This window comes from Actinoplanes aureus, from assembly GCF_015704865.1.
Taxonomy (GTDB): domain Bacteria; phylum Actinomycetota; class Actinomycetes; order Mycobacteriales; family Micromonosporaceae; genus Actinoplanes; species Actinoplanes aureus.
Genome location: NZ_JADQTO010000038.1, coordinates 1 through 57671, shown reverse-complemented (window position 1 = coordinate 57671; position 57671 = coordinate 1). Strand labels below are relative to the sequence as shown.

General features: G+C 67.2%; 43 protein-coding genes and 2 pseudogenes (1 of these 45 running past the window's edge). 24 read left to right on the top strand and 21 right to left on the bottom strand.

The window, feature by feature from the left end; translation table 11 throughout:
• Together I4J89_RS50540 and I4J89_RS44205 are read left to right on the top strand one after the other, a co-directional pair.
• A protein-coding gene (locus tag I4J89_RS50540; protein ID WP_196420222.1) for an AAA family ATPase crosses the window boundary here: on the top strand, nucleotides 1–1489 show its 3' portion. It extends 338 nt beyond the left edge of the window; the window shows 1489 of its 1827 coding nt (coding positions 339–1827); the start codon falls outside the window, past its left edge; it ends in the stop codon at nucleotides 1487–1489.
• Between the two features lie 55 nt (nucleotides 1490–1544).
• Nucleotides 1545–2738, top strand: a complete 1194-nt coding sequence (locus tag I4J89_RS44205) for a hypothetical protein (RefSeq protein WP_196420221.1) — start codon at nucleotides 1545–1547, stop codon at nucleotides 2736–2738.
• Here the strand turns inward: I4J89_RS44205 and I4J89_RS44200 are convergent.
• Nucleotides 2723–3337, bottom strand: coding sequence for a helix-turn-helix domain-containing protein (locus I4J89_RS44200; RefSeq protein ID WP_196420220.1), 615 nt, complete (start codon nucleotides 3335–3337; stop codon nucleotides 2723–2725). The two genes, I4J89_RS44205 and I4J89_RS44200, sit on opposite strands and share 16 nt — an antisense overlap.
• A gap of 109 nt (nucleotides 3338–3446) precedes the next feature.
• On the opposite strand from I4J89_RS44200, the gene I4J89_RS44195 reads away from it, so the two are divergent.
• Nucleotides 3447–3800, top strand: coding sequence for a hypothetical protein (locus I4J89_RS44195; protein WP_196420219.1), 354 nt, complete (start codon nucleotides 3447–3449; stop codon nucleotides 3798–3800).
• A gap of 493 nt (nucleotides 3801–4293) precedes the next feature.
• Here I4J89_RS44195 and I4J89_RS44190 read toward each other — a convergent pair whose 3' ends face one another.
• Both I4J89_RS44190 and I4J89_RS44185 read right to left on the bottom strand, forming a co-directional pair.
• Nucleotides 4294–4515, bottom strand: a complete 222-nt coding sequence (locus I4J89_RS44190) for a hypothetical protein (protein WP_196420218.1) — start codon at nucleotides 4513–4515, stop codon at nucleotides 4294–4296.
• The gene (locus I4J89_RS44185) at nucleotides 4512–4700 is read right to left on the bottom strand and encodes a fumarylacetoacetate hydrolase family protein (RefSeq protein ID WP_309238754.1); all 189 of its coding nucleotides are present in this window, start codon (nucleotides 4698–4700) and stop codon (nucleotides 4512–4514) included. The genes I4J89_RS44190 and I4J89_RS44185 overlap by 4 nt, the downstream gene beginning before the upstream one ends.
• A gap of 282 nt (nucleotides 4701–4982) precedes the next feature.
• Here I4J89_RS44185 and I4J89_RS44180 point away from each other — a divergent pair, with 282 nt between their 5' ends.
• Nucleotides 4983–5792: a hypothetical protein gene (locus I4J89_RS44180; protein WP_196420217.1), complete on the top strand. Its 810-nt coding sequence runs from the start codon at nucleotides 4983–4985 to the stop codon at nucleotides 5790–5792.
• A 120-nt stretch (nucleotides 5793–5912) separates the two neighbouring features.
• On the opposite strand, the gene I4J89_RS44175 is transcribed toward I4J89_RS44180, so the two are convergent.
• On the bottom strand, nucleotides 5913–6182 hold the full coding sequence (locus I4J89_RS44175; RefSeq protein ID WP_196420216.1) for a hypothetical protein: 270 nt from the start codon (nucleotides 6180–6182) through the stop codon (nucleotides 5913–5915).
• A 287-nt stretch (nucleotides 6183–6469) separates the two neighbouring features.
• Here I4J89_RS44175 and I4J89_RS52115 point away from each other — a divergent pair.
• Nucleotides 6470–6571 (top strand): annotated as a pseudogene (locus tag I4J89_RS52115) (NADP-dependent oxidoreductase); the annotation flags it as partial.
• Between the two features lie 250 nt (nucleotides 6572–6821).
• Here the strand turns inward: I4J89_RS52115 and I4J89_RS50535 are convergent.
• Nucleotides 6822–10109: a hypothetical protein gene (locus tag I4J89_RS50535; protein WP_230860636.1), complete on the bottom strand. Its 3288-nt coding sequence runs from the start codon at nucleotides 10107–10109 to the stop codon at nucleotides 6822–6824.
• Between the two features lie 496 nt (nucleotides 10110–10605).
• On the opposite strand from I4J89_RS50535, the gene I4J89_RS44165 reads away from it, so the two are divergent.
• Both I4J89_RS44165 and I4J89_RS44160 read left to right on the top strand, forming a co-directional pair.
• A complete protein-coding gene (locus I4J89_RS44165; RefSeq protein ID WP_196420215.1) occupies nucleotides 10606–11439 on the top strand; it encodes an esterase/lipase family protein in 834 nt (277 codons plus the stop codon).
• Complete coding sequence (locus I4J89_RS44160) at nucleotides 11436–14582, top strand: hypothetical protein (protein ID WP_196420214.1); 3147 nt, start codon at nucleotides 11436–11438, stop codon at nucleotides 14580–14582. Before I4J89_RS44165 ends, I4J89_RS44160 begins: the two co-directional genes overlap by 4 nt.
• A 122-nt stretch (nucleotides 14583–14704) precedes the next feature.
• On the opposite strand, the gene I4J89_RS44155 is transcribed toward I4J89_RS44160, so the two are convergent.
• From I4J89_RS44155 to I4J89_RS51855, 6 genes are all read right to left on the bottom strand, one after another.
• Nucleotides 14705–15760, bottom strand: a complete 1056-nt coding sequence (locus I4J89_RS44155) for a hypothetical protein (protein WP_196420213.1) — start codon at nucleotides 15758–15760, stop codon at nucleotides 14705–14707.
• 523 nt (nucleotides 15761–16283) lie between these two features.
• The gene (locus I4J89_RS44150) at nucleotides 16284–16649 is read right to left on the bottom strand and encodes a tyrosine-type recombinase/integrase (protein WP_255521972.1); all 366 of its coding nucleotides are present in this window, start codon (nucleotides 16647–16649) and stop codon (nucleotides 16284–16286) included.
• Nucleotides 16650–17199: 550 nt separating this feature from the next.
• Entirely contained in the window at nucleotides 17200–19746 is a 2547-nt protein-coding gene (locus I4J89_RS50530) for an SAV_2336 N-terminal domain-related protein (protein ID WP_309238753.1), read from the bottom strand.
• 41 nt (nucleotides 19747–19787) lie between these two features.
• Nucleotides 19788–20747, bottom strand: a complete 960-nt coding sequence (locus I4J89_RS44140; RefSeq protein ID WP_196420212.1) for an AAA family ATPase — start codon at nucleotides 20745–20747, stop codon at nucleotides 19788–19790.
• Nucleotides 20740–22938: a VMAP-C domain-containing protein gene (locus I4J89_RS44135; protein ID WP_196420211.1), complete on the bottom strand. Its 2199-nt coding sequence runs from the start codon at nucleotides 22936–22938 to the stop codon at nucleotides 20740–20742. Before I4J89_RS44135 ends, I4J89_RS44140 begins: the two co-directional genes overlap by 8 nt.
• A 14-nt stretch (nucleotides 22939–22952) precedes the next feature.
• Nucleotides 22953–24134 (bottom strand): alpha/beta fold hydrolase, encoded by a 1182-nt coding sequence (locus I4J89_RS51855; protein WP_196420210.1) that lies wholly within the window; start codon nucleotides 24132–24134, stop codon nucleotides 22953–22955.
• 189 nt (nucleotides 24135–24323) lie between these two features.
• Here I4J89_RS51855 and I4J89_RS44125 point away from each other — a divergent pair, with 189 nt between their 5' ends.
• The 6 genes and pseudogenes from I4J89_RS44125 to I4J89_RS51850 all read left to right on the top strand — a co-directional run bounded on the left by I4J89_RS44125 (nucleotide 24324) and on the right by I4J89_RS51850 (nucleotide 28349).
• Nucleotides 24324–24527 (top strand): hypothetical protein, encoded by a 204-nt coding sequence (locus I4J89_RS44125; RefSeq protein ID WP_196420209.1) that lies wholly within the window; start codon nucleotides 24324–24326, stop codon nucleotides 24525–24527.
• 377 nt (nucleotides 24528–24904) lie between these two features.
• The gene (locus I4J89_RS44120; RefSeq protein WP_309238752.1) at nucleotides 24905–25387 is read left to right on the top strand and encodes a hypothetical protein; all 483 of its coding nucleotides are present in this window, start codon (nucleotides 24905–24907) and stop codon (nucleotides 25385–25387) included.
• Nucleotides 25388–25730: 343 nt separating this feature from the next.
• The gene (locus I4J89_RS44115; RefSeq protein WP_196420207.1) at nucleotides 25731–26177 is read left to right on the top strand and encodes a hypothetical protein; all 447 of its coding nucleotides are present in this window, start codon (nucleotides 25731–25733) and stop codon (nucleotides 26175–26177) included.
• 42 nt (nucleotides 26178–26219) lie between these two features.
• Nucleotides 26220–26378, top strand: coding sequence for a hypothetical protein (locus I4J89_RS44110; protein WP_196420206.1), 159 nt, complete (start codon nucleotides 26220–26222; stop codon nucleotides 26376–26378).
• A 220-nt stretch (nucleotides 26379–26598) separates the two neighbouring features.
• Nucleotides 26599–27021 (top strand): hypothetical protein, encoded by a 423-nt coding sequence (locus I4J89_RS44105; RefSeq protein ID WP_196420205.1) that lies wholly within the window; start codon nucleotides 26599–26601, stop codon nucleotides 27019–27021.
• A 270-nt stretch (nucleotides 27022–27291) separates the two neighbouring features.
• Nucleotides 27292–28349: pseudogene (locus I4J89_RS51850) on the top strand (hypothetical protein).
• Nucleotides 28350–29465: 1116 nt separating this feature from the next.
• Here I4J89_RS51850 and I4J89_RS44095 read toward each other — a convergent pair.
• The 5 genes from I4J89_RS44095 to I4J89_RS44075 form a co-directional block, all read right to left on the bottom strand.
• On the bottom strand, nucleotides 29466–29708 hold the full coding sequence (locus tag I4J89_RS44095; RefSeq protein WP_196420204.1) for a hypothetical protein: 243 nt from the start codon (nucleotides 29706–29708) through the stop codon (nucleotides 29466–29468).
• 621 nt (nucleotides 29709–30329) lie between these two features.
• Nucleotides 30330–32300, bottom strand: a complete 1971-nt coding sequence (locus tag I4J89_RS44090) for a trypsin-like peptidase domain-containing protein (protein WP_196420203.1) — start codon at nucleotides 32298–32300, stop codon at nucleotides 30330–30332.
• A 19-nt stretch (nucleotides 32301–32319) separates the two neighbouring features.
• Nucleotides 32320–32631, bottom strand: coding sequence for a hypothetical protein (locus tag I4J89_RS44085; RefSeq protein ID WP_196420202.1), 312 nt, complete (start codon nucleotides 32629–32631; stop codon nucleotides 32320–32322).
• Between the two features lie 73 nt (nucleotides 32632–32704).
• On the bottom strand, nucleotides 32705–34075 hold the full coding sequence (locus tag I4J89_RS44080; RefSeq protein WP_196420201.1) for a caspase family protein: 1371 nt from the start codon (nucleotides 34073–34075) through the stop codon (nucleotides 32705–32707).
• Nucleotides 34076–34088: 13 nt separating this feature from the next.
• A complete protein-coding gene (locus I4J89_RS44075) occupies nucleotides 34089–34754 on the bottom strand; it encodes a hypothetical protein (protein ID WP_196420200.1) in 666 nt (221 codons plus the stop codon).
• Between the two features lie 216 nt (nucleotides 34755–34970).
• Between I4J89_RS44075 and I4J89_RS44070 the strand changes: the two genes are divergently transcribed.
• Genes I4J89_RS44070 through I4J89_RS44055 form a run of 4 tightly spaced genes read left to right on the top strand, consistent with a single transcriptional unit; the run spans nucleotide 34971 to nucleotide 41138 of the window.
• Complete coding sequence (locus I4J89_RS44070) at nucleotides 34971–37898, top strand: M4 family metallopeptidase (RefSeq protein WP_196420199.1); 2928 nt, start codon at nucleotides 34971–34973, stop codon at nucleotides 37896–37898.
• Between the two features lie 5 nt (nucleotides 37899–37903).
• Nucleotides 37904–38440 (top strand): hypothetical protein, encoded by a 537-nt coding sequence (locus tag I4J89_RS44065; RefSeq protein ID WP_196420198.1) that lies wholly within the window; start codon nucleotides 37904–37906, stop codon nucleotides 38438–38440.
• Nucleotides 38441–38469: 29 nt separating this feature from the next.
• Nucleotides 38470–40470 carry a sensor histidine kinase gene (locus I4J89_RS44060; RefSeq protein WP_196420197.1) on the top strand — a complete coding sequence of 667 codons (2001 nt, stop codon included), beginning with the start codon at nucleotides 38470–38472 and terminating at the stop codon, nucleotides 40468–40470.
• 14 nt (nucleotides 40471–40484) lie between these two features.
• Nucleotides 40485–41138, top strand: a complete 654-nt coding sequence (locus I4J89_RS44055; protein WP_309238751.1) for a response regulator — start codon at nucleotides 40485–40487, stop codon at nucleotides 41136–41138.
• A gap of 35 nt (nucleotides 41139–41173) precedes the next feature.
• Here the strand turns inward: I4J89_RS44055 and I4J89_RS44050 are convergent, their stop codons facing one another.
• Both I4J89_RS44050 and I4J89_RS44045 read right to left on the bottom strand, forming a co-directional pair.
• Nucleotides 41174–42184: a hypothetical protein gene (locus tag I4J89_RS44050; RefSeq protein WP_196420195.1), complete on the bottom strand. Its 1011-nt coding sequence runs from the start codon at nucleotides 42182–42184 to the stop codon at nucleotides 41174–41176.
• A 559-nt stretch (nucleotides 42185–42743) separates the two neighbouring features.
• Nucleotides 42744–42962, bottom strand: coding sequence for a transposase (locus tag I4J89_RS44045; RefSeq protein ID WP_255521971.1), 219 nt, complete (start codon nucleotides 42960–42962; stop codon nucleotides 42744–42746).
• A 664-nt stretch (nucleotides 42963–43626) separates the two neighbouring features.
• Here I4J89_RS44045 and I4J89_RS44040 point away from each other — a divergent pair.
• Nucleotides 43627–44865: a hypothetical protein gene (locus I4J89_RS44040; protein WP_196420193.1), complete on the top strand. Its 1239-nt coding sequence runs from the start codon at nucleotides 43627–43629 to the stop codon at nucleotides 44863–44865.
• Nucleotides 44866–44957: 92 nt separating this feature from the next.
• Here the strand turns inward: I4J89_RS44040 and I4J89_RS44035 are convergent, their stop codons facing one another.
• Nucleotides 44958–45569, bottom strand: coding sequence for a VTT domain-containing protein (locus I4J89_RS44035; protein WP_196420192.1), 612 nt, complete (start codon nucleotides 45567–45569; stop codon nucleotides 44958–44960).
• A gap of 106 nt (nucleotides 45570–45675) precedes the next feature.
• Here I4J89_RS44035 and I4J89_RS51845 point away from each other — a divergent pair, with 106 nt between their 5' ends.
• A complete protein-coding gene (locus tag I4J89_RS51845; RefSeq protein ID WP_196420191.1) occupies nucleotides 45676–48222 on the top strand; it encodes an Ig-like domain repeat protein in 2547 nt (848 codons plus the stop codon).
• Nucleotides 48219–51473, top strand: a complete 3255-nt coding sequence (locus I4J89_RS44025; protein WP_196420190.1) for a multicopper oxidase domain-containing protein — start codon at nucleotides 48219–48221, stop codon at nucleotides 51471–51473. Before I4J89_RS51845 ends, I4J89_RS44025 begins: the two co-directional genes overlap by 4 nt.
• A gap of 124 nt (nucleotides 51474–51597) precedes the next feature.
• On the opposite strand, the gene I4J89_RS44020 is transcribed toward I4J89_RS44025, so the two are convergent.
• Entirely contained in the window at nucleotides 51598–51948 is a 351-nt protein-coding gene (locus tag I4J89_RS44020; protein WP_196420189.1) for a hypothetical protein, read from the bottom strand.
• Nucleotides 51949–52041: 93 nt separating this feature from the next.
• On the opposite strand from I4J89_RS44020, the gene I4J89_RS44015 reads away from it, so the two are divergent.
• Nucleotides 52042–53139, top strand: coding sequence for an integrase core domain-containing protein (locus I4J89_RS44015; protein WP_196420188.1), 1098 nt, complete (start codon nucleotides 52042–52044; stop codon nucleotides 53137–53139).
• Nucleotides 53140–53506: 367 nt separating this feature from the next.
• Here the strand turns inward: I4J89_RS44015 and I4J89_RS44010 are convergent, their stop codons facing one another.
• Nucleotides 53507–53728 (bottom strand): hypothetical protein, encoded by a 222-nt coding sequence (locus tag I4J89_RS44010; protein WP_196420187.1) that lies wholly within the window; start codon nucleotides 53726–53728, stop codon nucleotides 53507–53509.
• 502 nt (nucleotides 53729–54230) lie between these two features.
• Between I4J89_RS44010 and I4J89_RS44005 the strand changes: the two genes are divergently transcribed.
• From I4J89_RS44005 to I4J89_RS43995, 3 genes are all read left to right on the top strand, one after another.
• Entirely contained in the window at nucleotides 54231–54737 is a 507-nt protein-coding gene (locus I4J89_RS44005) for a hypothetical protein (protein ID WP_196420186.1), read from the top strand.
• Nucleotides 54709–56700, top strand: a complete 1992-nt coding sequence (locus I4J89_RS44000; RefSeq protein ID WP_196420185.1) for a hypothetical protein — start codon at nucleotides 54709–54711, stop codon at nucleotides 56698–56700. The genes I4J89_RS44005 and I4J89_RS44000 overlap by 29 nt, the downstream gene beginning before the upstream one ends.
• 215 nt (nucleotides 56701–56915) lie before the next feature.
• On the top strand, nucleotides 56916–57368 hold the full coding sequence (locus I4J89_RS43995) for a hypothetical protein (protein ID WP_196420184.1): 453 nt from the start codon (nucleotides 56916–56918) through the stop codon (nucleotides 57366–57368).
• Nucleotides 57369–57671 lie beyond the last annotated feature (303 nt).

Genomic DNA, 57671 nt, shown 5'->3' with positions numbered 1-57671 from the left:
CTCAAGCCAGGGCCGCACCGAGTTCCGGACCTTCGCCCGCCAGACCCGCGGCGTGGTCTTCCTCGCCACCCCACACACCGGATCGGCCCTAGCCACCATGCTCGACACGTTACCTCGGGCGGTCCGGCAGACTCCCGCGGTGCGTGACCTCAGACGCGAGGACCCACACCTGCGGCAACTGGGCGACGACTACCGGGACTGGGTCGCCGAGTCGGGATTGAAGCACAAGGTGTACAGCGAGATGCACGGGAAGAAGGGCGTCCTCGTCGTCCAGCCGTCGTCGGCGAACCCCGGCCTGGCCGGCGTCCCGTCCATCCCGGTCGACGCCGACCATGCCGCGATCTGCAAGCCGCTCAACCGGGACGTCGCGGTCTACGCGGGGGTCAGGGTGTTCGTCGAGTCACTGGTCGCCGAGGTCACCCGGCCACCGCCTGCGGACCTGCCCACCTTCGTTCCGCGACCGATACATGGACGCGGGGAGACTCTCGACAAGGTACGGGCGTCGCTGGCGCGCTCCGTGCTGGTCGAGCTGAGCGGCACCTACGGGATCGGCAAGACGGCCATCGCGACGCAGCTCGCGCGCGAGACAGCGACCGAGGCGCACGCCGTCTACCTCTCCGCGCGCGGGTCTCCCGGGGTCACCGTGAGCTCGGTGCTGGAGGCACTGGCGGCGTCGGTCGACTCTCCCCACGAACGGGAACGGCTCGCCGACCGACTGCTCGCCCCCGACATGGACGTACTGGCCAGACTGGATGCCATCCTCGACCGGCTCCGCGCCAGCCGCGTGCTACTGATCGTAGATGACGCCCAGGAACTGCGCGCCAGTCCCGGCGAGCTACGGGATAACATCGTCGGTGAGCTGCGGGACGAGGCGTTGGCGAACCTGATCCGGGCGATCGTCAGGCGCCCGGGGCACAACGTGCAGTTCCTGTTCGTGACCGCCGAGCCGCTGCTGAAACGCGCCCATCCGCGCGAGCCCGTCCGGCAGGGCCTGACCGAGGAGCCGTTCGGCGAGTTCATCGGCGACCTCGAGGCGGATGGCGAGGTGGGGCTGCGGATGATGCCAGCCGGCGAGATGCGCGAGTTGCTGGGCGGCGGTCATCCCCGGACGACCGAGCTGGTCTACGGCATCCGCTCCGGCTCGGCGACGCCGGTCCGCGACCTGGTGTCGATTGCCGGCGACCCCGAACGACTCGACCGAGCCCTCATGGCCAGCCTCGGCGACCTCGACCGGGAGGCCTTGCGGTCGCTGGCTATCTTTTCCCGTCCCGCCGGCCGCCGTGGGCGAGCTGATCGGCACGCCCGCCGACGTCGTGCGGGCCGCCCTCGACCGCCTCTGCCACCGACGTATAGCGCGGCGCCGGCACGACCGCTTCGATCTGCCGTCGGACGACGCCCGCCGGCTGACCGGGCGGATATCGCGCGACGAGCTGGCCGGCCTGCGCCGACGGGCGGCCCGGTACTTCGAGGACGCAGCCCGCCGCCGTAGGCCGCAGCACGCCACCGACCTCGGGGACAGCTTCGACGCCATCGACCTGCGCATCTTGGCCGGGGACGCCGGGCGCGCGCTCACCCTGGCGGAGGACCTGGACGAGGCCCACCTCAAGGGCTGGGGGCAGACCGGCACGCTGACGTCCTGGCTGGTACGGCTCGCGGGCGAGCTGACCGACCCGTACGACCGGGTGCGGAACGCCGCGTTGCTGGCACGGGCGCTGGCCCAGCAGGACGATCTCGGACCGGCCATCGCGATGACCCGTACCGCTCTGGACCTGAACGACGCCCTCGAGATCAGGGAGGTTCAGCTGCGGCTGCTCGTGCAGATGGCCGGCTACTACTTCGACGGCGGCCACGTAGGCGCGGCCGCCGAGTGGTACGAGGAGGTTCTCGACCTGGCCCAGGACGGGGATCCCATGGTCGCCGAGGCCCACCTGGGCGTGGCCATCTGCCGGGCGGAGACCGGTGACCTCAGCGGCGCCCTCGACGCGCTCGACGAGGCCGCTGCGGCCGGCAGTCCCGAGCCGCTGACCGGCGCCCGTATCGGGTTCGCCCGAGCCACTGTGGCCTGCGAACGGGACGAGTACCGCCGATGCCGGGATCTCCTCCAGGACGCACGCGCGGCCGCCGACGACCAGAACGCGTACGTGCTCGCCGGGCGCTGCGACGACTTAAGCGCCCGGATCGAGTGGCTACGCAACGACTTCGACGAAGCCCAAGCTTCGGCCCAGAGGGCGCGCGACGCGGGCGAGCGCACCGGGCATCCCGGCCTAAGCCGCGCCGCGCGCGTCACGTTAGCCACCCTGTTCCTGGCGCACGATCCGGTGCGGGCCCTCGAGGAGGCTACCGCCGCGACGCGATTCGACCGTAGCCCGCTCGTCGCCGAGGCCTTCGCGGTACGCGGGGTCGCGCTCGTGCGTACCGATGCCGGCGATGACCTGGCGGTCGAGGCGTTCGCCGAGGCGGATCGACTGGCGAGTGGCCTGCTGGCGAGGGAGTCCGGGCGCTACCTGATCCGGGAGGTGCAGGGGCTGGCCCGGGCCGGCCTCGCGCTCCTACGGCGCGGGTCAAGCGAGGTGCCAGCCGAGAGGGCGTACCGGAAGGCGATCCCCCATCCGGACGTGCCCGGCGCGTGGCACCGCCGTCGTGCGCTGTTCCGCGCGTTGGTCGCCGGCCGGCCCGGCGCGCTGCCCCGGCTGCATGACCTTCTCGACGGGTGGCCGCCGGCTCAGAGCCAGCCTTGAGCCTGCGCCTTGATAAGCGCGTCCGTGCGGTTGTCGGCGCCGAGCCGGGTGTAGAGGTCGCGTAGCAGCCGGAACATCATCCGCTCGGAGTAGCCCACATCGGACGCGAGCCGCCCGACCGTCGTGCCCCGCGCCAGTTCGCGGAGCCACTTCCGCTCGTCTGGCGAGGGCTGATTGCTCGCCGGCGCCGGCGCCGGCGCCGTCCCGGACGGGACGGTCAGCGCCCGGAGCACCTCGATCGACACGAGGCTCTGACCACGGACCGCGGCGCCGAACGCCTCCTGGAGCGCCGACGGGCTGGTGTCGCGCGGGACCACGCAGCTGGCGCCGGCGCGCAGGGCCCGCACCGAGTCCGCCACCGTGACCTGCTCGAGCAGGGCCACAAGGACGACGTCGGCCGACGCGCGGTGCAGCGTCTCGAGCAGTTGCCAATCGGACTCCGAGCACACCGTGACGAGCGCGGCGGTGGCTTGGTGCCCTCGCACCCAGGCGACGAGGTCGTCCGGCGCCTCGGTTTCGAACCCAGCATCCCGCAGAATGGCCATCACCCCCCTACGGAACACGGGCAGCGGGTCGGCGACGGCGATCCGCACGAACATGAAATCGCCACCTCCAATGTCCGTCCCGAACGCGCGGCGCGAATGGCAGGGTCCTGCCACCCGAATGACGTCATGGACCCGCCGAATCGCCGGTACATAACGTGAGTACATGGCAACACGTGGTGATCCACCCGATCCGTCCCTACCTCGGATCCGCCTGCCGCGAGATCTTAACTACCAGCGATCCAGGAAGAGGGCGAACATCGACCAGCTCAAGACGGAGCTGTGGGCCTGCTTCGGCTGGTCGCACCAGGCCCACATCGTGCTGGCCCAGTACGTGGACGACCTGAACGCGCTGGCCGCCTGGCTGGCCGCCGAGGCCGAGGCCTCTGGGAACCCGGAGCTGCGGACTGCCGCCGACGGCCTGCTAGCTGCGACGCAGAATCTGGAAGATCTGGTCGGCAACCTCGCGGTGACCGCACACCACGGAGCGAATTACCTCCCGATGCTCGGCGGCCGCTGACCCGCGGCTTTAAGAGGATCAGATGCCCTGGGTCCGTTGCGTTGCGGGATCGCCAGACACGCTCTGCTGGCGGGACACGTTGGTCAGATCGCGTGGGCGAGTTCGGTGAACGCTGCGGCGATCCGCAGTGTGGGACGGGCGTCGGCTCCAAACGCGCCAACGTCGCATCTCGGCCGCATGGAACTCATCGATGATCAACATCGGGCCGGCCGTGACCGGGCAGGACCCACGACGCGACAGCGCGTCCTTGTTCAGGTTACGGGGATGGACTCGGTGATGTGACAGCGGGCCGGGTCCGGTGATTGTCGCAGGCTGATGATCATGACGGTCAGGGGCTCGTCGCCCCAGGACGCCGGAGTCGTGTCCTGTGCGGCCGTGGGCGTCGGGGCGGGAGTCGAGGTGGATATCGCCGGGGCTCATCTCGATGCGGGCGCCGTCCTGGGTCTGAACGATCCAGCGGCCGGACAGGGGGATGACCCATTGGACCCGGGGGTTACGTGCCAGCCGCCGCGCCATCCCGGCGGCAGAACCCAGATGGCGCGGCCGATGGCGTCGTCGGTCGCGGGTTGCTGCCACAGCGGGGGATGCCGTCGACGACGGTGTCCATGTTGAAGTCGTCGGTGGTGCAGCGATGAATGTGGCTGATGCCGTCCGGGTCGGTGTGGACGTGCAGGAATCCTTGGCGGACGGCCGCGGGTAGGTCGGTCGGGTTCATGCGGTCGCCTGTGCGGGGGTGGTGAACTGCTGGTGGAGCATGCCGAGTCCTTCGATGATGGTGGTGAGCGTGTCGCCGGGTTGCAGGTAGCGCGGTGGGGTGCGGCCCATGCCGACGCCGGCGGGGTTGCCGGTGAGGATGACGCCGCCGGGGCTCAGGGTGAGGATCTGTGACAGCCGGGCGATCAGTCGCCGGCGCCTGCCTCGCGCTGGGAGCCCTCATCGCAGCTCTGTTCCTGCCCCGGCGGGCCGCGGAAAGCTGACCGCTCGTCGCTGCCGGTATCCGGGACGCGCCCCGGATACCAGCAGCGACCCCGCACATCACGCGAACACCATTCGGCATCACGGTCGAGCCGGTATGTGGGCGGCGGCTGCGTTGCCGCGGCGTTGGCGCGGGCCCAGCGGGGAGAGACCGTGTCGGAGCTGGAGCAGTCAGAGCGGTGTCCTGTGTGGTCCTATCCTGCTCGCGTGGGTAAATGGAGATGGATAGGCACTGCCGGCGGCTTCGTTCTACTGCTCCTGTTCGGTCTTCAGCTCGTCAACGGCTCGGTCGCGGACACGGTCGCGACGGCAACCTTCTTGTTCTCCGATCCGTTCGAGACGTGGTTGGCCGACCAGGCGATTCTGCTGTTCTGGGTCGGCTCGATGGTGATCTTGTTGCTCAGCGTCGTCATCGAGATGCAGATCCGCGCGAAAGCGAACCTCAAGGAGGAGATGACGAGTGCTCTCGAAGCGGCTGACATCGACAAAAAAGCGGTGATGGAGGAGGCGAGGGCGGCGAGCGAGACCGCAGCCGCCAGCAAAGCCGCTGTCGAGGAGGCGTTACGCACGGCCCGGGCCGAGCTCGAGGAACTCGGGAAGGCGCCAGCCACGCATGATCAGCGGCTTTTCGCCCGTTTCGAGACGGAGTTTCCCCTCGACGGTGCCGCCATCAAATACTTGACCAACTGGTTCAACGGCGAACGCTGGGAGTGGCGCAGCCTGGAGGAGATCGCCGCATTCAACGCCAACTGGCAGGCCAATCTTGTATTCCTGGACCCCGAGATGCAGGAGTGCCTGGCGAACCTTAGGACGAGAACCGCACGTTTCATGGGCGAGATCGGTGTCAACACCTTCAAGACCAACGCCTATGAGGAGTCCAGTGTCCTCGACGAGAATCGTTTTCCTACCCATGGCGAGTATCAGAAGCGTGCCGACGAGCTGGTACAACTCGGCGATGACGTGGTCGTAGCCCATCGCGAGCTGCTGCATCTCGGTCACCAGAAGCGCCTCGCGTGATGCTCTGCGGTAGACCATCGGCCTCGTCGCGGACCAACTCCGGCGCCCGGATCCTGCCAAGAAGGACGATTTCTCGCTCACCGATAGCACCGTGGCGGTGAAGCGGGCGAGCGGCGCCGATCAGCGGCCGGTGAGGGCTTCTGTGACCTGGCGCGGGATACCGTCGGCGCCTACGACCCGGTGCACGACGTCGACGGGACCGGTGCCGACCTCGTCGACGCTTACCAGATCAGCCAGGAAACCCAGGCAGACGACGCCACGTTCGCCCCGCAGGTCGATGCCCGCGTAACGGCAGACGGTGAGAAGGCCGCCACGCCGGGCCGCGTCCTGCCGCGGGACATGAACCGCGTCTGGGCTGGCCCCACCTGGGACGGCTTGCAGTGGCCCCACCTGGCAGAGGGAGAGACGCCTTGAAGTGGCCCCATTTGCCGATCTTCGGGGTAGGTATCGCCTGGTGAACGGCGGGGCCAGCTGAAACCGTCTTGGTGGGGATCTTGGAGAAAGGTGGGGCCACTTCAAGCCGCCTTTGGTGGGGCCAGTGGTTCCGTCATAGCCAGACCGGCGCCGCCGAGCACGTCATCACCGTCGCCGACGGTGCGGGTGCCCAGACGTACGGCGTCCGATTCGACACCGGCGCCGAGCGCAGGTACTGAGAAGCCCTACCCCTAGCCGCGGACCTGCACGCGAAGGGCAACTCCAGCCTACCCGTACGGCAGATCTTCGCCTTCGAGCAGGCCGCCTCGGCGCACCGGCACAGCGAGACCAGACACGGCCTCGGCAAGCTCGTCGTCGCCATCGACTGGCTCCCCGAGAACCATCGCCCGGAAAGGGCGACAACCCGTCGTGTTCAACCCAGCCCGCGGCTCGTCGGACATCCCGACCCGGTCTCTACAACGGGCGAGGCCCTGATCGAGATCAAGCCGCGGGCCTGCCCCACACGGACATTTTCAGTCACCGACGGTCACTTGCCAGGATGCCGCCCCATCTGCCCATTCGTGCACGAGGTGACCGGTGATCAGGGCGATCGCGCTAACCGCCACGCCGCCCGTGATGCAGTCGCAGCCGTGATCGCCAGGCCGGCGAATGACCACAACAGAGAGGTTCCGCGGTGTCGGCTGCGAGCGATCGGCGCTGAGGTCGCCGCGGTGGGCGACGGCCCCGCGATCGGACCCGGGCCCGGGACGTGGTGAACGCGGTACAGCTGATAGGCGCTGCGGTGTCAGGGAGTGGGGGTCGTGCCCGACGCGGATGGCGCCGTGGTGTCCGCGTCCTGGGTAGCCGTCGGGCGGTGATCGGGGGCCAGGAACGGGTCATCGTGGGCGACATCGTCGGTCGTCCAGCCGTACCGGGCGGAAAGGAGGCGCCGGACGGCGCCGACGTCGATGGGCTGGCGCAGTTCGAGTTGCCACATCGAGGTTGCGCTGGCGGGCACGCAGACGTCGAAAGTCCACGCGAGCGCGTCACGGGTGAAGAATCCAGGCGGCACCGGATCCCCTTCGGGCTCCGGAGCGAGCATGAAGTCGCGGGCAGCGGCAAGATCGTCGGCCAGGTGCGGGCACGATGGTTCATCCGGACGTTCTTGGCGCGGTTGTGCACCGCGAGCAGGATGTGCCAGTCGGGCCAGCCCTGTTCACGCAGTGCGGCGACGGTGGCGGCGAACGCCCGGTCCCGGCGCAGGACGGCCAGGGTGGGGCGCATCCTCGCCGGCAGGTCCTGATATTTGAAGCGGATCTCGTCGTGGCTTCTGTCCACGCTGTATCCGGGCCCCGGTGTCTGCGGCAGACCGAGACCGGGACCAGCCTCGGGCGCGACGGTGTCCGCGGCCGGCACCAGCTGCCGGCCGGTCAGGCCGGCATCCAGGTCGTGTTCGACGGCTAGGTTGGCGTAGGCGGTGTCGTAGGGCAGAGCGAAGAACGTGACGGCGGCCAGGTCGTCGGCGAAAGCCTGATCGAGCACCGTACGCCAGGGGGCGTCGGGCAACGCCGACAGTGTGACGATCACCGTGGTCACAGCGATCAGGGTGTGCTCGGCAATGGTCTCGGCGTGGTGACGGCCGCGGCCGCCGCTTTCGGGTAGCACGCAGCGGAACCGGGCCCGGTCCCGGGTGGAGCCCTCTTCGTCGATCGCGGGCTGTCCACCGGGAGCGGCAGCGGTGACGTGAATCGTGGCCCGGGTGGGCAGCAGGACCGGGTCGGCGGCGGCGAGGTGGGCCAGCATGATCTGCAGTGCTGCGGCGAACCGTTCGCCCACCACGACGTCGGCGCCGGCGAACTCGACGGTCCAGTCCACGCCGAGGCCCGCGAACCGGATCCGGCGCAGTACGGCAGTATCCGCGAACGGCACGGCGCGCAGGCTCGCGGCGATGTGATCGGCGTGCTCCGCGACGTCCAAGCCGTGCCACCAGGCCGGCTTGCCGGAGGTCACCACCTCGGTGAACGCCTCGAACAGACCAGCGACACTGGGATCGGTGACCACGGCGGCGATCAAGTTCTGGACGGCGGGTTCGAGCTTGTCGGCGAAGGCCTTGATGTTGATCAGTTCGAACAAGGCTGCACCGAGCCACGGATGCAGCTCGAAGTCGAACGGCCGTTCGGCCAGCTCCGTATGCGCGGCGATGGCCTCCCGGTTGAGCAGCGCCGCGCTCGCCCAGTTGCCCTGGTGGTAGTCGGCGGCCGCAGCCTTCTGCAGACCCTGAGGGAACAAGCCCAGCTCGTCGCGCTGGGTCAGGTTCGCGGCGAGCAGGCCGTAGTACTTGGCGGCGGCGAACAGATGCAGTTGCTGGTAGGCCTCGGCGGTGGCCAGAGTCGCGTGGAGCAGACGGGGCCCGGCCTCGCCGTGCAGCAGGCGCAGCCGGGCACGGTGCATCTGACGCAGCCCGTCGAGGATCCGCCGCGCGGCGAAGAACGTCTTGGCCCGGTCGACGGCCTGATCAGCGGCGACGTCGGCGCCTGCCGTGTCGGCCAGGCGCCGATCGAAGTCGTCGGCGATCCGCTCGTAACGCGGGTCGTCCATCAGCAGCACCATGTTCACGGTCAGGAACCGGGCGGCGTGCTCCACCGGGTACAGCACCGCTGCCGGCAGCGTCGCGGCCAGCCGTTCGAACGCGTCGAGGACCGCGGTGGGGCTCACCGCGGGAACGGGCAACGGGCTGAGCTCGCCGGCGGCGATCGCTCGCATCCGCTCGTTGACGGTGAAATCGGTCGTGGCGTCGTCGGCGCGGTAGTCACTACCGTCGAGGCCGGCTCGGTGCAGGTCGGGGTGCAGGTTCAATGCGGCGAGCGATTCCAGCAGTGAACAAGTCTCACCCGGGTAGGGCTCACCGGAGAGCAGCTCGCTGACCCGGCTGATCAGAGCAGCGTTCCAGGTCATGATCCGTGCAGCTGTATGGCCGGTCTCGTCGCGAGCGAACGCGGCGCAGGTGAGCAGCATCAGCACCGTGGCATCGGCGACGAGCTGCACATCGGTGCTAGAGACGGCGGTCTCAATCTCTTCGGCGATCAGGTGATCGATCGGGCGCATCGAGCCCAGGCCGAGGTGGTGGGCGAGGATCGTCTGGTGCCGGGCGGCGTGCCGCAACGGTGGCGGCATGTCGTCGGTCAGTAGCGGCGCGAGCCGGTCTAACCAGAACGGGAGGTCTTCGCGGCCATCGCGGTGCTGGTACGCGTACCGCAGGTCGGCGGCGACATCGACGTAGTCTCCCCAGGTTCGAGCCGGTTCGGCCTGGGCTCGCCAGCGGGCTAGGTCCGCCTCGTACCAGTCTGGCCGATCCGGCGGCGGCGGCAACGTCCGTGACGGCAGGTGCAGGTACTGCTCGGCGATCCAGAACGTCGCATGCTGCGTTAGCAGTTCGGCGATGCCGGCGCCGTCGAAGATCTCCAAATGGATACCGTGGCTCGCGCGGATCTCGTCCTGCAGCTGGTGGCGGCGGGCGACTGGGACGTCTACCTCGCAGTACACCAGAACGTAGGTCACGGCGGTGCCCGACGACATGATGGCGGCGACGTCCCCGCGGATCTTCGATCCGATCTTGTCCTGCTGTAGCGTGCAGGCAAACCCCACGCTGTCGTGGTCGGACAGGCCGAGTGCCCGGCCTAGCGGCTGCGTCTGCCCGGCCAGGTCCGTGCGGTAGGTCTCGAAGTCCCGACCCTGGTCACCGCCGGCGGCGACCGGCCCGGTCGCGACCAGCACGTTGCGGGTCACCGTCGCCCGGGCCAGCATCCGCGTCAGCGTCTCGAACTCGTGCTGGCCGTTGCGCACGGCCAACTGACTCAACGCAAACCGGATCTCGTGCCTGGTCTGCTCCACCATGCTGGACACCGTGACTTCCCCCGTCCGCGTGCAACACCATGCGGTTGTGGACCTTTGCCGGGGCCGCCGTCAGCATAGTCACTCGTAGAACCGGTTACCACGCACGGCGACCGGTCGATCGGCCCACCCGGCCACGGAGACTCACACCCGCGCGCCGCGCGGCGGCATGAGCAAAACCGGGCAGCGGGCAGCATCAACGCTCGTCCTGGGCCGTGCCGGTCAGCCGTGCGCTGTCGGTGAGCTCGCCAGCTTCCACCACGGCGGGCACCGGCAGCGGCCGTACTACCTGCTCTCGGGTTGCTCAGGGGTATAACGGGTAGGGCGGCAGCAGGTCAGGTACGGGTCTGTCATCGCGGTGCCGTCTGCCCGACGAGCCCTTTCGGGGGCGACACTGGCCAGGCATGACGGGCAGCGCGACACGCCTGGTGGTAGTCCCCGGCCTTCTCACGGTCTCCGAGGTACTCCCACCGTAGGCTGACGCACGGCTGTTCACGGGAGGATGTTGATGATCGACGGGGACGTCGTACTGATCCACGGGCTCGCGTCGGCGCCGCCTACCTGGAACCGTCTCGAACAGGTTCTCAGCGAGGACCCCGCACTGGCCGGGCTGCAATGGCACCGGTTCGGGTATCGGTCACCCATCGTCGGGATTCCGTTCCTGCCGCGCCGGATCCCGGACCACGACGACATCGCGCAAACGCTGGCATCCTTCGTTCAGGTACGCACCTCGGCGGACCGGAAGCTGGCGTTCGTGACACACAGTCAGGGTGGTCTGATCCTGCAGCGGTTCCTTGCCCGGCAGCTCAACAACGGGCACGGCCGCGACCTCACCCGGATCCGATCGATCATCATGCTCGCCTGCCCGCACGAAGGCAGTGATTACCAGAGCATCTTCCGCAAGATGCTGGGACTCAACTTCCACGCGCAGCGCAAGTCGTTGACGCAGTTTCAGTCTGACGTCGCCGAGACTCGGCGGACCGTGCTCAATCAGATCGTTAACGCCACTACGGTCAGTGATCGCACATGTCCGATCCCCGTGCACGTCTATGCCGGCGACAGCGACCGGGTTGTCGTACGGGTGTCGGCGCAGTCGGCCTTTCCCGATAGCGGTGTCCTGCCCGGCGACCACTTCTCGATCATCGACCCGGACTGGCCGGAAAGCCTGACCGCAGAAACCGTCCGACATCGCCTGGTCACCGACTTCGCCGCGCCGTCTCCTGTGGCTACCCCACCTCCTGCGGCTACCCCACCTGCGGAGCGAGGAGACATCAACATCTCGGGCGGCACCGGATTCCAGTTCGGCGACGGCAACACCCAGATCAACAACGGTGACCGGTGACTATCAACATCTCGGGCGGCAGCGGATTCCAGTTCGGCGACGGCAACACCCAGATCAACGTTGTCGGTGACGACGCCACCGTCCAGCCCGTCGAAGCATGGTGGTCCGACGTCTGGCTGCCAGGTACCGAACCCGCATTGACCCAGGCCATGGTGCTCGCCGGGCGCCAGGCAGCAGCCGAGGAGTTCCGCACGGCACTACAGAGCGACCAGGTCGTCGTCGCCATCGGCGGCGACCTAGGCGTCACGGAGTTTAAGGCGTTCATCGCGGCAGCCTTGGTCGGCGGCCCGTTCGCGAACCGGTCGTTCTTCATCTCTGGCGCGACGGCCCTGACGATCGCCGGCAGTGCCACCGAGCCACCTATCGTGATGTTCGCCGTCGGTACCGAACCAGCGGGGCTTCCGCTGACCGGCTTTCACCGGATCGTTCTCTTCGGGCGGCGGGCCGCCCACCCGCTGCTGACGGTTCCTGCGGTCGACGGCCAGGCCGTCGCGCGACAGCTTGCCGCCTCGCCGGCTGGCCACGACCGGGAACTGCGTCTCGGCCCGCTCGCCCGGCGAGGCCTGGAACATCTGCGCCGAACGTTGTCGCGCTACCCCCAGCTTCCGGAGGCCGGATGGTCGGTGAACCCCGACCGGACGTGTCGCCGGCTGAGCCTGTTGGGCGAGTTCACCGATCAGGATTCAGCGTTGTTCGCGGACTTCGCGGACCTGGATCCAGCAGGCCTGCAGGACAAAGCCAGGCATCTGCTCACCGACCCCGAACGCCCCCTGTTCGGCCGCCTCGGCAGCCTCTGGTACCTGCAGGATCCGCAGGACGCGTTCCTGCTGCTGCGGGACAGCTTCACCGCTGCGGACCTGGACGGCCTCGCCGAGTTGGCCGTGCGGCTGTTCCGCGACCGTGAACCTTCGGCACACCCGTCACGGTTGCGGCGTGGTGTGGCCCGCACTCTGCTGCTGTTGTCGGTACACGGCGAGGACCTGCAGTACGGCCCCGCCCACCGGCGGGCTTCTGACCTGGCCGAATACGTCGTTCGGGAGATACTCGCCGATATCTCGTCCAGCGGATGGGCAGCGCTGTCCGACGTGATCGTGACGCTTGCCGAAGCGGCTCCGGACGCTTTCCTGGAGGCGATGTCACCGGCGGTGGACTGGCACACGGCGATGTTCACCTCGGATCAGGACTATCCGGCCTTCCTGTGGACCCTGGAGCTGCTGGCCCGCCCGACCAGGTACTTCAACAAGGCGGTGGCGGTGCTGGCCCAGCTGGCCGCCGCGGACCCGGGCGGCCAGCTGTCGAATCGGCCGGCCGCATCGCTGGTCGGCGTGTTCGACTGCCGGATCCCTCAAACCATGGCATCACGCGTCGTCCGTGGCCGGGCGTTGCGGCGCATCGTGCAGGCCCATCCTGAAGTCGGCCGGGTCCTGATGCGTGATCTGCTGCCCCACGGCAGCGTCCTACGGACCCGGCACCCCGAGCCGCAGTTCCGGCAGTGGCCCCTACCCGGTGCTGCCACGGCAGACGAGGCCTACCGGGCGTTCCAGGATGTCGCCGTGCTGGCCATCGAGCACGCCGGCACCGATCCGGGCCGATGCGAGCAGCTCATTCCCAGTATCGACGCGATGCCGAGCGAGCAGAGGGTGGCCTTCCTGCAGGTCCTCGCGGATCTTCCGGTTCCCGTCGATCGAGTGCCCCGTCGGGGGTTGTTCGAGGCCCTGACCGCGCTGGCGGTTCGGCACCGGCAGTACGCCGATATGCCCTGGGCGCTGCCGGAGGATCAGATCGCAGAGCTGGACCGCGTCGCGACAAGGTTCCGGCCCGATCACGCCGCCGACCGGCACCACTGGCTGTTCGCCGAACAGTGGCCGGACCGTAGTCCCGGCGACGACATCACTGGCTGCCAGCTGGAGCAAGCCCGTACCGACGCGGTGGTGGAGATCCTTGCGGCAGAGGACGGATTCCAGGCGCTGCTCGCCCTTGCGGACGAGACCGGCAACGGTGACCTGATCGGCGGCGTGCTGCCACGCCAGACCGATGAGGGGCCGATGATGGCCTGGCTGACCGGCGACCGGGACGCTCTCGCCTTCGAGTACTTCGCCACCCAAATCCGCAACGGCAGCCCGGCCCGGCGAGCCGAACTGCTCGCCTTGGCCGGTGACCCCGGCCGTAAGGCCGCGATTCTGCTCGCGTCACACGATCCAGGATGGGCGCTCGAGCAACTTCCGGTGCTGGGTGAGCCCACCGGCGATGTCTACTGGCGCAAGTACCGCGTCCGGGCACTCGGCCCGGACCGCGTCGTGGAAATCGCGGACGGGCTCTGCGGCGTCCACCGGTTCCCCGCAGCCCTCGATTTGATCTGCCTGTACGCGAAAGCAGTCGACACACCCGCTCTCGCATGGCAGGCCCTTGTCGCCGCAGAAGGGTTCGTAGCCACGGCCAGCAGCGACCCCGAGGCTCACCGCGTGTCCCGGTACAGCCTGCAGATCCTGATCGACCTGTTGGCACAGCATCTGGACCACCTCGACCGGCGCCGGGTGGTGGGCGTCGAGCTCGGTCTCAGTGGCCGGCTCAGCGTCCTGGACCCGAAGTTACCGGTTACGACCATGCTCATGGAGCAGGAACCGGCGGTCTTCGCCGACCTTGCGATTACCAGTCTGCGCGGTACGACCTATGAAGCCAGGGCCGCCGCCCTGCGTGCGGTCCGCGCGTTCAACAGGTGTCCCGGCTGTGCCCCGAACACCCCGGCGGAGCTGAACACCCTGCTCCTCTGGGTACGCGCGGTGCGGGAACGGTTCGCAGAAGCAGACCTTCAGGTCATCGGCGACCAGACCATCGCCGGAGTCATCGTCCATGCGATCCCCGCGGCGTTCGACGTCGTCGGTGATCTGGTCGAGGAGATCAGCAGTGACGACCTCGACCATGGGATCAGTATTGCGCTGTACAACCGGCGCGGGCTTGTCGTCCGCGGGCTTGACGAGGGCGGCGGGCAGGAACGAAAGCTCGCCGGCCACTACCGCGATCTCGCCGGGCGCAGCGGAGACTACCCCCGGCTGCAGAGCGTTCTCCTGCAACTCGCTGAGCAGTACACCGCCGAGGCCCGGGTAACCGACGCCGAGGCCGAGGCATTCCTTCGTCATCTCTGACGGCAACGTCGTAGGCGAGGTCCTCGCGACGGGGACGGACCGGCGCCAGCTCGGGCCGGCTCGCCCCGTCCTCAACGGCGCCGGGCAGGCCAGGATCGGGCGATTTCCTGGGTACGGCCGGTTCAGGTTGCGGCAGCAGCCTCGATGGCGGGCAGCGCGTCCTCCAGCCGGCGGAACAGCTTGGCCCCGTCCGGCACCTTGCCCTGAGCCCTCGTCAGGTAGCTGGTCATCTTCTTCTCACCGACGACAATGTCGGCGTAGGCGCTGGCCGTGCACAGGAAAAGGGTGTCGTTGAGATCGTTTCGGTGCCACTTGTCGTCGGCGTTGGACACCCGCAAGTGCACGAGTTCCCGGAACCGTCCGAGCATGGGAACGGTAATGAGGTCGCTCTCGGCGCGGAGTGTCCACCACTGCCGGAACTGCTCGGTGCTCCATCCGGCAGCGAGCGCTGCCTGGGCGATGTCCTGGCTGAAGTCGTTCAGCGTTCGCACCCGCGTTACCTCGCGCAGGTGCTGTCGGGCTTGAGGAGTGTTTCGCACATGAGTTGCGAGTTCCTCGAAGGATTTCGCCCACTTCTCCGCGATCTCCGCGCCGATGTCCGAAACCGTGGGCTCCGGGTCGACGAACGTCTCCACCAGCGCCTCGGCCCAGGTGATCCGGTTGAACAGTCCCTGAACCTCCGCAGAGAACGCGCCCTGCGGACGCTTCCCGCGCTGCTGGCGGGTTCTGTCGTCGGCCCACAGGGCGTGAGGGGCGAGGGTGAAGACCTGGGACTTGTCGAGAGCGGACCGCTCGGCGCCGAAAAGATGAAGGAGCTCGTGGGCTCGTACCCGAAGAGGGCTGATCATCTGCCACCCCTGGGAGTACTTCACCATCACCTGGGCTACGTCCCGGCGCTGCCGGCCCGCCTTCTTGGCGATCTCGACCAGGTGGGCACCCGACACCGGCAGGATGATCTGCCCGGCCTCGACGAGTTCGACGATCCGGCGGCACACCTGTGCGCGCTCGCCGGAAATCTGCGAGGACCCGATGCAGTACCGGGCGAGGTCGATCCAGTGGTTCGGATCGAGGTAGACCACCGGCCGGTCCACCGAGGTCAGCAGCGTCCCGATCTGCATCGTGAGGACCGTCCCGCTGATCAGCTCGATCGTCAAGGTCGACGTGCGAGGAACGAACACGGATTCACGGATGGAATCGTGGCCCGTCGTCGGCCCGATGTCCTCCTCTACGGATTGCCCGTCGGCGCGTGTGATCTCCACCTGACCGTTGGCAGGGATGTGCTTGATCGCGGCAACTCCGAATATAGGATGCTGCGGGCCGAGCTCAAGCGGTGGTTTCACGGACATCTGAGCATGAGATCATGGAGCCCCGCTGCTGGGCCACGCGGTTTACACCGTGGCGGCACCCGATGAAGGCCGCCCCCTCCCGCCGTCAGCAGCAAGGGCGACGTGGCGGGTCTCGACCGGTGGGCTACGGGCATTACCGGCGTCTGTCTTCCTGTCCACAGGCCAGCTGTCAAAGCGGAGCCCACAACGGACAGATTCGCGAAATCTCAGGAGAAACGTTCTGACAGAACCGTCAGTCGTCGTCCCGGGTGTTGGCGAAGCGGCCGGCGAACAGGTAGGCGCCGTGGTTGTCGAGCTGGTCGCGGCGCCGGTCGTAGCGGCGGGTGATGCGCGGGTCGGCGTACCCGGCGAAGTCCTAGGCGGGGCGCAGGTCGCCGCCGGTGGCGTCGAGAATCTCTGTGGTCGCGGTGTGCCGCAGCGAGTGCGGGCTCAGCGCGCTCGCCGACGCCAGCCCGGCGCGGCGGGCCAGCCGGCGGATCAGCCGGTGTACGTACAGCTCGTAGATCGGCAGGCCGGTCGGGGTCAGGAACAGCGGGCCCTCGGCCGGGCCGCCGCGCTCGGCGATCATCTCGTCGAGCACGTGGGCCAGCACCGGCGGTAGTGGCACCCGGCGGCGGCGCCCGCCCTTGACCGTCAGGTTCAGCACCCGATGGCCGCGGTCGGCGCCGAGGTCCTCGATCCGGGCGCCGATCGCCGAGCCGACGCGCAGGCCGGCGACCAGCAGCAGGATCAGGGTGTGACTGGTCTGCGAGTCCTCGCGGGGCCTGCGCGAGCAGCCGGTCGGCTTCCGGGCGGTCGAGGCCGACGGCTGTTAGATGACGTCGAAGCGTGGATCAGGCAACGGCGACCAAACCAGAGCGTCCGTTGAAACCTCGTTGCCAGTCTCCGGCTACCCGTTCCGCCGCCAAACATGAACGGTAGACCCACGCCAGCCGACCGGGTCTGGACCAAGTAAATGCTCGAAGCGACCGGCGACGCAGGACCGGAGAAATTGCAGCTTCAAACCGCCGGCCGTCACGCATAGTTCAATGGTTTGTGGTCGAGGCGCTCGGCCAGCATGCCGCCGAGCAAGACCGGCCTGCTGGCGAAGGTTGCGGACGCTCCTCGCCGACGGCGAACCATCGACGCCGGCTCGCAAGCGGACTGGGTCTCCGCGAACCCGGGTTGAGATCCTCGCCGACGGCGAACCGTCGGCGCTGGATCATCAGCCCGCCCGGCCACGCCCCCGGGTGGGGTCGCGATGCCGATTCGCGGCACCGGTACCACCGGGCTCAGCCCAGCCAGTTCTGTTGCCGGAGATGGGCCAGGACCGCCTCTGCGGTGGTGCGGACACCGAGCAGCGCTCGGGCTTCGGCGATCCGGCGGTTCGCCGTTCGCAGCGAGATGTGCTCACTGGCCGCCGCGGCGGCGATGGTGTCGCCGTCGGCCAAGCGGTCCAGCAGGGCGCGCTGGTCACTGTTCAGGGCCGATGGCACGCTCACCTCCGGAACCTGCTGGACCGGCCCGATTCGGCTCAGCTCGGCGAGGAGCCTCTCCGCGATCTCCGGTGTGGCCGGGAGAGCGACGACACCGGCGCCTCGTGCTGCGGCGAGGACGACCAAATTCGCGGTCTCCATGTCAGCAATAGAACCGTGAAGTACCAACCGAGCGGATCCTACGTCCCAGCTCGAATCGGGCAGTGCAAAGCCTTGCCGAACGGTCCAGCCGTTTCGAGCCAGGCCGCGCAGGGTCACGTCGACTTCGGAGGCCGCTCGAAGCACGAACATGGGGAGAGCGGGATCGTGCATCGTCGGAGCCGATTCGGCCACCACCGGAAGGACATTCGCGGGATTGTTGAGGAAGGGAACAACGGCCCCCCTGAATCCCCATCCGATGCCGGAACCTGACATCTCGCTGCGATCGAGTCCGTCCATGAACTCGGAGCCGGTGATGGGGTCCTCCACAGGCCAGTACCCTCTCCGACCCATCAGCCTCAACAGGAGGCTCGCGATCCACGGCTCTACCGCGACGCGACTGCGTTCGATGACACCGACCCATCGCGCCTCAGGCCACTCGCCAGGCTGACCGCCATCGACAATGAGCAATACCGACGTGGCGGACCCATCGAGTGCACTCCGGATCGAAAGCGGGACATCGGAATTCCTGAGATAGATGACAACGGCGCCGCCAGTTGCAGTCAGGAGGGCATCTGCAATTTCTTCGGCGGCCGGCTGGCTCCACACGACCAACCGGCAGTCCCCGATCAGAGAGGTCGCGAGTTGCCGCAGCATCCCCGAGTTCTCACGCACCTCGCGAGCCGGCCCCACCGCAACGAAGAAGTTCTGTGCGCGCGACGTCACCGGGGTCCGCGGGCGAGGCGATCGCATCGGCACCTCGCCCACCCGCAGACCCAGGCGCTGGATCAGACCTGCGGCAATCCGGCTGATCTGATCATCTAGATCGTCCGAGTCCGCGTCGTCGACCAGGCCTAGCAACCGGGAGAACGGCGCAGGTCGCCCGGACGTCCGCTCCAGGTGCGGTGCCACCACCCGCCACACCGCAAGCACGTCGGTAGTGGTCAGCTCCCGTTGCAGCACCTCGCGTACCCCGGGCAGGAACTCGTACCGGTCGTCCGGATAACGGCTCAGCACTCCTCCGACGAGCAGCTCGGCCACCGTCGTCAAGCTGCCCGCCGGCACCAGCTCGGCGCGGACCAGCTTCGCCGACGACAGGGTCACCTCGATGGCCGACATCAGCACCGCCAGGCGCGCCGCCTCCTTGGACACCGTGGCCACGAACGACGCCACCTGCTCGGCGGGATTGGTGATCGGCGGGCTGACCTCGGTAACCGCGTTCTCCTCGACCAGTACCGCAGGTAGCCACACGCCGTCCCCGGCCATCAGCATCCGCGCCCACCGAGCGATGCCCGCCGCCTCAAACGGCACCACCGGAACCGCGTGCCGCGGCGCCGTCTCCGAAGTCCACCACCACGGTGCCGACACCCAGAACCGGCTGTTGGCCGCTCCTCTGCTTCCCGACGTCACCCCCGCATCCACGTCGCCGAGGGCGGTGGCTCCCCACAACCGAGGCGGCAGCACGTGCACGATCGCCATCGGCGCGGCCGCGCCCCAGACTCGGAGCGCCGACCGGATCGCCGGCCCGCGCCACAGCGCGTGCACCCCGTCGGTAACCACGAGCACCAGCCGCCGAGCCGGGGCCGCCAGCTCCTCTGGCCGGTACCGCGTTCCAGCCTGGGATTGCAGCCACACGGTGCCGGATTCAACGTTCAGCGTCCACCGCATCACTCGCTGGAACGCGTGATGCCGCTCCAGCTCCGTCGCGAGTCCCGCGATCCTGTCCCGCCACACCGCCATCGTCGGGGTGCCATCGACGACGAGCGCCACCTCGTGGAACCAGCCCTCCTGGACCGGCACGAAGACCGGCGCGAGCACGCCTGAGTCGCAGTACCGGTCCACGGTCGCGATCACGTCGAGCCGCTTCCCGGCGGCCGCCTCCCGGCGCTTGTCGAATCCGCGTAGGGCCCGTCCCAGTTCGCGCCCGGCGGGGTGCGGTTCCGGCGGCAGTGGTGGCAGTGCCAGCGGGACGCCGGTCCGGCCGTCCGCATCGGCGCCGCGCCGTAGCATCTGCGGCTCCGGCACCTCCTCGTGATCGTCCGCCGCGCGAACCTCCCGCTCGGTGGACCGGCGGCGGGAGGCACCGAAGGTGGGGGCCGGTTGCGCCGCGACCGGCGGCGGAGGCGACGGACCGGGCTCCTCCGCCGATGCCGGCGGCAGCTTCTGGGCGAGCCACAACACGTCGGCCAGCTCGCGCCAGTCCACGTCGATGCCCTCCGTGCGCAGGGCTGCCACCAGTTTCTCGATCACGGCACGTCGCTGATCAGCTGTTTGAGGATGAGATCGACGACGCGCCGGCGTTCCGGACTATCCTCCGGTAACTGCCGAGTGATCAGGTAGACCGCGTTGAGCAGCTGGTCCGTGGCGAGCGCCGACTGTCCGTACCGTTCGCCGAAGTCCTTGACCAGGCTCGCGGCTTGATCGGCGTCGGTCTTGCCCAGGTGCGCTGCGACGATCGCGGCGAGCTGTCCAGGCGTCGGGTCAGGCATCCTGTGCCGGATGCAGCGACGTAGGAAGGCGGGCGGGAAGTCGCGTTCCCCATTGCTGGTGAGCACCACGAACGGGAACTCCGCGCAGTACACCGTGCTCCCGTCCAGCTCGACGAGGTCGTCGCTGCCGGAAACCCCGACCTTGTGCCGTCCCTTCCCCGCCAGCCGGGTCAGTTCGGGAATCTCGTACATCCCGCGCTCGAAGACGTTGAGCAGGTCGTTCGGCAGGTCGATGTCACCCTTGTCGATCTCGTCAATGAGCAGCGCCCGAGGCCGTTTGCTGGGCAGCAGCGCGGTGCCGAGTGGACCGAGACTCAGGTACTCCCTCGGTTCCGGCTTCCCAGCGCCCCCGGTGTGGGCGTGCAACCGGGCGATCGCGTCGTACCGGTACAGCGCGTCCGGCAACGTGCTGCGTGACGTGACGTGCCAACGCAGCACCGGCCCGAGCCGCAGTTCCCGGGCCACCGACTCGATGAGCGAGGACTTGCCGGAGCCGGGCCGGCCGGTAATCAGCAGCGGGCGGCGCAGGTGCAGTGCCGCATTGACCGCCTCGACGGTCTCCGGGGAGGGCTGGAACTCCTTGCCATCGACCGGGTCCGTGGTGATCGGCGCCAGCTTGTCGGAAGCTTTGCCCTCGAACCTGCGCCACGGCGGCGCGACCGGCGGCGCGATGTCGTGCGGCTCAGCTTCGCCGGTGTAAAGCTTCCAATCAGACACCTTGTCGCCCTCCGGTTTGAGGTTCTTTCAGTTGTCCCAGCGGTGGCAGAGCTTCCGGCTCGTCCCAGATCACCCGGAGACCGTGCTGGGGTCCGCTGCGTTCTTGATGCAGCCGCTCCGGCAGGCCGGCGAACTCACCCTGCCCGGAAAGCACCTTCACGATCTGTCTCAGGTGCTCCCAGTCGGGTGGTTCGCTGACGACCCAGACTACGTAGGGCGCGCCCGCCGCGACGGCCACGATGATCGGATCGCGGCGCAGCTCCGCTGGGCAGGCTTCGGCGACGAACCCGAGCGCCACACAGCCCCGGCCCGCCGCCTGGACTCCCTGACGGATCCGGCTCGGCGCGGCCCGGTCTTGGTCCGGGATCCAGAACACCTCGGGCGGATGGTCAGCCACGTGTTCGCGGATCGCGGTCGCCTGCTCGCGCCACACGTTGATGGCGCGCTGGTGGCCGAGCCGTTCAGCGCTGTGCACGATGGTCGGCTGCTCGGTCCAGAGCGGTTCGGGCGCGTACAGCTCGTCGCCGAACTCCCAGGACTCCGGAACCTCGTCGAGCTGGCGGCGGGTGAGGATCAAGCCGACGGTGAAACGGACAAGACCCCTTTGGTACGCCCAATCCCGCAGCTCCTGGATCGCCTCGCGTGCGCCGTCGGTCGTACCGGAGGCCGCCACCGTCGTCTTCTGCCAGCCCGCGCCGGGTACGAACAGATGGCCATCCACCGCGGAGGGCCACTCCTGCCCGAGGAGCAGGCGTCCGGGATTCCGCAGGTCGACCACCAGCCGGGCCGACTCGGTGGGCGTCCACGCGGCTTCGGCGCGCAGACCGCGCAGAGTGTCGGCGGGGAGCTCGAACCACGAGTCCTCGACCCGCGCCCCGCTCAGGTGCTCCACGTCGGCGACGAACTGATGCAGGACAGCGATCCGGCCGGGTTCACCGCCGTAAGCGGCCGCACGGTCGAGAGCCTCATCGACGTCCTGGGGCGCGTCACCGACGTCGCCGGGCGGCACGCTGCGGTAGTAGGCCGCCCGCACCTGCTCACCCCGGATCGCGGGGAACGTCCTTAGCGGGGTGGCGATCCAGTGCTGCCGGCGCAGGATGCGCAGCACCTCGTACGCACTCAGCCGCTCGGCGTCGTCCGTCGCCGACCTGATCAGGGCTTGCAGCGTGGCCTCGCCGTGCCCGTCCGCGACGTGCCGCACCGCTGCGGTGAGCACGGAGGCCCGGTCGGCATCGGCATCCACGCCGAACAGGCCCAGCAGGCGCCGCCGGCCTTCCTCGGAGGCACCGAACACCCCATCAGCCAGCGCGTACGCGACCCGCCACGCCTGCGCGACGGTGAGCCCGGTGTCACGCAGCCCTCTCTGCACAGCGGGTGACACCGGAGTCCCCCCGTACGAAATATGGTCTTCATTCCCGCCCCCGGACCGATACCAGAGCGAAACCGGCCGCTGCCGGAGCTTGCCTCTGTCCCGATAGCCGTCGAGCTGGGTGGTGACGTGCGTGTGCAGCGCCTCGAAGTTCAGCGGTAGGTCGTGCTTGCCGAGCCAGTCCAGGACGATCCTGCCAAAACGGGTCGTCGCCGAAACCGCCTCGTACTTGGCGGCCTGCCCCTGAGCAGCGGAGAAGAGCACCTGTTGGCGCACTCCGAGCCGGCTCGGCCCTTTCGGGAACAGACCGGGTTGCACGAGCTCACGGAGTTCTTCCGGCGAATCGAGCTGCTCGACCTGGTTGGCGCACGCGTCGATCAGGATCATCTGTTGGGTGAAGCTGCCACGCAAATGCTTCGATCGCAGATAGGACAGCAGGTCACCGGCATCCAGGCCCCGCAGGTGCTGACGGCCGGCGTCCGCGCTGAACAGCACCCGCCGATCGTCGCTGACGAGGCCGTGCCCGCACCAGAAGAGCAGGAGCAGCTCGCCGTCCAGGGTCGCGAGGTCCTCCACCGCCTTCTGCAGCTTGTCGTGAGTGGCCTCGATGAGCTGAACTCCGCGCGGCTTACGCGGGCGCCGGCCGGACACCCATGAGGCGGCGACCTGGATCCGCTCGGCCGGGACTCCCTGGGCAAGTGCCCACCTGGCGAACCGCATGGCCTGCGCTGCGGTGCCGGGAAGGGCGGGCAGCACGTCGTCGGCGTATCGCTCGACGCCGACCGCCAGGACCGACACCTTCGCCGGATCCAACCCGGTCACCTCAGGAACGCAACTCATCTCAGGAACGCGGCGACGGCCGCCCACACCTCGGAGTTCGACCAGTAGGCGCTGTGCGACTGCGGGAACGGCTGCCCATTGTCGACCCGGACATCGGTCACCGTCGTACCGAAAACCTCACGGCCGACGTACGACAACGGGTCCTTCGGATCATAGATGTTCAGCCAGGCCGGAAAGTCCTCGGTCAGCGGCTCGGGCTGGGCCAACGCGGGCAAGGCGCCGATCTCGTACAGGAACGGGGCCTGCGAGCCGATCGTGATCAACCCGCGGACGTTCGGCGGCACTTCGCGCACCAGCAGGTCCACGCTCATCACGCCGCCGAGCGAGTGGGCGAGCAGGTAGACGTCGCCGCCGATGTCGTCGATCGCCGCGCGCAGGAACGTGCGCGCCTCGTCACCGCGAGCCAGGAACCGCAGCACGTCCCCCGCGAACGGTCCGGCGCCATCGGTGATCGCGCCACGATCACTGGTGATCTTGCGGGTGGCGAGATGCAGTACCGGAGCGAGCAACGTGCTCTTGACCGACATCACATACGCGTCCAATTCATCCCCCAGCCGGGTGACAAGTGCGTCCCGGACGCCGCCGTCGATCTGCGGGCGGCCCGCCTCGGTGGCCGCCACCGAGGCGTACGCGATCAGAGCCCGGGCGATGGCGGCGCGGTGGTCCACCGGATCGGCCGGGGCGGTGCGGATCGCCTGCTCGAACTCGGGCGCCGCACGCAGGGCAGCCAGCGCTTGGTCGAATTCGCCGGACAAACCGGCGGCAACGAGCTGGTCGCGCATCTCGGCGGAAGGATGGAACTCGCTGACTTGCTCGCGCAGGAGATCGGCAGGCGACTCCTCGCCGAGGTTCCCGATGCCGCCGGTGGTGTGCCGCCGCAACAGCCGCAGCTGGTACCACGGATCGGTGTAGAGCACCGACCACAGTGCCAGCATCCCGTCCGGAACACTGCCGCCGGTCTCGGCGTAGCGCGGGATCGACGTGCCGCCGAGATTGAGCCGGGCGCCGACCGCATCACCCCAATAGCAGCCTCGCAGATCGGCGTCGATCTTCCGCTCGGCGATCTTGGCTTGAATCGCCGTAAGGGTCTCCGCGTAGCGTTCGGCACGCGTCCCGGTGCCGTGCACGAACAACAGCGTCCTGGACAGCGTCGACTCCCTCGTCGATCCATCGGGCACGGTCAGCTTCGCGCACCGCCCGTCCGCTGTCCACAGAAGGCCCTACACGCGAGTGATGTGGCCGGCCCGGACTCGGACTTCGACGACCTCACCGGCTCTCCGAGCCGTCGAGGCGTGAACGGGCAGAGGCACATCTTATAGTAGCCCCGGTCTCGAATCGGGCCGGCGCCACCGAAACGCTGGTGAGCCATGCGCGCCCAGCCGGAGATCGGGAAACAGGACGTCAGCGGGGATCTTGGAGGTGCGCTCTGGGTGCGCGGCGTCGAGGTACCGCATCGCGGTCTGTTCCGTGATGCCGAACAGGCGCATCAGGCGAAGTGGGTCGGCGGTTTCCGAGGCCTCGTTGAGGATGCGGTCCTGCCGCAATCAGTCGAGCATCACGCCTTTCGTTAGGCCAGCGAGCAGGGTTCCGATGCTGATGGCCGGGTAGCCCCTGCACCGAGCGTGCCGCCAACGGCATCCCCTGGAGCGACCTCGCGGGCGGGACCGCAGCCGTAGCCATCACGCACCAGGCCGGGGCCGGCGGCCTACCCGCTGACGCGGTCGCCTTCGGCACGACTGTGCGCTAACCCGTCCGCATCCACCCTCCACGTCCAACCCCACGCAGGTCAGCAACATCAAGTGACTGGCCTGCGTAGGGAACGCCGTGATCGCGCGCCGTCCATAATCAATGGTTGCGAGGAGCGACACCACTCGGATGGGCTCATGTGATCTTGTTGAGGTTCGTGCGTCGTGCATAAACCGCGGAAGCTGGCGTGCATTATGGCAGCGTGACCGAGTTGACCTTGTTCGCGGACTACCACCAGATCCACGTTCTCGACGATGGATCGCAGACCGATCTCGGCGACGAGTGGACCACCGAAGCCTTGGATGATCACCTAGCTGTCGGTCCGGACGCGGTCGCCGTTGGCACCACGGTGAATGTCAACGTTGCGGTCAGCGTCGAACTTCTGGCCGGTCCGCCGCCTGACGACAGCATCGACTTTGATCCCGTCGCGGAAGCCAGCATTCGCTGCTCGTCGGGACAACTGGTGGTCATGGGATGCACCGACTTCGAGCCCGACGCTCGACGCTTTCCAGTGGCGTCCGGTTGGCTGCGTATGCGCGTCTCCCAGTCCAACCTTGATCGCGCCTATCGAGCTGGCGTCGACTCGGATGAGGATCCGCAGACAATGGAGCGGCTGCGGATCCAGGCGTGGCCGGCTGCGGCAGCACCGGCAGTGGTGTCCAAGCGCTGGCGGCCACCGACGTAGGGATCTTGCTGCACGGTTGTCCTGCCACCGAACAGGCGGTACGTGCTCGGTCGAAGTCGACGACGGCATTAAACTCACCGCTGTCCCGGATCCATCGGTTGACCGCGTCACGTACCTGCTCACCGGGCCTGGCGTAGTAGTCGGCGCCCTTGGCCGGCAAGAGCGTTCCGTCGACGATGCGGATGTGTCCGGCGTGGGCGGTGCGATCATCCCCCGGGTGCTGCCGTCTACGGACAGTCACCACTCGGGAAGCAGTCGAGGTGCGGGGTCGATACGATCAAACGCTGTGAACGAAGATCCTTCCTAGACCGACAAACTCGACGCCATCGGTGGCACCGCCAGCGTGCTGGTCGCTCTGGTCCTCGGCCTCGTGACCTTGTACCTGAGCGTCCGGTCCATGCTCGCATCGGAGCGGGCGGCGAAGACCGCCGCCGAAGCCCTGGAGGAATCGAAAAAGGCCGTAATCGTGGCCGAGCGGTCGGCTGAGGCAGCGGCCGTCTCAGCGCGTGAGGCGGAGAAGCTCGCCACCATCGAGGCGACACGACACCACGACGAACTCGGCCCGAATGCGTCCGTGGCGTTCGTGTGGCGGCCGAGTCGCACCGGCGGGGCCGTCTTCGCGGAGATCACGAACAACAGCCGCTACGACTACCGGGTGACCGGCACGCACCTCATCGACGGCGGCGCGACCATACCGCTAAGCAACGACGCGCTCGCGGCTGGCGCGACGCGAGATCTCTTCATCGGACATCTCAAGTTCGACGCCCTCGACGAGTCACCCGACGAGTGACCCCTGGTTCGGGACGCCTTCAGGAAAGGCATCGAACTGCAGATGCTCCTGGACGCAACCTTCCACGAGGTGCGAAGGAACTTCGGTCGCCTCGAGCTGCAGTACCGGGCAACGAGCGAGCCCTGCCAGTGCGGCCGCACCTCGCCGGAGAGTGAGAGCCACTGGGTCACTTACCACGAGATCAGCGGCGTCACCCTCTGACCAGCATCCGGCGTGGCTTTCCCGGTCATGTGCGTGTTGTCCGGAGTGAGTCGATCATTGGCCGCATGTGGGTCGCGGCCTACACAAGGTAGTCGCTTCGCGCCGGCACTCCAGTTGGTCGCCGGGGCGGACGTCCTGTCGCTGGGTGGCAACGCCTGATCAGGATGATCACGACCTGAGCTACGACGGAGCCGCGTGAATCCGCACCGCACCCGACATCGTGCGGCTCGCCCACCGCCTCGTCACCGCAATGATCTTGGTCGGTTATCGTCCGGTGGTGCAGCGAGAGACGACGGCCGCGGTCCGTGCCCAAGGCGCCACGTGGGTGCTGATTCTGATTCAGGCGACCGTGGCCGCTGCGTACGGGTATGGCGTCGTCGCCTACCTCACCACGGATGCGGAGTTCTTCCCGGAGCATGCGCCACCGGCCTGGGCCCTTCCCGCGGTGTATGCGACCTTCCTGGGCCCGCCGGCAACGCTGACGTGCATTCTGGTGTCCGCGACCCTCCTGCGGCGGTCGGACTATCGGTCGAGCAACGTTTTCTGGCGGCTGCTGGCCGCGGCCTGCACCGTCAGCGTCGCCGCACTGATCACCATGGTCTCGCCGCTGGGCTTGGAGATCTTCGACTGGTACGTTTCCTGAGCATTGGATTCAACCACCGCAAGATCGGGCGACGGGTTCCGGTCGCGCAAGGGAATCCCTCGATCTGAGCCGCGCTCCGTTGGGCTGCGAGTCGAACTGCGGATCGCGGCCACATGAGGATGCCTCACCGGAATCCGTTTCCGCAAACTGCTGTGCGGCGGCTTGCCGATACAGACGAGCCGCGGGAGGTCGGCGCGGCACAGGGCTGGAGCGGGGCCGGCAGGCTGGGGGCGATGATCTAGATTGACCCAGTCGACTCGCGGGAGATACATGACGGTTTTCGGCTGCCGCTGCAGCGACGCCACTCTGACGGTTCCGGTTTCGAGGGTGGCGCTGCCCGTCCATGCGGACCAGAAATACGGGAACGGCCCGGGATCGCTCGCCCCAGCGCTGGAGCCCGGCACGTTCGCGGTGGATCCGCTGCCCTCCGGTCCACCGTGGCGCCGGTGGGCCGAACTCGAACCCGGTGAGGCCGAGGCGCGCGGCTGGTACGCGCCGAGGTTCGCCATCTCCACCGGGCCGGTCGGCCGGGTGTTACTCGCCCCGGGCGACATCCGCGGCGCCGTCATCGACCCGGCGCTGGTCAGCGACTCCGCATGCTGCGGTCTCGACGGCGACGAGCCCAACATGGTCTGCGCCACCTGCGGCGCACCAGTGGCCCTCCGGATTGACGACTGTGGCCTGCGGCAGGCGATCTGGCTGAACCCGCGGACCACCCGCGTCATCGAGGACGATCCCGGTCCACACCCGGTACTCGACTGGCCGGACCTGATCGACCAGCGGCCCGGTATCCCGCCGTCCGAACCGGACGGCGGCTGGCACCCGATATGGGTGGCCGCCGCAGCCTCGGCCCTGGCGCACCTCCTGGCCGCCTCGGACGGCGACCCCGATGGTGATCCAGGATCACCAGGTCGCCGAGGTCTTCCGGCCCACCCTGAACCGTCTCGTCAGCCCAATCGGCACGGAGCCGGAGCGCACCCTGGTCCTGGCCGGGCCCGGCCTACCGGAACCCGACGGCGACTTCGCTCTCATCCCCGCAACATCCGCAGACCGGCGAACTTTGGCCGGTGGCCTCACCGGTCAAGCCAGTCCCTCTGGCCTGGGACGCCTGGCGGCACCTCGCGTTCCACCGACCCGCGAAGCCGGCCGCGCGCTCGGTCCCGATCCCACCGGAAGCCCTGCCGGAAATGCTCCCGAGTCACCGATTCGAGCCGGACGGCCGAATCTTTCTCAGCGTGCTGGCCCGACTGCCCGAGGTCAAGCAGCCACGGCTGCGTGCCATCTACGACCGAGGCCGCCCCTACAACTACACCGTTTACAACTTCTGACCGCCCGGTTCCCGTAATGCGCTTCTCCTCCGGCGGGTTTCCTCTCATCGGCCAGAAGTGCGCACCTGACCATGCCCACCCATCGGGCCGCAGCACCACCGAGATCGCTACGGCGCTTACCGCGCTCAGCGGCGATCAGAACGCAGCAGCGACACAGTAGGGCCACCAAGGTGCGCGCTCAGCCGGACGCAGACGCCGGCGCGACGAGTCGACCACTTCCCCACCCCCCGTCCCGACGAACCAGGTCTGCGGCATCTCACCAACGGAGAGCCGCCAGCGCCGGCGATGCACAGCGGGTACAGCTACATGCCCATAGAACGAGGAACCCGTCCGGGTGAAGTCTTCCCGGACGGGTTCCTCGTGCACTATTTCAATGGAATAGTAGTAGATACCCATATGGTAGGTTGGGGAATGGTTTGTGTCGCCCCCCGATACAAACCCATTCCCAACAACCGAGGCCAAGCCTCGAATCGGCGTTTCTGCCCGATGGTCGAGTTGAACCCCAACACCGGCTCGTCGAGTCTCCGTACAAGGCTCATGGTGGAGGCGTGCTGACGACTGCGTTGATCTGACGCCCGTACGCGGGTCCGCGGTTATCAGGGCTGAACGCTGCTACCGGCTCAACGGCAGCGCCCGTTCCTGCATGGACACGTCCCGCGCCGGCCGGCCCAGCGAGCGGTCGGGGTCGCCGAGTTGCGCCCATGCTCGGACACCGCATGTCGCGAATCCACCGACCATGCCGGCGCCGCCTCGACTGTGGTCCAGGCCAACCACGACGGATGGTTCGCTCCGGCTCGCTCAAGGCTAGGTGGGGCTGAAACTGGCAACATGGAATCGACCCGATCGAGGGTGAGACCCGAACTTATGGATAAACCCAAGGCCAGGGCACTCGAAGGCGCAAGCGACCTACCCCACCGGCACCTCCCTGCACCCCGAGGTAGCGTCGGCACCGGAACTCGTAGGCGTACGTAGGCCGGACGGAATCGTCGTCATGCGCTGGCCAGTCCGGCGGGCGGCCTGGTCCTCGGCGGCACGGTCCGCGCCCACCGCCTCAGGTCTCCTGATTGTCGGATGCTCGGTCATCCAGGTCCAGGCACACGAGCTGTCCTCCCTCCCTCAGGGGAACAGGATCTCAACGACGCCGCGAGCCCACATCATGCGGGATGCGGCCGCTTCCGGGTATTCCCCGTACGCGGCGGCCATTTCGCTGGCGCAGCCATGCACACCTCCGTGTCCTCGCACGGCGTCTCTGATAGCTTTTGTGGCCTCGCACAGGTCAGGCCGCGATTCGTTGGACAGTATGCTGACGAACAGTGCCTCGGCCCGACCGGTGGCAAGAATGCTGTTGGAGTTCTTCATACCGGTACTGTGCGGACCATGCGGTCCCGGCCATCAGAGGCTGGTGTCCCACTCATGCGGGCGATCCGGCATGCATGGCGGACCTTCGTCCCATGCCGACACCGCCCGGCACGCACGTCGGCGGTCAGCACGAATGTTGGGATCCCGGGCGAGCATCGCCGCCTGAATGCGTTCCGCAACGCTAAGCCTGGTGAACACGGCGAACTTTGTTCTATACCGCCTTCTCGCCAATACCAATACGACTGCGATCTCGGCGTTCCTATCGCTACCGCGAGGGGTTCAACCGATGCCGTTCCCGAAGTCAGCTGGATGAAGGGCGGCGGCAGTCCGGCGCGTGATATGTATGGTTACTCGCAGAGTCGAACCGACATCCACGTCTACACGAAACCGCCGCTGGCGACCGCGCACAGCTCATCGATCAGCGCAGCTGAGTTGCTATCCTTCGAGCAGGTAGCCTGCGGCCCACGCCGAAAGGTTCGACCCTGCTGTCGCGATGAGCGTCCGCGCGGGTTTCTGCCGCGAAGGTGTGGCGCAGCGGGTGCAGTCTGTCGGGCCCCTGGATCCGCGTTGCCTGACGACATATCGGCCACCGAAGCGGGGCCTCGGTGGCCGACGGTGACGTCACTTCAGCGCGATCCCGATCGCCTGCGCGACGCGTACGTCGCCGAGGTATTCGGCGATGTCGTGAGCGCGACCGTCGGCATTGTTCGTGATCACGTCGGTGACGTGCGGCCAATCATCGCCGAGCGGGCAGCCGATCGCGACGGCGTCGGCTGGACACCAGGCGTTAATCCAAGTTGTGACCGGCCGCGCCAGCCTCGGTCCCGCGGTGAGCAGCCGGTCGGTCACCGAGTCGAGGCCCAGCGGGCTCCCGGCGGTTACTAACACCTCGACGTCGAGGGCGGCCGGCAGCCGGGCGATCAGGTCCATCGCTACCACCGTACCCATGCTGTGACTGACCAGTACGATGCGACCGGCGTCGGGCAGGCAGTCGAGCACCGCTGCGAGGACCCGGTCGCGGACCGCCGGCTGGTCGAGGTAGGCCGCCACGTCACGGAAGACCGTAGCAATGACGATCTCGTCGAGTCGGCTGCGGTCGGCTACCCAGCCTAGTGATCGGCGGATACGGCGTACCAGGCCGTCGGCGAGGCCCTCCTCCTCACGGACCGTAGACACCCGAATCGGCATCCCTGCCCGGGTGGCGGCCTGCTCCAGCAGGCGCGCGTAAAGCTCGCGGGTGGACTCATTGACCGGTATCTGAACGGCAAACGCCGTGGTGCGGTAGTCGATCACCAGGTCGTTCATCGTGCGGTCGCGCAGCGACTCCGGCAGCGCGGAGGCGAACACGTCGCCGTAGAACGGGAACCGGATGTCGGCCGCGGCGACCGGGGCGAACGAGCCCCGGCTCAGACCCTCAGCGAGCCCAGACAACCAGTTCAAGCGCAGCCGGGCCGGCTCGCGGCCCTGTTGGCCGCGGCCGTGCACGAATACCAGATGTGCGCCAGACCCACCGGCCGGGCGGTCGGCACGCAAACCCGCAGCGGGCACGCCGGCCCTCTCCAGCGCTGGTGTCGCCGGCGTCGGAAGCGCTTGCGGACCCATCGTCGTCAGCAACCGCCGCTGGCTGTCCGTCAAGTCCCGGGCCAGTAGGTCGTCGAGCAGCACACTGACCCGTAGCCCTTCGTTGGCGACCCACCGCACCTGGTCGGGACGGTCTGGACCAACCGGCCCATCGTCGAGCGACAGCCAGTTGCCGTGCTCGTCCGTGGCCGGGATGGCGGCGTGGTGCAACGCCACTACCTCCCATTGGTCGTTGAACGCCGGTGATCCCGAGCTACCCCGCTGCGTGTCGGAGGTGTAGTGGAGAAAATCGTCGAGCTGGTACACCAGCGTGTTTTCCCGGATGGTGATCTCCTTGCGCCGGCCGCCGGGATGGCCGATCAAGTTCACTGCCTCCCCGATGACGATCTTGCCTTGCTCCCGGATGAGGCGGTTCCAGCCGAACGTGTCGCCTGGGGCGTCGTTACCGGCGCCAGCGGCGACGGCGACGACCGTGTAGTCGAGGCGCTCGTCGGTAAGGAACAGCATGCACGGGTCGAGCCGGTAGGCCGCGACCGAGGTGGGCTGGTTTTCCAGGTCGCGCTCGTAGTTGAGCTCGAGCAGCGCCGACGATGCCATGTTGGCGTCGGGAAGTACGTGATGGTTGGTCACGATGAGCGACGGCGCGATCAGGAAGCCTGTTCCCCAAGGGGTGCGCGGCTCGGCTTCATCGCCGACGATGCGCCCTACGGTACCGGCCGTCTGAGCACCGCGAGACAAGAAGTTGGCCGCTTGCAGCTCGTTGGTCAGATCGATGATGTTCTCGAGCAGTATCGTCCGGTCCATGCTGTGCGGCTTCGGTGCCGCGCGCAGCAGCGAGTCGGCGTGTACCAGGCCCGCCCGGGCGAGCCGGTCGACACGTGCCTGCAGTTGAACGGTGCTGTCGGCGACGCTGGCCAGGTGGCGGGCCTTCTGCTGGTTGATCGCCACGCGTTCCGGGCTGGTATCGCGATATCGCCGTGTGGCGGCGTCGACCTGCTCTTGGTAATTCATGGAATGCCTGACTTTCACGTCATTGGTCGTACGCCAGTGGGGCGTCGGCGGGAACGAGCGCCACGAGCCGGGATCCGCTGAGGCGCATCGGCTCGGCGAGCGCCTCGCGCGGGCGGAAGGTGAACTCGGAGAAGTCCGCGCGAGACAGGGAGACACGGCCATCGCTGATGCGCGCGACCTCCTGCCGCAGGTCCTGCAGCAGCCGAGTGCGGGTGCCCGGGTCCTCCAGTGCGGCGCGCAGCAGGTTGGCGGCGTCGGCGTCGGGTGGTGCGTCGAAGGGGCCGAATCCGGCCAGCGCGGTGGCCAGCCAGGTGACGATCGGGTCGGGCATCGGGATGTACTCCTCAGGTGTAGCGGGCCGGGCGGCTCCGGAGACACTGGCGCCGCCCGGTAAGGCATCGGACCTAGCCAGCGGTGGCCGCCAGCGCCCGTCCAGCAGGTGTGCGACGGCGGGTGCTCTGTGAACCGCCGCGGCCGGGGTCGATCACCAGTGGACGCTGGGACTCGAAGGCGACATCACGATCGGTCGCCCAGTAGAGGTTCGGGGTTTGCTGCGGCGGCATCAGCTCGCAGATCCGCCGGTGCAGGTCCGGGTAGTCGGTCGCGGCGCCGGTCGCCCACACCTCGAGGAACCGCTGGGTGAACAGACCGTTCCTTCTGCCGTCCATGGCCACCTGGTTGTCCTGGCAGGCAGACTCGGCGAGCACAGCGGGCATGGTGCGGCTGTCGGCGGACCGGTCGTGCCGACCCGCCGCCAGCGCGAGTTCCCGGTAAAGGCCCGCCCGCTTCGTGCTGTCAGCCTCCTGCACCTCCGGCGGCAGGAACCGCGCGCGCGGCACAGCCGACAGGTCCACCTGGTCCAACTCGACCAGGCGTGCGGCGAGCAGCTCCCAGATGCCGTCAACGAGCCGGATGACCCGGTCCTGCCCCTCTGCGCCAACCGCCCGGGTTGGATACAAGGCGTCGGCGACAGCAGGCATGATCTCGGACAGGATTCCCCGCAGGCCGGTACCCATCGACCGCTCGGCGTGCGGGGTGACGAGCAGGACGCCACGCTCGGTGAATCCGTCGGGGCTGTCCTGGATTGTCGCGGCCAGCGCGCGGTACGCCAGGTCCGCTGAGCGGGTCACCGTGCCGCTGTGGCAGGTGTCCGGCACGACGAAGATCCGCACGCCGGGGTGGAACTTGTCCCACAGTGCGGACAGCTCCCGGTCCAACAGTTGCCGGTCGTACATCACCAGCGTCTCGTCCAGGCCGTCCGGTTCCTCGCCGGTGGGGTCTTTTATTTGCGAGCCGTGGGTGGAGATGGTGAACCAGAAGTAGTCGCCGTCGTTGAGCTGCGCCGCGGCGTCGGTGATGGCGTCGATGACGGCCTGGGCAGTGGCCGCCGGGCCGAGCACCATCGTGCTGGTGAACCCCTGCGCCTGGGCAAGTGCCCGCATGTCCCGTGCATCGTTCTCGCAGCCGCGCAGCGGGGGCACCGGCACGGGGTACTTGGTCGGGTCCACCACATTGATGCCGACGTGCAGTGACAGTGCCCTGCACACCGTTGCCGGCTTGCCATCGCCGGCCTTGCGCAGGGCGGCCAATGTGATGGGGCCGACTGCGCCGTCGACCACCAGGTTCTGCGCCCGCTGGAATGCGCGCACTGCTGCCTCGGTGGGCTCGCCGAAGAAGCCGTCGCTTGCGCCCGGGTCGTGGTCGGCAGCGCGCAGCAGGTCCTGCACGGTCCGCACGTCGTCGCCGCGGTGGCCGCGGAAAAGAGTTCGAGCCATCCTGAACATCCCCTTACTGCTGCGGCTTGGTGAAGATCGAGATGATCGACGGCAGCGCGGTGGTGAGCGAGGAAACCAGTCCTCCGAGAACCGGGCCGATCCAGCGGGGCGCCGTGTTGGGATCGGTCAGCGAGACCGCCGACTCGCCACGGCCCTGGGTGAGTGACGTGACCACCTGGGTCACCGCCGGCAGCAGGGCGGGCAGTACTGCCCCGAGCAGCGGGAACAGCCACCGCTCGCGCAGGTCGTCGTCGTTGTCAGGGGCGGCCGCGTCACGGCGTCCAGCGAACGCGGAAATGATCTGCGTGACCGTCGGCAGTAGGTGCGGGACGAACGCCCCGACAACGTCGAAGAACCCGCGGGTGAGCTGCTCTGGATCCCGGGTTTCCGGACCTAGGACGTCGCGGTTCTGGTTGAGGATGTCGTGCAGAATGCCAGGCGCAGCCGAGGCAACAATCTTAATCACCTGGGTCAGGACGGGCACCATCCACCGCTCGATTTCGGGCTCGGCACCGCTGCCGCCGTCGACCGGCTCAGGCACCGCCGGGGGCGGGGTCCAGTCGGGACCGATGTCACGCTGTCCCACCGTGGATGCGGCCTGGGTGAGGCTGTCAGCGAGTGCGCGGACGATCTGCTCGGCGGCCGACTTGGCCGGGTCCATGGTGTTACTGGGGTTCATCATTACTTCCTTCCGAATGCCGCGGACAGTCGCGGAGTGGAACCTCCACTGCTGGAACCGTCCGTCTGGGCACGTCCTGGCGTCAGGAGGCAGTTGTCCCCGTGAGGCGGGATTCACGCCCGCAGGGTTCGGATGATCGGCCGAATCGATGGATATTCAGTCGCCGTATCGTCGGCTGGAGGGCTACTTCGGCGATGGTCGTGTTGTGGGGGCGTCATGGAAAACATCACGCCGGCCCAGCGTGCAGCGCTGGACAATCTGGGGCGGCGTCCCGGATTTCGGGTCGACTGGGACGAGCCGCGCGGCGTTGCCGCAGTGATTCGAGGCGCCGAATTGGGGTGGTTGGACGAGGACGGCGATCCGGTCGGTGCGCTCGGTCCCGCTCGGATTTTGTTCAGTCCGCTGCCGAGCGACGACGCGCCCGTTCTCGTGCCGTCGGATCGAGACGTCCGCGACGACCTGGGTTGGCGGCATGCCGGATACCAGCAGGTGGTGCCGACCCAGTCCGGGACTCTTGAGCTGCACCGGTCGGTCCTGACGGTGCACGTGCGCCCAGGGGGCGACATCTCCTCCGTGGAGTCGAGCTGCTACCGCGACGTCATGGTGGCGAAGTTTGACGAGTTCAGCCCGCTGGCGCTGCAGCAGCGGCTGGCAGCGGCAATTGCGGTCGCGATCAACGCCAAGGAACTCGCCGCAGCGAACAAGGACGAGCCGGGGTTCCCCATGATGACGACGCCGGAGCTGATCATCTATCCGCGCGGCGCCGGGTTTCGTCCGGCCTACCGATTGGAGGCGTTCGGGATGCGCGGCGATGACTCCGGTAAACCGCAGCTCGCAGAGCTGGGCAAGACGATCATCGACGCAGAAACCGGCGAGCGTCTTCTATTCGCGCCCACCGACCGCAGCCAGCAGCGGACACCGGCGATCGGGAGTGGGTTGTCGGTGACGCCGCTCGCCGGCGGATTCCAGCGGCGAGATCTGCACATCTCGGCGGATCCGCAGACCGGTACCTACTACCTCGAGGACCGTACCCTGGCGCGCCCGATCATCACATACAACGCCGGGAACGATGCCCAGTTCAACACCTACCTGCTGCGCCGCGACGCGCTGTTCCGCGGCGAGATGCCGATCTCCGGCAACGAGAGCGAACGGTGGGACAGGGTGCTGTCCGGCGGCACACTCGATGCCCGGACCAGGTCCCAGCAACCCGAGGTGGACCTGCACTTTCACATGCGCGCGGCATTCGAGTGGTACAGCCGCTTGGTCGGCCGCGCCGGGTGGGACGACGGAGCGTATTCCGAGCCGCTGCCCATCATCGGGATCGCACATGTGTTCGACCGCTGGGACAAGACGGCGTCACATATGCGTCGGCAGCGGAAGCAGGGTCGGTTGATCATGTGGATCGAGTTCCCTGATCAGGACGGCAAGATCTACACGTACTCGTCGGGATCCCGCTTCATCGTCGCGCACGAGTACCAGCACGCGGTCAACGACTTCGCCTTCCGCAGCGGTCCCGGCTCTCTTGGCCTGGACAGTTCCGACGACAACTGGCACGGCGCCTTCGACGAGGGCATCGCGGACCTGTTTGGTGGCTACCTCGCCGGCGACTGGCGGCCCTGCCGGGACATCTCGCCGGTGCGCCGGATTCTGCGCAACCTCGCCTTTCCGCGCGACACCGCGGCCGAGGACCCGTCAAACCTCGACCATTTCGGCGATCGGGCTGTCACTGGCTACCGGCATGCGCGGGGAACCATTTTGGCGCACGCGGCCTACCTCATGGATGCGGGCGGTGTCCACCAGCGGCCCGGCCGCAACCCGAACCGCATCGCCGTGCGAGGTCTCGGCACCGAGACGTACAAGGGTGCGGAAGTGCGCAAGGCGGCCCGCATCTGGTACCGGACGCTCATCCACCACTTCGCCCACCTCGGTGCGGCGACCGGCGAGGCAGCGCAGGATGAGCAATTGTTTCCCAGCTTCGCCCAAGCTTGCATCGACACCGCAGCGGACCTCTACGGCGAGGAATCGACCGAACACCGCACTGCCAAACGCGCCTTCTACGCCGTCGGTCTGTTCGCGTCGGCCGGCGAGTATGGCGCCGACGTGGGATTTCTGCCGCCATCCGTGGACTGGGCCGACTCCGTCCCGTACGTCGGGTTGGCCGGTTCCCCGTGGGCGTCGCGCGATCTTGTCGTCGTCGGCAGCGCCGACGAGAAGACGATCTTCTGCCGGGTGCGCAACTTCGGTGATGCACCAGCCACTGACCTGGAGGTGACCTTCGACTATGCCGAGCTGTCCACTGCGGGTGAGAACTGGCGGCCGGCCGTCGTCGCGGGCAGGCCTCTGGTGCTGCATATCGGCAGGCTCGACGCTGGAGCGTCGAGCTTTCCCGACGAGGCGCAGGAGAATCCGCCGGCGGCCGCCTCGATCCGGTGGCGACTGCCCACCGACCCTGACGGGCGGGTCGGCCACCACTTCTGCCTGCGGGCCACGGTGACGAGCCGGGGCGCGGTACTGGACCAGGTTCGTAGCGCCGCGGTGCACCTCGCGGACACGCCCGACGGTCACACCGTCACCGTGCTCGCCGGTAACCCCACGGACACAATGATCGAAGCCCGCATCGCCGCCGCGAGCGACATGGCGGGCGGCTGGAAAGCGACCGTGTCTGGGAACGCCGGAATGAAGCTCGTCCCTGGTGAACGCCGGCCGTTCGACATCAGGCTTGTCCCGCCCGCCGTCGACCCGGCCGCGCCCGCCGACCCGCCGCTTGGCGGCGAGGTCATCGGCCGGTTCGGTGAGCCGATGGCCGGCGACTTTCGCGGCGTACTGGCCGATGCCACAGCGACGCGGCAGTCACCGCCGGGGGTCTGGCGCGTCCAGGGTCGACTGGCGGCAACCATGACCGGCTCGATCAACGTGCACGGCGAGTTTCACGGCACCGTCGACAGCACGACCGGCAAGCTCGCCGGAACGCTGACCGGCAGCGGCGACCGGCCCGGAGACGCCCGCGGCGTTGCGGTCCGAATGGAGGTGGACGCGCAGCTGCGGCCCTGCCGTGAGGTGCGGGTCACGCAGACGGTCGGTGGCCGGGTCGTCGGCGGTGTCATGCTGCGCCTCGACGGCGCAGCCATAGATGATCGGAGGTAACCGGAATGCCCAGCATTGCACCCGCCCTGTCGAACAACGACAACAACATCGCGATCATTCAGGTGGACGACTGGTTCGTACACATCGCCGCCGACGTCGCAGAAATCAAGGAGCAGCACAACATCGGTCACCCCGGTTGCGGACTGCAATTCTTCGACGTCGAGGGCTACCAGTTGGCGCCCGCGTACGACGCGGCGTGGCAACTACAGGCGCTGTACCGGGCGCCCGGACCGGCTAACGCCGGAACGGTGCGACGCCGCTTGCAGGCTTGGCTGCGCAACTACCGGACCTTCGCACAGGAGACGACGGCGGACCGACTGCAGAAGAGATTCGCCCCGCACCAGCCGCCCGTGTTCAGCGACTACACACCGGCTGAGGTGCTCGCGGCTATGCGTGAGCACAGCGCCGATCCGCCCGACATCCGCGGCAAACCACTGGCCGACTGCTTCGACCTCATCCGCGCGTTCCTCCGCGCCGACGGCGGCGATCGCGGAAGCATGCTGCACAACGCCGCGCACGCCTTGGGCTGGACCCACTCCTGAGGCACCGCGAAACCTGGAGAGGGAGCACCATGGCGATTGTTCAGCACCTCCTGGTGTCCGGCCGTCGCTCCACTGCGGCCGCGATCGTCGCAGCGATTGTGACGCTGGTTGCTATCGGCCAGCTGCGTGATCCCGGTCAGGCGACGATGCAATGGGTCGGGCTCAACGCCGGGATCGCGCTGTCCTGCACGGCGATGGGAATGCTGATCCTGGCCGGCATCCCCACTCATCGCGTCGGGCGGCTACTCGTCGCGGCCGGCATCTGTGCGACGACCGCCGTGCTGGCGGTTAGTTGGACTGGCTGGCCGCCGCTGGCCTGGCTGGCGCAGTGGTGCTGGTGCCTGTCATTCAGCCTGGTGATCTTCGCGCTGCTGTTCTTTCCGGACGGCCGGCTCGGCTCACCATGGCGGCGTGCGCTCGCGGTGGTCATCACCGTGACGACCGCCGTCATCGCGGTCAGCTGGGCGATCGCCGCCCTCGATCCGCGGCGGACGTATCTGCTCGACGCGGTACCGCCCGCCACCGCGCGCGCCCAGACCTTCCTGGTCATCGCGGCGGCGGCCACGGCCGCCCTGCTGCTTGAAACCGTCGTGGTGGCCGGCTCGCTCTGGCTGCGATGGCGACGCTCGTCCGGCCAGACCCGTCACCAGGTTGCCTGCGTGCTGCTGGCCGGGGCGCTGCTGCCCATGACGATCATCCTGGACGTGCTCAACCTCCCCGGAGCGTGGATCCTCGTCTCGATGCTTATCCCGGCCGCGATGACCCTGGCGATCCTGCAGTTCGGACTTTACGGCCTGGACCGCGTCATCAATCGCACCATCGTCTGGCTGATCATGGCCTTCCTAGTCATCGTCGCCTTCGTCGCGCTCGTTGCAGTGTCCCGAGTTCTGCTGTTCGGCTCGGCGACCTCCGCGTCGCTGGCTGCAACCGGCGTGATCGCGGTGACGTTCCAACCAGTCCTCGATCGGGTCCAACGCGGCGTCAACCAACTGCTGTATGGCGACCGCGACGACCCGTACCGGGTGGTGACCCGGCTGGGCGGGCTGCTCGGCCGCACCGTGGAGCCGCAGTCGGTCCCGCCGCTGCTTGCCGAGACCATCGCCCGGTCCCTGCGCGTGCCGTACGTCGCCGTGGAGACCTTCGGTCGCCACGGCCCTCAGATCCTCGCTCAGTACGGAACTCCGGCGCCGGAGACGGAGTCGTTCGACATGATTTCGCACAGCGAGCTGATCGGCCGTCTGCTCGTGGCGACGCGCAGCCCTGCGTCGCGCTTCGCCCTGCGGGAGCGCCGCGTGCTCAGCGATGTGGCTCAGCACGCCGCGATCGCCGTCGAGGCGACCCTGCTAATCCACGACTTGCGCGAATCCCGGGAGCGGCTGGTCGTCGCCCGCGAGGAGGAACGCCGTCGGCTGCGCCGCGACCTGCACGACGGACTGGGACCGACCATCGCCGGTATGTCGATGCAGGTGCGCGCCGCTCAACAAGCGATCGTCGGGCAGCCCCGTGCGGCGGGCATTCTGGACCGCGTCGCCCGCGACCTGCAGATCTGCATGGCCGAGGTGCGGCGGCTGGTCGACCAGTTACGGCCACCCGCGCTCGACGGAGGTCTGGCCGCGGCGTTGCGAGCCGAATGCCGCCGATTCACCGGAGCGGACCTCACCGTCAACCTCGACGTGCGAACCGACCTAGACGGCCTGCCCGCTGCCTTCGAGGTGGCGGCCTACCGGATCATCGCCGAAGCTCTCACTAACGTCAGCCGGCATGCCCGCGCGACGACCTGCGACGTTACCGTCAGCAAGGGACAGGCGTTCGACTTGACGGTCGTTGACGACGGCGTCGGGTTCACCCCGGCCGGCCAGCGTGGCGTCGGCCTGACCTCGATGCGCGAGCGAACTGAGGAGCTCGGCGGTTCCTGCCTTATCGCCGCTCACGAGCCGCACGGCACCTGCGTGCGGGTCCGGCTCCCGCTGCGGTTGGACATCGGCCGCCCCACCGAGTCCGCCGCGCAACCGCAGGAGGTCTCGTCATGACTGGCGGCCAGCGCGTGCTGCTCGTCGACGACCATCCGGTCTTCCTGCGCGGATTGCGCGCGGTCCTGGAAGAGGAGCGTTGGGTTGCCAGCATCCTCGAGGCGGACACCGCCGCCGACGCGGTGCGCATCGCCCGCGAACATCCGGTGACCGTGGTCGCGATGGATGTCGCGCTGCCCGACGCAGACGGCATCGAGGCGACTCGGCGAATCCTGGAAATCCGCCCCACCGTCAACGTGCTCATGCTGACCATGCTCGACGACGACGAGATCGTGTTCCGAGCGCTCCACGCCGGCGCTCATGGCTACGCCCGCAAGGACATCCAGCCGGACAAGCTGGTCCAGGCGCTGTCTACGGTCGCCGACGGCGGGGTGGTACTCGGCCCCTCGATCGGGGCTGGCGTCCTCGCCGGAGTCAGACGCACCACGGCTGTGCTGCCGCCGCCCTTCGACCGACTCAACGACCGGGACCGGCTCCTGCTGTACCGGATGGCGCTCGGCGACAACAACGCGCAGATCGCCCACCGACTCGGCCTCGCCGAGAAGACGATCCGCAACCAGATTTCGGAGCTGTTCGACAAGCTGGGTGCCCGCGATCGTGTCCGAGCCGTGCTGCTGGTGCACGACAGCGGCGTCCTGCCGTACCTGACCCCGGACACGGCGCGGTGACGGTAGCGCGTGCGCCACCGTCACCAGGTGCAGGGTCAACTGTGCAGCCAGTTGAAGCGCAGGTGCTTACCGGACTTCTGCTCCAGCCCGCCAAGCTGGTACATCCCGGTCATCACCCCGAACATCTTGGCCTTGACGAATTCCAGGTATCCGGCGCCACGCACCTGATCCACCGGTACTCGGATCACGTGCGACGTTCGGTTCTCGTTGCGGACCTCGGCCCTGTCCACCTGGGTCCCGCCGATCATCAAGCGCAGCGCCTTGCCCCACGTACCGTACGGCTGGGTCAGCTCGAACTCGATGAATCCGGGCTCGATGTCCCACTCGTCCATGTTGATGGCGTCACCGTCAGGCAGCCATTGCCCCGTGAAGTTGATCCAGTTGAGCTGGGTGCCTCTGGCTTGGCCGGTCACCGCCGCGATGAGCGACGGCACTGCCTGGGCCAGCAGCGGGATCACCGCGCCGAGCAGCGGGCCGAGAAAACGGTGCGCGAACTCGGGACTGGACGCCGACGTGCCTTGCACGTCGCGGGATTGGCCGGTGAGGGCGGCAACAATGCTCGGCGCCGCGTTGACGATCATCGGCACCAGCGTCGTCAGCAGCGGCATCAGGAAGCGGGCGGTCGCATCGTCTCCGCTGCGGGGCACCTCACGACTTGCCCCGAGTGCCTGCACCAACTGCGGCAGTAAGTTGATGACCTGGGGCACCAGGACGCCGAGCACAGCCGCCAGTTCACGCTCGGTGTTGCCTGCTGCTTCGTCGAACAGCCGTAGGTCGCGGTTGCGGTCGCGGAGAGCGTCGATGATCGCCGGCACGGCCTGCACAACGGCGGGCAGGATCGCCGCGACGATCGGCAGCCAGCGCTCGGCCAGATCTCCCGGTTCTGGCGCCGGCAGTGGAACCTGAGCCGGATCAGTGGCGTCGTCGTCGACGTCCCGCTTGGAGGTCTGTGCGGTCAATGCCCGGTTGAGGTAGTCAGTGAGGGCTTGAGTCAGCTCGTCTGAGTCGGTACGGCCCATGCCATCGCTCTGCTTGGTGTTGCTCATGGAGGAACCTCGTTTCTTGTCTGTCGTCCTGTCTCCTCACCGTCCGAGCCGTACCGTCCCGGGCGCACCGGCTTCTGGTCCTTGGCAACCGGGAATGCCGCCTACATCCACGGGACAGCCGACGTCGAGAACGTGTGCCCCGCCTCGACCGTCCCGGTGACAGGGGGAGAGCCCGCCGTCCGGCGGAACTGGTGCAGCAGCGCGAACGTCTGCTCGACGACGTAGCGCAGCTTGTCCCCCGGCCCTTTAACTCCGCTGGTTTTGCATTTCAGGATTATTGGTTTGGTGCCACGCTCAGAAAGCCCGCCGGAAGGCGTCGCGGTCGTATCCCTTGTCCGTGAGGAGCACGTCGAACCGACGACGGACCGGCCGGGGCGTCCGGTGATGGGTTGTGAGCAGTCACAGGTCGAAGGCGTGCCGATGCCGTCACAGATCAGGTGGTGCTTCGAGCCGGGCTTGCCCCGGTTGACCGGCGACGGGCCTGTCCCCTGCACCCCTTCGCGTCGATGTGACACCCGTCCATCGATGGCTCTCCGCCAGTCGATCCGGTTCGCCGCGTTCAACCGGCCCAGCAGTATCTGGGGACCTGGTCGAAGACGCCGGCCTCGGTCCAACATTGCAGCCGGCGCCAGCACGTCGTCCCGGAGCCGAACCCGGGCAGATTTTCCCAGCTGATGCCGGTGTGCAGTACGAACAGGCTGCCCTGCAGGCACCGCGGTTCCGGCATCGGCCTCGGTCCCGGAGCCTTCTGTAGTCCACGGCGGCGCCATTGGCTCAATCAGCTTCCGAAACTCGTCGTCGACTACACACGCCTTGCTCACGTCCACCGAAAAGACCGACCTTAAACCTGTAGCGCCGATAATCATCGATTTGGCAGATCGTGTTAGCAGCTTTGAGCGACCTCGTGTCACCACGATGACAAGGCCACTACTTCGGCGAGCCGAGTCAATGCGACGATCCGCGACTATTGTCGGCCGACCGGGCATGCCCCGCGCGACCCGCTGCCAGCGCCCAAGACACCGGAGCAAAACGCCACACGCGCCGAGCGACTCAGCACCGCAGGCGCTGTCCGAGGCCGAACGCGCGCCAGCGCCGCAGCTTGCTCAACAAAGCGGCTGAAGCAGGCGGCCCCTCCCCTAACATCCACCGACGCGGACGCCTCGATCCGCCCCAAATTGTTCCTTCCCGCGCTGACATGTCGGCGGCGGGATGCCGATCCCCGAGAATCGCGATCCGCACATGCGCGCATTTTGCGTGACCAAAGATAGCTTGGTCATTCAGTTTAGATCATTTGATCTCAGTCATAATGTGAGTCTACGCGATGCATGCCAAGTCCGTCCGAGGAACTGACCCGTTCGGCTCTACCAGACCGACTCATACGTGACGCCTAATGAATACACGACGAGGCGAGGATGCAGCAGACTAGAGACATGGAGGCGGACATGACGAAAGGCGACCTTGAGCTCGGATACTGGCTGCCATTTACTCAGTTCGCCGTTAATACAACCAAACGATATATCGTCGTCGCAGGTGATTCGGGAAGCTATAAGCAGCTGGCGGCGGATGTCTCGCTTGTGCCCACAGCCATAGCCGATCCCAAGAGCCGCATGACTCTGAATATTGATGTGAGAGCACTCGAGAAGGTGTCCCTTGCAGTCAACCTCGACGACCGCGGATTCATTCAGTCTGTCAACAGTGAGTCCAGCAAAGATCTCGCTCCCGTGATGAGCGTCGTCGGTAAGGCAATCGGACTTGCCGCCGCCATAGTCGCTTTTGGGCCCGATGAGAACATTCCTACCGCATCGATGTCCCTTGAAGCTGAATGGGCTCTAAAGTACCCACTCCTCAGCCAAAATGCAGCAGCGCTTGAAGTAAAGATCGCGGAATATCTTCAGAAAGTAGGCGATCCTTCGACGCTTCCACAGGATGTGGTTCACGTCGGAGCCGCTCTGGAGGCGCTACAGAACCAGCTCGCCACCATAAGTCAGGCCAAGCGCACATGGATTGCCGCCCAAGCCGGACCATCGACCACTCAGGGATGGAAATATGCGCCGGAAGACTTAATGGCGCTGAACGGCGAATTACCTGTCACACTGCTCGAACCGGCTATACCTCCGCAACAGACGGACATGGCAGGCCAGTTCGGAGTGCTGGTTGCGATCGTCGACCCGGATCGAACGGGCGTCAGTCGCACGGCCGACGGATCGCTGGTCGATCGGATAGTCCTACGCCGCTCAAGGCCAGTGACCGTCGGTGTATATTTCCGTGACGAAAAAGATTGGAAACTCGACGAGAGTTCGGTTCGACAGCTTGACGTTGTCGATGGCCATAGCGAACTCGACCAGCTTTCTCTGGACGGATCCTGGTTGAAAACCAAGAGGTTTGAACTATCCTATCACCCGGACATGTCAGTGAAGTCATTCGGCGTGACCACTGCACCGAACGCATCTGCGGTCGCTACCTCACTGGGAGAGATCCTCGATGCCACCAGCGTCGCACGGAAACAGATCGCCGAACGCCCGGCAGCCGCCGAACAGCGGTTGAAGGCCGCTACGCTGCAACTGGATCTTTTGAAGACCGCAAGTGAATACGAGGTTCTGGCCGCGACCCACCGGGAATCGGAAGAGCTGGCTATCCTCGAGTTGCGAAAGCGACTACGCGAGGCTACCCGCGGAGCGTAGGCGCTGCACTCGTCCTGAGCTGCAGGATCAGCTTGGAAGGCGCAGGCCAGACGACAGCGTCAACGGAGTCCGTCGACTTTCGCGCAGGAAAGTCAATCCATCAGCGACCGGCCCAGCACCCAGCAAAGCAAGGTGGCCACCGCGACCGCGCCGAAGACGACGAAACCGTCGCCGGCTGTTGCGCCGCGCCAGCCCGCGTAGGAGAAGGCAACGGCCGGTCCGGCGGTGCCCGCAGCGGCGGCGGCGAACGTTGCCACCGGCCGCATTCCCAGGGCACCAGCGGTGTACGCCACAGTCTCGGCCACCAGCGGCAACGGCCGGCTGACCACGACCGCCAGCAGGCCCCAGCGCCGCACCAGCCCCGCCGGGCGAGTGGTGCCGGTCACGAGCAGCTTGCGGGACCGCCACCCGAGGACATATCCGACGGCGAATCCACCGAGACCGCCCAGTAGCGCCAGCGCAGCGCCGGCGGCCAGGCCGAACGTCGCACCCAGCGCGACCATCACGACGCTCGACGGCACCGGCAGCACGGCGTCGGCGACCAGCAGCCCGACACCGATCGCTGCGGCGGCGACCGAGACCGTGCCCAGCACCGGCCGCGGGTCGGTGACCAGCGGCACTCCGGCCAGGTCGACGATCAGGAAGACCATCAGGAGCATGGCCACCACGACAGCGACCAGCATCCAGATGCGCAGACGCCCCATACCGGTGACGGTACGAGCGACACCGACTCTTGACAGTCAGTAAGCAGACAACTACTAATGGGCAACGCGCCGCGGTCGTACGGTGTTGGGCACAGCAGGAAGGCGGGTGTCCACTGTGGCCGTACTGATCTCTCTCGCCGGGAACGCCGCGGGTGACGGCTTCCTGATCGCTCCCGCGGGTTCGACCTACCCGGCGGAGCTCCGCCTGTGGACGGACGCCGGATCGGCATCCGTCACACTCCAGGCATCACCGAACCCGGCCGGTCTGGTCTTCAGCCAGACGACGGTCACAGTCTCCACCACACCGTCGACCGTCCTGGTGCACGCCACCCTGCAGAGCGCGGCGCGGCAGGACACCATCATCGAGGTACGCGACGGTGCGACGGTGGTCGCTACCTTTGCGGTGACCTCGATCAAGCACCCGGCCGTTCACTTCCGAGGCCGGTTCGAGGCGCGCTTCGGCACGGACGGCGGCGCCTACAACCGCAACCCGATGTACACCGCCACCAACGACGCTGCGGTGCCGCCGGGCTGGACTTGGGGCCTGGAGGGCGAGCCCGGCTTCGTGCCCGCCATCGGCAGCGTCCCGGAGAACCTGGAGACCCCGGTTGGCCGGGTCGTGCGCCTCAACAATCCGGTGGCGCTGCGCTCGCACGCGGAGGCGGTAGTCACCACCGTCGACGCCATCGCTGGCATCACCACCGGGGGTCCGGAACGGTTCACCGCCGGCGACCCGCTGATCGGCGAGCCGGTCGACTTCGGCTCGGACACCTACCTGGCGGGCAATAACCCGCAGAACCCCGCCGACCCGCAACCCGAGGAAATTTGGAGCGCAGCGTTGGAGCCGATGGGCCTCTTCCTGCTGCGCCTGGGCAACCGATTCAGCGGCGGGTCCAGCCTCGGGCCGTTCGTCAGCAAGGCGACCACCATCAACCAGCACACGCGTACGCCGGACGACCGGCCGATCGCCAACGGGCTGGTGGCCGTCCCGCCCGGTGAGATGGCCGCCTTCGGCCTCCCCAGCCTGGTCACCTGGAGCGAAACCCGGATCGACCAGTTGCTCGCCGATTACAGCGTCCTCCCGGCCGGTGACTCGGCCGACCGGCGCAACCTCAAGCGTCGCATCGGCCACCTTCTGGCGTCGGTCAGCCCGCCCAAACGTACCGCCGTGCTGAACGCCAACCCGGGCCAGTTCACCGTACGCGCCGGTACGCTGACCGGCGGCTGGGCACAAAAGGAGATCTACACCGGGAAGGTCAACGCCAACTTGTCCTTCGCACCGGCCGGTTCCGCCATGGTCCAGTACCTCTCGGAGTTCAGCTCGCTGCTGTTCCAGTGGCACCCGTTCGGCTTCCATTCCGACGAGCTGTGCGGGCACCACTGGGGCACCGTCGCGACCGACGTCAGCTTTAGCGGCGCCTACACGGGCGACCCGCATACGGTGACCGTAGACGGCACCCGCTACGACTTCCAGTCGGTCGGCGAGTTCACCTTGCTGCGCGGCGGCGACCTAGAGATCCAGGTCCGTCAAACACCGGTGAACGCCGCCAACCCGGTCACCGACGGATACACCGGAATCACCGTGTGCGTCAGCCTGATAACCGCGGTCGCAGCGCGGGTGGACGGGCACACCCTGTCGTACCAGCCGGCCCTAGAGGGCAAGCTGTTACAGCTGTTCGTAGACGGCAAGGCCGCAGATATCGCGCCGCCGGGCCTGAACCTCGGCGCCCACCGCGTGTCGCTGTTCGACGCTGGTGGCGAGCGCGGGCTGCGGATCGACTACGCGGACGGCTCCGTGGTGACGGCCACACCGGCGTTCTGGAACCCGTACCGGGTCTGGTACCTGAACATTGCCGTCTCCGGCACCCGGGCGGACGAGGGAATCATGGGTCAGGTCCCGCGAGGCGGCTGGCTGCCGCGGCTACGCGACGGCACGGACCTAGGCCCGATGCCGGCCGGCCTGCCGGACCGCTACGACGCGCTGTACCGGACGTTCGCCGAATCCTGGCGGATCGACGACCGGACCAGTCTGTTCACGTACAAGCCGGGCACCTCGACCGAGACCTTCACCGACCGCGCCTGGCCCGGCGAACGCCCGCCGTGCAACAACATCCGGCCTGAGCTGGCCGCACCGGGCACGCACGAGCTAGGCGGCATGGACGTCGAAGAGGCCGAGGCGATCTGCCGGGTCGTCACCGAGGGCGACCTGCACGCCTTCTGCGTCTTCGACGTGGCCACCACCGGCGACGCCGCGTTCGCTAAAGAGTACGTCGCCGCCCAGGAACTCCGGCTCTACGGCACCAGGGTCGAGGTCGAGGGCTTCGAGGCACCGACGTTCGCCGACCGCACGCCCCGCGACGACGATACCGATCAACCGGCGCGCCGGTCCGGTGCCCTCGCGGTCACCGCCCGGGTATCGGCTCTGACGCCCGGCCGGCCAGTGCCGACCGGATTGCTGACCTTCGTGGTAGACGGGACGCCGATCAAGCGGCCATTCGAGCTGGACCCCCTAGGGCGGGCCCGCACTACGCTGCGGCTGAAGCCCGGCGACCACGTCATCCAGGCCACCTACACCGGTGGCGGGCGCTACTCCAACCACTCCAGCACGAGCGCCAACCTGCTCTGCACGGTCGCGGAGCAGGACCGCTCATGACCACCGGCGCCAGCCCGTACGTCGTCCCGGTCGCGACTGACCTCGACCCGGCGCCGGGCATCCTCGCCACCACGATCGTGGCTCGCCACGCGATGGTCGACATCGGCGGTGTGACGGCGCACGCCGAGACGTTCAACGGCGCGATCCCAGGGCCGGTCCTGCGGCTCGACGTGGGCGACCGCGCGTTCGTCCGGCTGGTCAACGAGATGCACCACCCGATCGGCATCCACTGGCACGGCATCGAGCTGGCGAACGGCGCGGACGGCACCGAGGTAACCCAGGACGGGGTGAGACCGGCCGCCCATCACCCGCCACCGGCACCGGCACCGGCCGGTGGCACCCACCTGTACGCCTTCACGGCGAACCGGCCCGGCCTGTACTGGTACCACCCGCACCACCACCACGCGACGAACCACGTGTTCCGCGGCATGTACGGCATGATCGTCGTCAACGACCCGCACGAGGCCGCGCTGATCGCCGCCGATGTGTTGCCCGGAGCCGCCGACACCCGGCAGCTCGTCCTCAGCGACATCACCGTGTGCAAGGCGCCCGGCTCGAACGACACGGCAACCTATCCCGACCCCACGACCATGTCGGTGGCAGACCGGGCCGAGTGGCTCAGCGGCGCCTCGGCACAACCACCACCGACGCCGCTGACGTTGTGCCAGGTGCCCACCGCGGCGGCCGACGACGGCAGTCCCGCACTCGCGTCGTACACCGCCGGTGACGTCCCCAGCGTCTTCCGGACCGGGCAGCACAACGAGGGTCAGACGGTGCTCACCAACGGCGTCAACGTAGGCGGACGGCTCGGCCGTCCGGACGCGCCCGGGGCTCTACTGCCCGGGGCCCAAAAGATGGACGTGCTGGCCGGTCAGGGACTGCGCCTGCAGATCGCCAACTGCTCCATCAACCGATACTTCCGGCTGATCCTTACCACCGCCGTCGGGGTGACGGTGCCGCTCGTGCGGGTCGGCGGAGAGGGTGGGCTGCTCGACAAGGCGGTCGTCGAGGGCGGGGCGACGACCGGCGGATTCGACACCAAGTTCGGCGCCGGGGAGATCCTGCTGCCGCCCGGCTCCCGGGCCGACGTCGTGGCCGCCATCCCGCCGGCCGCGACCGGCGGGCTGACGCTTTGGACCCGCGACTACCGCCGCAGCGGCGGACTCTGGGCCGGGCTACCAACCGTACCCGTGATGCACCTGAACGTCACCGGACCGGCGGCGGCAACCTTCACGATCGGCGGCGGCACCGCCCTCCGTGCCGCGATCCCGGCGCCTGTCGAAACGCTCGGCGCGGCGACCGGCACGCTGCTCGATCCCGCCGCCTTCGCACCGGCCAAGCCGGGATCGGCGAACCAGGACATCCAGGTGACCGGTTCGGCCGGGATCGACGGCGTCTCCGGCTCCTTCATGGGCTTCGTGCCGTTCACCGCCGCCCCGCACATCGCCACGTCCCGCTGGGCGGAGCAGGACCGCATCCTGGAACTAACCGTCACCAACCTCAGCGGCAGCCACCACCCATTCCACCTGCACGGGTTCTCGATCCAGCCGATCGCGCTGGAGCAGCCCGGCTTCCCCTCCTTCGCCTGGCCATACCGCGAGTTCCGCGACAACGTCGACATCCCGGCCGCCTACACGCTGCGGTTCCGGGTGCGGCTCGCCGACCGCCCGCTGCCGGACGGCGTCACGCTCGGCGGCGCACTCGGCCGATGGCTGTTCCACTGCCACATCTTCATCCACCACCACCAAGGCATGATCAGCGAACTCGTGGTGTCAGACACCGACGGCAGCGAGCGACCGTACGTGACCGTCGCCGGCTCGTGGGCGTACACCCCGGTCGGCGGCATCGCCCAGCGCCAAGGCACGTACCACCATCCCGACGGCGACCCGGTCAGCCTGACGGCCAGCACCGGCGTGGTGACCGACGATGGCGGTGGCACGTGGTCGTGGACGTACGACGCCACCGGCGTCCCGGCGCACACCGAATACGTCTACCTCACGGCCACCGACCAAGCCGGCCGGGCCGACCAGACCGTGTTCCGGCTGAAGATAGGCGCACCCGACGACGGATCGGACAACGGCGATCCGCACGTGCACACGGTCGATGGGAAAGGCTCCGACTTCCAGGGCGCCGGCGAATTCGTGCTGCTGCGCGACCACGAAGGGATGGAGGTGCAGGCCCGGCACTGGCCGGTCGCGGCGGCCGCCCCAGTCACCGACCCGGCGACCGGACTGACATCGTGCGTCAGCCTCAACACCGCCGTGGCGGCACGCGTCGGCGAGCACCGGATCGCATACCAGCAGGGCTGGCAGGGCAGGCACGGTGAACTCGTATTCTTCGTGGACGGCGATAAGGCACGCTTGCCACGCGAGGGTCTGGACCTCGGAGACCACCGGGTGACCGCTATGGAGCTGGGCAACGGCGCCGCCGGGCTGCGGGTCGACTACGCCAGCCAGGCGGTCCTGACCGTGACGCCGCATTACTGGACGGCGTACGGCATCTGGTACCTGAATGTGCGCGTCTCCCGGACGCAGGCCGACGAGGGCATCATGGGCGCGATCCCTGCGGACGGCTGGCTGCCGCTGCTGCCGGCCCGGGTGTCCAGCGGCCCGATGCCGGCGACGCTGTCGGAGCGGCACAACGTGCTGCACCGGACTTTCGCCGACGCGTGGCGGGTAACCGACGAGACCAGCCTGTTCGTGTACGAGCCGGGCACCTCCACCAAGAGCTTCACCGATCCCGGCTGGCCTGCCCCACAGGCGCCGTGCGTGGTGCCGCCGCAATTCGAGGTGCCCGGCGCCCACCCGCCCGCGGCCGGGCTGCCGGAGCAGGCGGCGGAATGGGCCTGCCGCAGGGTCACCGACGACGCCCTGCACGGTGACTGCGTCTTCGACGTGGCCAGCACGGGGGATGCCACTTTCGCCCGCGCTTACCTGCTGGAGCAGCAGATGTTCCAGCAGGCCACCGCAGTCCAGGTGACCGTCGGGCGCCCAGACGGCCCGGCCGTGCCGGTGACGGCGACGGTGCTGCCGCTGGTCCAGACGAACGAAAGCCGCGCCCCGGCCGGGTCGGTGGCCTTCATGGTGGACGGCCGGCCGGCCGGGAGCCCGGTCACGCTCGACCCGAATGGCCGCGCCACCATCGTCCTCGACGGGTCGCACCGTGTGCGGGCCGAGTACGGTGGGGGCGGGCCGTACCGGCCGAGCGTCAGCGCAACGTTCACCGTCGCTGGAAGGGGCCACCACCACTGAGGTCGATCATCGGCAACCTCGCCGACGGAGAGCCGCTGCGCCGGTATGGACAGCGAGTACAGCTGCGCGCCCCATAAAGAGGAACCCGTCCGGGTGAAGTCCTCCCCGACGGGTTCCTTGTGCACTATTTCAATGGAATAGTAGTAGATAGCCTCACGGTATGTTGGGAATAGGTCTGTGTCGCCCCTCGGACACCAACCTTTTCCCCACGGTTCGCGCCAAGACTCACGTCGGCGCGGACCGTTGTCGTTTCGGGGTCGTAGACCAGGCGCAGGTTGAGCTGCCGATAGACCTCGGCCTTGTCCTCCGCGTGAGCGTTACGCAGGACGGTGACGATGTCGCCGAGCGCGGTGACGAGCTGGCGGATCTCGTCCTGGGTCATCCGACTCGGAGCCTCCGAGGTTTCCGTCAGCCGTCGTTCCAGTCTCGCGCGTTCAGCCTTGTACTTGCCGGAAAGTACATCCGCGCTGGTCAAGGGACTTCTGGCAGTCGGGGACGATCGCGGCTGCCCCGGGGTGTCGGTGTCCCCCGAGTCCTCGTCGTCGGTGAGTGGCGAGGATGTTGACTCATGCTGCTGCGCCTGGCGTATCTGGGTTTTACGAACGCGTTCGCGTTGCTGCGGCTGTTGCCGGGCAACGATCGCGACAAGGACACCGAGATCCTCGCTCTGCGGCATCAGCTCGCGGTGTTGCAGCGGCAGCTCGGCGGGAAGCGGGTCCGGTTCGCACCGGCCGATCGGGCGTGGCCGGCCGCGCTGCTCAGCACGCTTCCCAGGCCGGCGTTGCAGAACCTGCGGCTGCTGGTACGCCCGCACACGGTGCTGCGCTGGCATCGCGACCTGCACGCCCGCCGCCACGCAGCCATGTCCCGGCCCCGACGGCGAGGACGCCCCCGCACCGTTCGCTCGATCCGTGCACTGGTACTGCGCCTGGCAGCGGAGAACCCGTCGTGGGGATACCGGCGCGTACACGGCGAACTACTCACCCTCGGCGTGAAGGTCGCCGCGTCCACCGTCTGGCAGATCCTGCACACGGCGGGGATCGATCCCGCCCCGGACCGCGCGACCACGACCTGGACCCAGTTCCTGCGCTCGCAGGCCGAGGCGATCCTGGCCGTCGACTTCCTCGAAACGATCACGCTGGCCGGCACCCGCCTGTATGTCCTCGCGGTCATCGAGCATGCCAGCCGCCGTGTCCGGGTCCTCGGCGCGACCGCGCACCCCACTACGGCTTGGGTGGCCCAAGCTGCGCGGAACCTGGTCATGGACGTCGAAGACACCGGCTGCCCGGTGAAGTACCTGATCCGCGACCGCGACGGCAAATATCCGGCCCTGTTCGACGCGATCCTGGCCGACGCCGGCATCACCGTGGTACGCACCGGTGTCCGGATGCCCCGGATGAACGCGATCATGGAACGCTGGGTACGGACCTGCCGCCGCGAGTTGCTCGACCGGACACTGATCCTCAACCAGCGGCATCTGCTGCACGCGTTGCGCGAGTACGAGGCCTTCTACAACGAACATCGCCCGCATCAGGGTATCGGCAACGCCCGGCCACTCGCCCCGCTACCCGCACCGATCACCGACCCGGACCGGCTCACGCGACTCGACATCCGTCGACGCGACCGCCTCGGCGGCATCCTCCACGAATACGAGCATGCCGCCTGAACTGCACGGATGACATTCTCGGCAGGTACAATGCCGCTAAGAGATCCGGGTGCAGGCTGCGGACCGGTTCGAACGAGGCGCGCCGACCGTTCCGGGTCGCAGTGCGGCTGGGGGTCTGGGCAAAGTCGGCGTACGCGAGGAGGAAGCGGCGGCCTGCCTGCTGTCGGGCCGGGCCGCGAGGGTCCTGGCGGCAGCGTGTGCCAGCAGGCTGGCGCTCCGCTGCAGGGTTTACAGGACGTGTTCCTCGCCGAGACCAGCCTGCCGCTTCAGTCTCAACCGCCCTGATCACTCACCCTTACCTATCAACCTCGGCAGGCGCACCGCCTGACAGGACATTGCCTTCGAACATGCGAACTATCGCAGCCTGTTATTGTGGCTCAAAGTATATGTGCATCTCGAATACCGGCCGACCAGGATAGGGCTGACGAGAAACGCGTTGCCAATGCAATGCCTGGATCTCGACGGAGCCATCGTTCTTGGCGATCCATTGAGCCGCTCGATTGAATACTTCCGCTTCGCTATTGCCGCCAATGCATACCGCTGCCACATCATCATCTTGACGCGGTTCATCCATCACCAGCCACTCCAAGGGCTTGACCTTTGACGCCGAGGCGCACAGGCATGCTATGTTCCATCGACGGTAGAAGCCACAGCATGTCGCGCTTCTGACTGATAGAAACATCGCCTACCCTAAATATAGGCATGCGCGGCAATCGGAATACCTCGCGACCCGCCCGGCGGAGCGGTCGCAACACTGGCGCATTGTAGTATCTCAATCTTCTGCGCCGTTTGATGTCACTAACACGGGTTCAACGATCTAGAATTTTGGGTGTCGGCTACCTGACCAACCAACTGCGACCCATAGCCGGCTGACGACTGCGTCCAGTCGCCGTAACCGACGCGGACTCGATCATTTAGCCCCTCAACAGTCCATGCGCTGAGCTGGTGTTACTTTGCTGGCGCATCCGTCAATGCGCGGCCTCGCCCACGGTCGATAGAAATGCTCGGAGCGTTGCCGCCGCCCGGCCGGTCCACGGCTTCCAACAGCTCCATAACTGATCAAACTTTCCGTAGCAACCCATATTTGGACAGTGGTTCCGGTCTCCAATGACGGTATCGTATCTCGTGAATGCGACACCCGCACTGCCGCCGATATCAACTTACTCTTAGCGAGGTGCATATTGGATTTCAACGAAATTGCCGGTGCTGCGGCATCGGCTGTAGTAACAGCGATGGCTACCAATGCATGGTCCGATGTCAGGACCAAGTTCGCCCGAATCCTCGGGCGTGGCGAGTCAAGCGATGAGGAGGAAGCGCTGACTGAGTTAGATGGAATGCACAGCACATATGCCGCAGCGCGGCCGGAGTTGAAGCCCGAAGTAGCACGCGACTTAACGGCCGAATTGCGGGGGCAGCTCCGGAGTCGCCTTCGCGGCGATGCGTCATTCGCCGCAGAATTCGAGGCGTTGGCCGAAGAAATATCTAATCATCTCGGGAAGAGCGGCGGAGGGTTGACGGTGAATCAATACGGCCAATCCGAAGGCAAGAGCACTTTCATTCAAGTCGGCCATGACTATCGCGATGAACGACAGCGATAGCAACTCACAGCGCCCAAGCGTTAAGCAAATCGGGACATCCCACGACGGCAGTACGCTCATCCAGGTTGGCCACGACCTCATCCACAACCAACAGCGTCTCTTGTCTTCGATTGACGTAACCGACGAAGCGCGGGACGGGGCGAAGGTTTTCGAGCCGCCGCCCCTCTACCGCAAAGCTGTCGAGGTACTTGAAGGCACTCGACAGTCATTTCCAGTCGTCGTCCTCGAGAGCGCCGTCGGGACCGGACGAAGAAGTACCGCACTTTCCCTCCTCAACCGCGGCAATCCCGAAATTATCCTCGATCTAATCACCGACTGGCAGAGACCGCGTACCAACGAACTGCCCTGCGAGAAGAACGGCCGATACCTCTTAGACCTGACGTTTGAGCCGGACACTATAGCCGAGTCATTCGCCCGGGAGTTGCAAGACTTCGCCAGCAGGCTTCAACGTTTTCACGCGAGGCTGATCATCGTCGTTACGAGCGAGAGATGGCGCTTGTGTCTCCCGCTTGCGTCCAACATTACGATCGACCCGGGGATCCCTAAACCATTGAAAGTGCTGATAAAACGCTTGGAGGCCGCGGGATCCCCCCATACTCTCGTTGACCTGCGAAATAGGGTCCAGATTTCAGAAGTGCTGGACGATTTAGAGGCTGGGCAGTTTCCGCCACAACGAGCGGCAGAGCTCGCCTCGACGCTGGCGTCGACAGTCACTCTCGACGAGGCGACGGCTTCGCGTATAAACGACGAATATTTCCGCTGGCGGTCCTACCTCGACCAGCAGCTCGGGAAGCTTCGCGACGTACATCCGAATATGCGCCAGAACGACGTCGCGCGACAACGAGCGCTCTTGATCGCCGCGGCAGCGCTCGATGGCGCCGACGCGGAGGCTGTACTCACGTCATCGGACTACTTGCTGCACAACAAGAAGGCTAAGCCTCAACCAGCGGATCTGCTGGCCGGTCCAGAGCTGTCCGGGCTCTTGGAGAGTATTGAGGCCATTCGAGAGGGTGATCTTATCTTCTTGACCCGCCGACGTCGCGGACTGGACCAAGCCATCCTCGACCGCATTTGGACCGAACGACCCCAGCTTCGCAGCTACCTCCTGGACTGGCTGGCCGACATCACAGGTGAGCGCAAGCCAGCGGTAGAGTACCTTGACCAAATTTCCCGAGTGCTCGTCCGGCTCGCCAAGGAGCACCGATCAATTGAGGTGCTCGATGTCGTCTTTGGCTGGCTGGATGGTCGGCAGCAGCACCGGCGCCTGTCGATCGAGCTACTCGATGGCCTTGCAACCAGCGCCGATATCGGCCCAGCAGTGCGTCGACGGCTATATCAAGCGGCTTCCTCCGCGTCGACTTCACCGGAGGCATTAGCCGGTATCGCGGAAGTTTGTGCCCGCCAGTTCGGCCGAAAGTTTCCAACGATGGCATTGACGCGGCTTCGTCTTCTACTCGACCACTCTTCGGGCAAAGCTAAGCCGTCCGCCCTATCTGCTTTGCGACTACTGGCCCTAGTTAGCGAGCAGATGCGTCAACTTGTCGTCCGCCAAACGCTCGACTGGTTCGGCAGCAAAACAACGCAGGCGGCGGGAAGCTTCGCCCTGACTACACTCTTAGATGCCCGCGCGAAGGATGCCACAATCGAGGGCGTGCTGATCGACGTCGTCCGGCACGACGAACTCTCGCGGAGGATCGTCGACGGGTTCACCAAGCTGATAGGCGACGAGCAAACGCGTCCGCGAGCTTTCGAGCTGGCTGACGCCATGCTTAAGCAAGCTGATGCGGAGAGGCTCGATAGGTCGGCCGTCTTGGACTTGCTCACACCGGCCATACAACCGATCGTGCAGGAGGATGACGTCGCGTCCTTGCTGTTGGGCGCCGCTGGGTGTACCCAGCGGGAACTATTCCGCCGTCTCGTACAAATTAATTCACCGCTGCGCGTGTCCAGGAGTGAGGTTTGAGTCGATGGCACGGCGCCTTGGCGTTATTGCGGATAGCAGGCTGGCGCAAGGATGAATTTTCGGTCCGAATGAAGGCGAACTCCAATACATTCAATGTACATTTTCGAGTCTGGTGGCGAAGGACGGCAGGAGCCACCTTGGCCACTATTCACGATAGTTTGATATCTAGAGGTTCGCACGTGCTTAAGGGCGTCTCACATTTAGGTCTCGACTCGATGGCGATCAAAATGCACGAGTCATTTTCCTCGATCTCTCCTGAACTATTGTTCGTTGAAGTGGCCGTCTCGATTGAGAAGAGGTCAGAACGCTCGGAGTTGAAGGCTGAACTTCTGCGTCTCGAATTCCTGCGCGACCACGTCTTTACCGACGCCGCTTTGGGAAGAATCTGGTGGATGTCGCAGCGGCCAGAGTTAGTGGACGCGGTCGGCAGCCAAATCTTTCTGGACACTCTGCATGAATCCGCCGCCGCCCAGCTCTCTGACTCGCAGCTCTCGGAGGCAGAGCTCCTACCGCTGTTGATCGACTTCGTGACCTGGCTTAGTAGCGGAGAGAAACGGGCCGAGTTGGCCATCGAGCTATTTGCGACCACACTCGCGACGGTTGGCCGGACGGACCTCCAAGAACGATTGGATCGCATCAGAACCGAGGGTCCGCAACGTTCCGAGTAAGGGATTCTGTGCCAATAAATGGAATCACCGAGAGGGCGGAGGCTCCGTTGCGTTGGCTGACCGTAGGAACAAGGAGCGTTTTCCAACTGAGTTCGCGCAGCTGACGGCGCGTCCAGGGGTGGGTTGCGAGGCCAGGTGAGGCTCCCGGTAAGACAAGCAATCGACCAAGAAAGATGCCTGAAGGGTGCCAGTTCGAGGATTCGAGGCTGTTGCACCGGTTGCGCCTCGCCGCCGACTACCCGGCCGGTAGGAGTGAGGACAGTCGGCGGCAGCAAGGCGGCAGACCAGAGTGCCGGCAGTGGG

Excerpts from the sequence above, each read along its gene's own strand:
- I4J89_RS44165 (WP_196420215.1), top strand. The coding sequence starts at position 10,606 with ATGATCGACGGGGACGTCGTACTGATCCACGGGCTCGCGTCGGCGCCG.
- I4J89_RS44190 (WP_196420218.1), bottom strand. The coding sequence starts at position 4,515 with ATGAACCCGACCGACCTACCCGCGGCCGTCCGCCAAGGATTCCTGCAC.
- I4J89_RS44110 (WP_196420206.1), top strand. The coding sequence starts at position 26,220 with ATGCTCCTGGACGCAACCTTCCACGAGGTGCGAAGGAACTTCGGTCGC.
- I4J89_RS44070 (WP_196420199.1), top strand. The coding sequence starts at position 34,971 with ATGGAAAACATCACGCCGGCCCAGCGTGCAGCGCTGGACAATCTGGGG.
- I4J89_RS44025 (WP_196420190.1), top strand. The coding sequence starts at position 48,219 with ATGACCACCGGCGCCAGCCCGTACGTCGTCCCGGTCGCGACTGACCTC.
- I4J89_RS44195 (WP_196420219.1), top strand. The coding sequence starts at position 3,447 with ATGGCAACACGTGGTGATCCACCCGATCCGTCCCTACCTCGGATCCGC.
- I4J89_RS44125 (WP_196420209.1), top strand. The coding sequence starts at position 24,324 with ATGCGCGCCCAGCCGGAGATCGGGAAACAGGACGTCAGCGGGGATCTT.
- I4J89_RS44200 (WP_196420220.1), bottom strand. The coding sequence starts at position 3,337 with ATGTTCGTGCGGATCGCCGTCGCCGACCCGCTGCCCGTGTTCCGTAGG.
- I4J89_RS44035 (WP_196420192.1), bottom strand. The coding sequence starts at position 45,569 with ATGGGGCGTCTGCGCATCTGGATGCTGGTCGCTGTCGTGGTGGCCATG.
- I4J89_RS43995 (WP_196420184.1), top strand. The coding sequence starts at position 56,916 with ATGGCGATCAAAATGCACGAGTCATTTTCCTCGATCTCTCCTGAACTA.
- I4J89_RS44075 (WP_196420200.1), bottom strand. The coding sequence starts at position 34,754 with ATGAACCCCAGTAACACCATGGACCCGGCCAAGTCGGCCGCCGAGCAG.
- I4J89_RS44085 (WP_196420202.1), bottom strand. The coding sequence starts at position 32,631 with ATGCCCGACCCGATCGTCACCTGGCTGGCCACCGCGCTGGCCGGATTC.
- I4J89_RS44095 (WP_196420204.1), bottom strand. The coding sequence starts at position 29,708 with ATGAAGAACTCCAACAGCATTCTTGCCACCGGTCGGGCCGAGGCACTG.
- I4J89_RS44050 (WP_196420195.1), bottom strand. The coding sequence starts at position 42,184 with ATGAGCAACACCAAGCAGAGCGATGGCATGGGCCGTACCGACTCAGAC.
- I4J89_RS44080 (WP_196420201.1), bottom strand. The coding sequence starts at position 34,075 with ATGGCTCGAACTCTTTTCCGCGGCCACCGCGGCGACGACGTGCGGACC.
- I4J89_RS44015 (WP_196420188.1), top strand. The coding sequence starts at position 52,042 with ATGCTGCTGCGCCTGGCGTATCTGGGTTTTACGAACGCGTTCGCGTTG.
- I4J89_RS44040 (WP_196420193.1), top strand. The coding sequence starts at position 43,627 with ATGACGAAAGGCGACCTTGAGCTCGGATACTGGCTGCCATTTACTCAG.
- I4J89_RS44090 (WP_196420203.1), bottom strand. The coding sequence starts at position 32,300 with ATGAATTACCAAGAGCAGGTCGACGCCGCCACACGGCGATATCGCGAT.
- I4J89_RS44060 (WP_196420197.1), top strand. The coding sequence starts at position 38,470 with ATGGCGATTGTTCAGCACCTCCTGGTGTCCGGCCGTCGCTCCACTGCG.
- I4J89_RS44065 (WP_196420198.1), top strand. The coding sequence starts at position 37,904 with ATGCCCAGCATTGCACCCGCCCTGTCGAACAACGACAACAACATCGCG.
- I4J89_RS44000 (WP_196420185.1), top strand. The coding sequence starts at position 54,709 with ATGACTATCGCGATGAACGACAGCGATAGCAACTCACAGCGCCCAAGC.